Raw genomic sequence first — 56929 nt, forward strand, 5'->3', positions numbered from 1 at the left:
GGGAACGGAGGCTTTCCCAGCTTGAGAAGGCATATTATCAAGTGATCCAGGATCAGCCTGTTGATGAATTCGAAGAGCGGTTTGTTGAAAGCTGCCCTTATTACACCGCTCTCGCAGAGAATGCCATCCAGTATCTCGTGGATACGGAGCTTGATGAAGACCCTGATGTCGCCGATGCCGGGACGATCTGCCACGAACGGTTCGGGCAGCATACGTGGGGGACAGAGAACTGTATACACTTCCCGTTTCAGTGGGTATTCGATCACAGCACGCGTGATCTGGCCGAGTGGGTGAGGGAGAAGTACTTCGAGAAGAGTCAGACGTTCCACCCAGAGCTACAGGAATTCATCCGGGAGTATGAAAAAATCACTCCGTTATCTCCCTTTGCTTGGAGACTGATGTATTCCCGCCTCCTTTTCCCGCTTCATTATTTCGAGTGTATCGAAGAGTATTATATTTCGACTTCCGAGCAGCAAAAAAAGCTTGTGGAGGATAAATTGAACGTCCACTTGAGGAATTCGGGTCAGTATGAGTCCTTTCTCGCAGACTTTTACCATATGTCTGAGGTACCTGTGAAGAAATGGGGAATCCCCGTGATCGACTGGCTATGATAAGAAGATCCCCTGCTTTTATGCTACACTGATAGTATAGTCGACAACCAACATGAAAGTGGGGAACAGCTCTTGAAACCGTTCATTTACATTACGCGCAAGCTACCTGAAACATTGATACAGCCACTGCAGGATCGTTATGAAGTGGAGATGTGGGACCAGGACGATGTGCAAGTACCGAGAAAGGTCCTATTGGAGAAAGCAGGGAAGGCGTCCGCGCTCCTGACAATGCTTTCAGACCGGATTGACGGTGAATTGCTCGATCAGGGGGAACACCTGAAAGTCGTCGCCAATCTGGCAGTGGGGTTTGATAATATTGATGTGGCGTACGCAAAGGAAAAGGGCGTCGCGGTCTGCAATACCCCGGACGTCTTGACGGAAACGACGGCGGACCTTGCCTTTGGTTTAATGATGGCTACGGCAAGAAGGATCGTTGAAGGTGATCGATACATAAGGGAAGGCGAATGGAAAAGTTGGTCACCACTCCTCCTTGCTGGAGCGGATATCCATCACAAAACCTTAGGGGTCGTCGGAATGGGTAGCATCGGGGAAGCGGTTGCGAGAAGAGCCAAGGGGTTCAGCATGGACGTCCTTTATCACAACCGGAACCGTAGACCGGAAGCAGAGGAAGCCTTGGGTGCGTCATTCAGATCTCTTGATGAGCTGTTGAAGGATTCCGATTTCGTTGTGGTCCTTGCTCCACTTACTGAGGAGACGAAAGGGTTGTTCCAGAAAGAACAGTTTGACATGATGAAAGACAGCGCGATCTTCATCAATGCCGCCAGGGGACCCATCGTGGATGAAGATGCACTGGTGGAAGCGATTCGTGAAGGGATGATCGCGGGAGCGGGACTGGATGTGTTCACCAAGGAGCCGATCTCCATGGATCACCCTCTCCTTTCACTGGATAGGGTCGTGGTGCTCCCTCATATCGGGAGCTCATCCGTCGATACGAGGTATGATATGGTCAGGCTTTGCACCGATAATATACAGGCAGTCCTTGAAGGAAGAGAACCGAGGACGGCCCTATAAAAAAAGAACAGCTTCGGAAGTGTCCGGAGCTGTTCTTCATTGCATTAAAAGACTTGTTCTACTTCGACGATTCCAGGTACTTCTTCAACCAGGGCACGCTCGATACCTGCTTTGAGGGTGATGGTTGAACTCGGGCAGCTTCCGCATGCACCCAATAGGCGAAGTTTGACGATCCCGTCTTCTACGTCGACGAGCTCGCAGTCACCGCCATCGCGAAGGAGGAACGGACGCAATTTATCTAATACTTCCTGTACGGACGACATCATATCTGTTTGTTCAGTCATATTTGATCGACTCCTTTCCTTATCTCCTATTATAATGACATATCCACAAAAAATCTATCAACCTGAAAAGAATGGTGATTTTTTTCGTGGCATAGATCGTCGATCCCGTCATCTCCACACGCTGGTGGTAAATGGATTACTACCAAGATATGATAAAAACACCTCCAATGTCAAAATTGGAGTTCCAAATCACCCGGCATTTTTGTAAAATGGTCATAGGAACACGCCAAAGGAGAGTCTGCCATGAAACCGATTGAACTATGTGTGTATGGAGCAGAAGTCACATGTCCAAGCTGTGTGAACCTGCCGTCATCAAAAGAAACGTACGAGTGGCTGGAGGCCGCAATCGGGAGGAAGTACCCCGAACAGCCCTTCACCATCACGTATATCGATATCCATTCTCCTCCCGAGAATGACCATTTCAAGGAATTTTCCGCACGTGTGATCGAAGAAGATCTCTTTTATCCCGTAGTGACGGTGGAAGGGACGATCGTGGGAGAGGGGAATCCCCGCCTGAAAGACGTGTATTCAGAGCTCGAGAAGTATGGTTACAAGGCCGTATGAACGAAAGCATTCCCGTGATGGAATGCTTTTTTCAATAAAGAAAAACGCCCGGGATCACCGGGCGTTTCCATTATCCGTTATGATATTTGTACATCCAGAGGACACCGGACTTCAATAGTCGTGCGACACGACCCGTAATGGAACGCTCATTCACGAGACCGAAGCCATGCTTCTTGCCGAGGGAACCGAGGATCCCTTTCAGCTTGATCTTAGGAAGCGTCTCGGGAAGGGGCTCATTGGCCCAGCGTTTCAGCAGGATGGTGACGATTTGTTCTGCCTGTCCTTCCGCGAGCTGTGCACTCGGTGCCTGCGGGAGGCTGGCGCAATCCCCGACGATGTAGACATGCTCATCATTCGGGAGGTTATGGTATTTGCTGATGACGACACGCCCACTGGCATCCGTTTCGACATTCATGTCACGGACCACCTTGCTTGGTTGGATACCCGCCGTCCATACGATGGCATCACAGTGAATCTGCTCTTCGTGATTGTGAAGGATTGTCGGATCCACCTTCGTGATATTGGAATTGTTCACGATCTCGACGTTGTTCTCTTCGAACCAGCCATGCACATAGGAGCTGAGGCGTTCCGGGAACGCATTGAGGATACGCGGTCCGCGGTCGAAGAGCTTGATCTTCAAATCGCTGCGGCTCTCACGGAGTTCGCTGGCAAGCTCGATGCCGCTCAATCCGGCCCCTACGATCCCGACGATGGAGCCCGCAGGAAGGCTATTTAAGGTATGATACGTCTTCCTGGATTTCTCGATGGTTTGAATGCTGTACGAATTCTCTTCAGCACCAGGGACTCCGTGGAACTTGTCCTCACAGCCCAATCCGATGACGAGATCGTCGTATGAAACCGAATCCTGGCCGGCGATATGGATTTGTTTGGTGTCCATGTCGACCTGTGTCACATCTCCATATATGTAGGAAAGGCGTTCATGCTCAGGGAAGGTGACCCTCACATGGTGATCGGAAATGGTCCCTGCCGCGAGGGCGTAATATTCTGTTTTCAAGCAGTGATACGGATTGCGGTCGATCAGGGTGATCGATACATCTTCTGGAAGTTGATTCGGTAATAAGCGAAGGAGTACGCGCATATTGCCATATCCGCCGCCGAGCAGCACTAAATGTTTCATACAGATTTCCCCTTTTGCACTCTACAGTATGATAGCCACAGTAGCGTTGATTTTATCCCCAGAGAACAGGGTGCATAGAGACCCTTGAACAGGACCCTATAGAAGTAAGCACTTTCAATATGAGGACTAATTACATTTGAATAATATATTCGAATCCTTTTGTCACTAAAAGTATATCGAAATCACGCCTTTTTCACAACAGAAACAAGGTAAATTGTTCACAATCTGTTATACCAATTCAATCAGTGACGAATGATTGACGTTTAAAATAAAAAAAGGTAGCATAACAGCAGTGAGGTGATCGCGTTGAAACCAATAATCGAATTTTGTATCAGCAATCTTGCGAGTGGTGCGCAGGCAGCGCTTGAAATATTGGAGAGGGACCCGAATCTCGATGTCATCGAATACGGCTGTCTCGGGTACTGCGGCAAATGTGCCCAATCCATGTACGCCCTCGTTAACGGGGAAGTCGTAACAGGCGATACACCACAGGGATTGGTGGATGAAATATATCAATTCCTCGAAGAAAACCCGATGTTTTAATTCAATGCCTGCTCCCTAGTCGGAGAGGCATTTTCTTCTTTCTATTATAAATGGAGAGTGTGAGCCTTTTTTTGGCGCATCCACTTCGGTTGAGTAGTAAAATAGAAAGGAGTATACTATAGATACCATAAGGTGCTGGAGGTGTAAGTAATGAGTGAAATCGTCAACCTGACGGAAGCAGCCGCCGGTCAGATCAAGGATATGATGCAGGAACATGATGAGCTGGATGCCATGCTCCGCGTAGGAGTCAAAGGCGGTGGATGCAGCGGCCTGTCCTACGGGATGGGATTCGAGCATGACGTGCAGGAAGGGGATACCCTCCTTGAACAGCACGGCATCAAGCTGGTCGTGGCAAAAAACGACGCTGCCATCCTGAATGGCACAAAGATCGACTATAAGCAGTCCATGATGGGCGGAGGCTTCACCATCGATAATCCGAACGCCATCGCGTCATGCGGGTGCGGATCATCGTTCGTGACGGCCAATAATAAAGGTACGCCTGAGGAATGCTGATTCATAAAAACAACGAAAATCCCCTGATCGTTCTCCGGTCAGGGGATTTTTATGTGGGATCTTCCGGATAGTCTTACTTTACGAGATACCCGAACCGGCTGCATTCGGGGATGCCGATCGTACTGATCAGGGAAATGACGGCGCCGGTCGCCTGGATCCAGCTGCCGACCACATCAAAGGTTCGGAAGCTTCCGTCATCATCGTCCCCGTCATCAGGATACTGAAGCTTCTTTTGAATCCTGCTCTTCTTTAGGTTTTCGATGCCGTTTATGGCCTGTAGGGAGTTTCCGGTCACTTGGAGTATATTTCCGATGATTGAGAGGCCGTCGTTTAAATCGGGGTCGGGTTCACTGAATTCCGGTCCGAGGGCGGCGGTTCCTCCCAGTGCCTGGAACCAGTTCCCCGTCATCACCAGTTTTTGCTTCGTTTCATCGTCAAAGTTGATGATCAGGCCGGCGACGACCGTCGAGTTTCCGAGGGATTGGATTTCATTTCCGATCCGGCTGAGGGAAAAAGGTTCCTGGGTATCAGCCTCGATTCCGTTTCCCACTCCCTGCATGACGTTCCCGATGACGCTCAAATCCAGTCGGAACGGTTTGGAGAGGACGCGGAAGGGGGTGGCCCCCACTGCGGCGATGACGGTACCGACCGCTGTGACGGAAGCCCCGAAGATGGCTTTGGATTCGTTGCTCATGTCATCAACCCAATCAGTGGATGTAGTGCTATATCGTATTCAATCCATTCAGGATGGGTACCTACCCAACCATGCATGAAAAAGCCGCCTTCATTATGAAGGCGGCCGCTGGTCATATGGTCTTGAGGGCTTGCTCAACTGGTACGTCCCCACCGAGGATTTCAAATACTTTGTGATACGTTTCCTCTGTGGTGATCGATTCGACGAGGACCTTTGCTAAGTCCTCGCGGGGGATATCATTGCTTTTGTCTGCAATGGACTCAGAAGCCGTGATTTTGCCTGTTCCCGAATCAAAGCTAAGGGCACCTGGGCGGATGATCGTATAGTTCAGCCCGCTCTCTTTGAGGTGTTCATCGGCAATCCCCTTGGCTTCCAGATAGTATTGGAGGCCTTCAGGTCCGTTTGAAGGGTTGTCGGCTCCCATGGAACTGAGCATCACGAAACGTTCGATGCCTTTCTCTTTCGCAAAGTCGATGGCTTTTATGGCGCCCTCCCGATCAACGGCGCGAGTTTTGTCATCTCCGGTGCTTCCGCCGCTTCCGGCTGCGAAGATGACGGCGTTCACGTTATCGAGGGCATAGGAGAAGTCCCCTTCAAGATCGGCGACAATCGGCCGTGCGCCGAGGCTTTCCATTTCTTCTGCCTGCTCGGTCTTGCGGATCATCGCCTTGACGAAATGCTGTTCACTGTGAGCGAGTTCCTTTACGATGAGACGACCCGTATGGCCGTTGGCTCCGATCACTAATACATTCATTGATTTGATCTCCCTTTCTAAATGGATTCATACTTATTTTTTACCCGAAGGCGCCCGGATTAAACAAAAAAAGGGCAGCAGGGGGATTCCCTGCTGCCCTTAGGAGGTTAATCATTGAACATGGACGTACTATGAAGAGGCTGTACCCGTGCCTTTGGATCCATGAAGGCCTTCGCATTGTTGACGGCTGTAGGCGCTTCGCCGAATCCGCTTGCGATCAGTTTGACCTTGCCGTCATACGTGCTGATGTCACCAGCTGCATAGATTCCCGGGATATTTGTCTCCATGCGGGAGTTCACCACGATGGAATTTTTCTCAATATCCAGACCCCAGTCTTTGATCGGACCGAGGGATGAGACGAAACCGAAGTTCACGATTAATTCGTCGAAGTCGATCACTTCTTTTTCCTCGCTTTTCACCTTATCGAGAACAAGCTGGTTGATGCGTTCTCCGTCTGCCACCAGATCGGATGGAACGAACGGGGTCTTGAGTTCGACGCTCGATTGTTCCAGAAGCTCGACACTGTGCTCGTGAGCGCGGAATTTGTCCCTGCGGTGGATGAGCTGTACCTTGCTTGCCACCGGTTCGAGCATGAGGGCCCAGTCGACTGCAGAGTCCCCGCCACCGCAGATGGCGACGTTTTTGCCGCGGAAGTATTCAAGATTATCCACGAAATAATGAAGGTTTTTCCCTTCGTATTCCAGTGCTCCTTCAAGCTCCAGGCGCCGCGGCTGGAACGCTCCGTTCCCAGCGGTGATGATGATGGTCCTGGAGTAGTGGATTTCTTTATCTGTCGTCAGTTTGAAGCAGCCGTCGCCTTGCTTTTCGACTTGTTCGACCGCCTGTTCGAGGCAGATCGTCGTTTCGAACTTCGACATCTGTTCCTTCAGGTTGTTGACCAGGTCCTGTGCCTTTACCTTCGGAAATCCGGCAACATCATATATGTACTTTTCAGGATAAAGGGTGGCGAGTTGTCCGCCGAGCTGGGGCAGGCTTTCAATGACTTTGACGGATGCTTTCCTCATTCCGCCATAGAAGGCCGTGAACAACCCTGTAGGACCTCCTCCGATGACCGTGATATCGTATACTTTTTGATCTTCCTTCACTTGCGATCCCTCCGAAATTTCATTTATTATAACGTATTCTATCATACGCCATTCCATTCTTCCTATGATTTGAAATGGGGCAGGCGATAATTCAGACTTATGAATGAGAAAACCGTCGTTTTTCCAATATTCTTAAGTTTATTATTTAGCCTTAATATCTTGAAAAACCGCAGTAAAAAGCATATTATGTTATATGGACGTATTGTTAAGGATTTATGACAATTTTCGCGGTCTTATGTCCTAGTTCGTGAAAGATGTCACATACTTTCTTGTTCCTTTGTCTTTATATTATTCATTACCGTTTTAATAAAGGTGTTGTGCCGTTTGATTCCCATCGATCCAGGGAAAAGAAGATGGATGAGACTTACGGGATAAAAACCTGTCATGTGGAGGATTCTAATACTATCCTACACAAATCTAAATAAAAGGTGGATGTGATTCAGTTGAGAAAGCCAAGAGTTGTCGTTTTAGGTGCAGGTTACGCTGGATTGATGACGGTTACCCGTCTTCAAAAACAATTGGGTACGAATGACGCAGAAATTATCCTAGTGAATAAAAATGATTATCACTATGAAACAACATGGTTGCATGAAGCATCAGCTGGTACACTGCATCATGATCGTGTACGCTACGATATCAAAGGTGTGGTCAATACTAGCAAGGTCAACTTCCTTCAAGCATCTGTTGAAGATATTAAAGTAGCTGAGAAGAAAGTCGTAACGGACCAGGGTGATGTCGAGTATGATTACCTTGTGATCGGACTTGGTGCAGAAGCTGAAACATTCGGTATCCAAGGTCTTCACGAGCATGCGTTCACGATCTCCAATGTGAATGGTGCACGTCAGATCCGTGACCATATCGATCTCCAATTCGCTACGTACAAAGCAGAAGGCGAAATCAACGATGAGCGTTTGACGATCGTCGTCGGTGGTGCAGGTTTCACAGGAATCGAGTTCCTAGGTGAGCTTGGTAACCGTGTCCCTGAGCTATGCAAAGAGTACGATATCGATCAGAAGAAAGTACGCATCGTCTGTGTGGAAGCTGCTCCGATGATCCTTCCTGGATTCGATCCGGAACTAGTGAAATACGCTCGTGCGGCACTTGAGAAGAAAGGCGTGGAATTCTCGATCGGAACTCCGCTTAAAGAAGCAAGAGAAGGCAGTGTCCTTATTGCGAAAAGTGAAGATGAAATCGAAGAACTCAAAGCCGGTACCATCGTATGGGCAGCAGGCGTGCGCGGAAGCACCCTCATCGAGAAATCAGGCATCGAAAACATGCGTGCCCGTGTCAAAGTCAACCTTGACCTTCGTGCACCTGGACATGATGATATCTTCGTCCTCGGTGACTGTTCACTCATGATCAACGAAGAAACAGAACGCCCTTATCCTCCGACTGCACAGATCGCCATGCAGCAAGGGGAAACATGTGCGCGCAACATCGTAGCACTGGTTCACGGTAAAGATCAGTTGGAAAACTTCAAGCCGGACATCAAAGGTACTGTCTGCTCACTAGGTGAAGACGATGCAATCGGTGTTGTTTACGGTAAGAAATTGACTGGTGTGAAAGCTTCATTCATGAAAAAAGTGATCGATAACCGTTCACTCTTCATGGTAGGCGGACCATCACTCGTATTCAAAAAAGGGAAATTCAAATTTTTCTAAGCCGATTGGCTGAAAAAGCGGAGCTCTGTTGCTCCGCTTTTTTTTGAGTAGAAACGTTTATACATAAGTTCTAGGAACTTAATCCACTGGAAGAAAAGAATAAATGGACGATTTGGAAAGGCATGAAATAGAACGCTCCCAGCAAGGAAAGCATTTTGTGAAATAAGCTAACAAACTTTTTGAAAAATTGAGATATTTAAAGTAAACATAAAATGTATTCGCTTTCTTCGGTGTACATCCCCTTATAGGAACCTTTTCATGAATCGGAAAAGATGGTATGTTATCAGAAAATTAAGAAAAAAAAGGAGAGATTCGATGAGAGCTGGTACAACGAAGACAAAGTCATGTGAATACTGTTCGGGAAAAGGGTATTTCCAGCTGGTATTGGGCGGATCTGAAACCTGTCCTTGCTGCAGTGGAAGTGGCAAGCAAAAATAGTCCACCAGTTGTGGTGATTTTGTGAATAATGTCGAAATTTTCCTTCGTCTTATTGACGCTTCCATCAACATTCAGTACACTTAACAATAGTGTTTGGCTCCTATGACAGGTGTAATCTGCCGATGGAGCCAGTGTTAGATGGGGGTGGGGAAATGCCAATACACGTCATTTTGATTTCAATGCTTCTGTTTCTTGTCCTGTTTTTCGGAATCGGTTTTCTGCTTAATATGTTGCTCCGAATGACATGGATCATGACCATCATCTATCCGATCATCGTCATTTTCATCGTGGATGAAGTGCGTTTCATTGATTATTTCAGAAACGCCGGGGAAGCCTTCCCTGAACTAGGGAGAAGGATCAGTCATTTGGCTTCAGCCGATCTGTTGATTCTTGGAAGCGGTTTAATAGGGGCGGTCCTTTCAGGAGTCGTCATGAGGATATTGAGATCAAAGGGATATCGAATGTTTTAAAACAGTCCGTTCGTCCGGGTGAGTTTCGGGTGGCGGGCTTTTTTTGCTTCCAATTTTTGAGATAATTCGATTATTTTATCAATTTATGAATACATGCCCTCCAGGATGGGAAGGAATAAGGGTGGGAGGAGTGTATACATGATTAAGAATTGGAGCAAACGACTTTTGATGGTCCTATTGTTCATTTTTGCCCTTGAGACGACATTCCAATCGGTATCGGGCGTCAAGGCTGCAACCCTTAAAGCGTGGTGGGAGACCCAGATGGAGAACGCCGGGCGCGGGGAACATGAGATCAATCAATTAGGGATGACTGCAAAAATCCTTAAGAAAGTGAGCAGTAACAAAACCCAGATTTCATCGAGTAAACCTGTGAAAGACAAACCAGTCACCCTGAACGGGCTGGATTGGAATCAATATAAGAAGCATACTGTCGTCGCGACGGGCTACACGGCGGGGGTGGAGTCAACGGGGAAGAATCCCGGCCATCCGGGCTATGGGATTACATACTCCGGCGTCAAAGTGAAACGTGACCTTTATTCGACCATAGCCGCTGATACGACGGTCTTTCCGATCGGAACGGTTCTGTACATCCCTGACTACGGGTTTGGCGTGGTCGCCGACACTGGAAGTGCCATCAAAGGAAACAAGCTTGATCTGTACTACGATACAGTCGATGAGGTTTATGCGCAATGGGGGAAGAAAACCCTAGATGTATACATCATCGAAGAGGGTTCAGGTAAGCTCACAGAAGAACAGTTGACCAAGCTTAATGAAAATAAAACCATGCAGGTATTCAGGGATCAAATCCTTTCACCTGAAAAAGAATGAGTAAAGACAAAACCGGCAGGAGCTCCTGCCGGTTTTTCCATCCGTGGGGATCGATGATCCTTTCGCTTACATATGGGCGTATTCGTCAGGGTGCAGGATTTTTGCAAGCTTGACCGCACCCTTCAACAGGAGGGGGGAAGGCCGGCAATAGAGGGCTTCCTCCAGTACGAGGATGCGCTCATCCTGAACAGCCTTCAAGGAGGACCATCCGGGTCTCTTTTTGATCAGGTCCGGTTTTACTTTATCCTGCCGCACGCCTACCCAGGCGAGGCATATATAATCGGGATCCCTCGACAGGACATCCTCCCAGTCTGTCTGGACGCTAGCCAGTTCGACGTCACGGAAGAGGTTTACGGCCCCGCACATGTCACTCAGCTCCGTCAGCCAGTTCGTCCTGCCGGGAGTGAAAACGGGCTTTGGCCACCATTCCCAGTACAAGGAAGGGCGATTGGTGATGCCTTGGCTGATGGCCTTCAACTCTTCGACTTTTTGAAGGAAGTGTCTGCGCTTAGTCGATGCGTCGGAGTCGTCCATACCGCAGGCGCGCCCGATGGCAAGGAGATCATCCGCTATATCCTTGAAGCTTTGAGGGTTCAATGTGAGATGGGGAATGCCCCGTTTCTCTAGCTCCTCGATATTCTTCTCCATTCCCGGTACGCTAAGTGATGCAAGGACCAGATCGGGTTGAAGGCTTTCGACCCGATCCATATCGATGGATAGGTCGGGTCCGAGCCTGGGCAGGGATAGGACGGCTTCCGGATGATCGGAGTAGTCGTCAACCCCCACGAGGTAAGGGGTGAGCCCAAGCTCATCAATCAGCTCCGTATTATTGGGGCATATGGATATGAGGCGCATTGACCATTCCTCCTATTGAAACATGAAAAAGTGGATGAGCAGTGTAAGGACGATTCCCGTGATCCCCCCGAAGAAGACTTCGATCGGTTTATGACCGAGCAGCTCCTTCAGCTCTTTCCGTTTTTCCAGATCAGGTTTGTTCTGCCAACCTTTGGCATCAGTCATGAACTTCTGGAAGTCGCCCATGAGTCGATTAAGCACGATGGCTTGTTCACCGGCCTGCCTTCTGACCCCTGTGGCGTCGAACATGGTGATGATGGCAAACATGGCAGCTACAGCAAAGACCGGTGAAGACACTCCGCTTTCGATTGCGACCCCGGTTGAAAGGGCGGTGACAGCGGCAGAGTGGGAACTCGGCATCCCTCCGGTCGACGTGATGAGGGACCAATTGAGTTCCCGCGTGGCGATGAACTGGATGGGAACCTTGACGAACTGGGCGAACAAGATCGAAATCAATGAAGCCCAAAGGGGGAAATTATGAAAGATCTCCATGGAAAATAATCCCATCCTTTCTAATGTTTTGAATACTCTGAGTTGACTACATTATACCATACCCTTATCCACCTAACCTTAACTTCCAAACGCTTTTGCTTAGATAGTCGAAATGTTCACTCACTCGGGCTATAATGAGGGAGGAGGTGTTGAACAATGAATTATATAGTCAACAATAAGCGTTTAACTGAAACAACTGGAGGAGGCCTCATTGTCGGGGTCTATAATCAACCTGAATTTTCAGGGGAACTGAAAGAGCTAGATCAAGCCATGGGTGGACATCTCACCCAGCTTGCCAAAGAAGGAGATATCTCTTCGACTGCCAAAGAAATCACCGTTGTACATACGCTAGGACAGCTTTCCGTGAAACGGATTGTGTTTGTCGGACTTGGAAAGGCCAAGGAAGCGGTTTTCAATGATCTGAAAGAAGCGTTCGGTGCGGCAGCCAAGCAGATCAAACAGATGAAGCTAACTTCATTTGCAGTGGCGATCGATACGTTTGAAACGGATGAAGTCCCTGCAGAGGACGTAGCCCATGCATGGGCAGAAGCCTTCACCATGGCAACCTATGCCTTCCACGGGTATAAACAATCATCAAATGAACGGAACTATGAAGCGTCTGATGTCGAGTTCATCACAGGTTCGGATAATAAAGAAGTCCAAACGGCCCTGCAGGTGGGTACGGCATTCGGAAACGGTGTCAACTCGGCAAGGACACTAGTGAATACACCGGGAAATCTGCTTACATCCACAAAGCTCGCCGAGTATGCCCTAGAGCTTGCGAAGCGATATGATTTCGAAGCGGAGATCCTGGATAAAGAAGAAATGGAGCATCTGGGAATGGGCGCTTTATTGGCAGTCAACCAGGGTTCAGTGGAGCCTCCGAAGATGATCGTCCTGAAATATGCAGGGAAAGAGAAATGGGAAGATGTCATCGGTCTTGTAGGAAAAGGGATTACCTTTGATACAGGAGGATATTCCCTTAAACCGAAGGATGGCATCGTCGGCATGAAGACCGATATGGGTGGTGCCGCAGCCGTCCTAGGCGCCATGGAAATCATCGGGGAGACGAGGCCGGAACAGAATGTCATTGCCGTCATCCCATCAACCGATAATATGGTGAGCGGTGCAGCATTCAAGCCGGACGATGTCATCACATCCATGAGCGGGAAGACAATCGAAGTATTGAATACCGATGCAGAGGGCCGCTTGGCACTGGCGGACGGCATGACCTATGCGAAGCATCACGGGGCCAATTATCTCGTGGATGTCGCAACGCTCACAGGAGGAGTCATCGTTGCATTGGGTGAAGATAAGACAGGCGCCCTTACCAATAACGAAGCATTTTTTGAGCAAGTGTTGCTTGCGTCTGCTGAATCAGGCGAGTTCATCTGGCAGCTGCCATACACAGAAGGGGACAAGAAGCGCGTGAGAAGCAGCAAGATCGCGGATCTGAACAACTCTCCAGGCCGTGCCGGGCATGCGATCATGGGAGGCGGATTCGTAGGGGAATTCGCTGAAGGCACTCCTTGGGTGCATCTTGACATCGCAGGAACGGCTACAACCAACAAAGCATATGACCTCGGGCCATCAGGTGCCACGGGCGTGATGGTTCGTACCCTTGCCCTCATGGTGGAGTCCTTTGAACCAGCGAAATAATACATGAAAAGGCCGACCATCGTCGGCCTTTTTTGTATGGGTTGATGTAAGTGCGCGTATGGCTCTCAACGGCAGGTTCGAATGCCAAGAAAGAGGGAATAATAATGAGAGGAATAATCGTTGACAAACGTCCTTTATGTTGATAAAGTAGAAAACGTGTTTTATCACTCTACCAATTTAGCATACTAAAGCAACATGAAGATAGATTCAAGGAGGACATTATTATGAACGCAGTCGTCATTGCCGTACTCATCATGCTCATACTTAGTTTACTGCGTGTGAATGTAGTTTTTGCCCTTATCGCCGGAGCGCTTGCAGGCGGGGTCATCGGTGGCCTCGGGTTGAATGAAACGGTCTCGATCTTCTCAGATGGAATCAGCGGCGGAGCCAATATCGCCCTGAGCTATGCCTTGTTGGGAGGGTTCGCCGTGGCCATATCCTATACAGGTATACCCAATTTGCTGGTGGATTTTGTCTTGAAGATGGTTGGCCGGAACGGAGAATCAAAGAAGAAAAAGTTGTCAAAAGCATTGATTGTTTTTGCGATTCTGATCATGTCATGTTTCTCTCAAAACGTTATTCCGATCCACATCGCCTTCATCCCGATTCTGATCCCGCCGCTGCTCAGGGTCATGACTGAGCTTGAAATAGATCGCAGGCTGATTGCTACAGTCATTACCTTCGGACTCACGGCCCCATATATCCTTCTTCCTGTTGGGTTCGGGCTTCAGTTCCATGAAGTCATTGCACAGAACATGGAGAGAAGCGGAATGGCCATCTCCATGGGAGATATTCCGAAAGCGATGATCCTGCCAGTCGGCGGGATGGTACTCGGTCTTTTGTTCGCCGTCTTCTTCTCCTACCGCAAACCACGACAGTATGATGAAGCGGAGAAGGTAGTGGAGGAAGAGAAGGTCGTGTACAGTAAGCGTGCAATGATCCTTGCGGGGATATCCATTATTGTCGCGCTGGTTGTACAGCTCCTGCTTGAATCTATGATATTTGGTGCACTGGCGGGGATTGCCGTGCTATATGTATCGGGAGCCCTCAAGTGGAAAGAAGCAGACGGACTTCTAAATGACGGTATGAAGATGATGGCGTTCATCGGCTTCGTCATGATTGCAGCTTCAGGGTTTGCAGCCGTCTTGACGGAAACCGGTGCTGTAGAGTCGCTAGTGAATGGGACAGTGGATATGATCGGAGGGAATAAAGCCCTTGCTGCTTTTCTCATGCTTGTCGTCGGACTGATCGTCACAATGGGGATCGGTTCGTCGTTTGCCACGATTCCGATCATCACTGCGATCTTCGTACCGCTTTGCGTCGAACTTGGTTTCAGTGAGTTTGCGACGATCATCATCATTGGAACAGCAGGAGCTCTTGGCGATGCCGGTTCCCCTGTTTCAGACAGCACCCTTGGGCCGACAGCCGGTTTGAATGCCGATGGACAACATAGTCACATCTGGGATACGTGTGTCCCGACTTTTCTACACTATAATATCCCTTTAGTGGCCTTTGGCTGGCTTGCAGCCATGATTTTTTAAAGAGAATCTCTTCGGAGGTTCTTTTTTTGTGGAGATCGACAAAGGACCATACCCTGAATCAAATAGCAAAAGCCAAAGGAAGCATCTCAGGCTTCCTTCGGCTTTTCAAAACTCATTCCACTTGACAGATACAATCAAATGACAGCAATCCACCTGACCCAATTTTTCATCAAATACGAATCTCACACCATCAGGATTGAAGGATACGACCGGCTGTACGCGCGTCGGGATCGTCTGAAGCAATCTGTGTACTTCAGGAAGATTGGATTGTTGAGCGGCGGTCATCAGCTTGGAGGCAAATTCCCTTGAGCTGTTGATGCGCGCGAGAACCAATTTGGCATCGTCCATCAAGCTAAGGGTCTTCCCGGCCGAAGCCATCAGCGTATCGGGGGCGGTTACAGGGAGCACCCGCGGCTGGTTCATATACGATTGAGGCGACGGTCTGTTCCCATGGAAAGGATGGAAACGATACATCATGGAACACTCCTTTCTCTGACATCATCTACGTAAACGTATGAAAGAGGCTCTGCATTTATTCATTCATCTTCCTGCCACCTTGTGATAGGCTGAACCTGGACCTACTAAAAGATAAAGGATTTTGATTCGCGAGGTCGAAGAGTATGGGGAAGGGGTGAAGGAATATGAAACTTGATCACACATTGATCAGTGCACTGGGAATTGAATTCAACACGGTAGAAAAAGGCAGGATCGTGGCGACGATGCCCGTCAATGAGCAGACGAGACAGCCTTTTGGATTCCTCCACGGAGGGGCATCCGTCGCTCTTGCAGAAACCGTCGCAAGCGTTGGGGCTGTGGAACTGATCGATCTCGATAAGGAGATATGCTTCGGTCTCGAGATCAATGCCAATCACATCAAGGCGAAAAAAGACGGTGAGGTGACAGCGACGGCGACCGTCCTGCACCAAGGTCGAACCACCATGGTATGGGACATCAAGATCACCGACGAGGCGGACGATCTCATCTGCGTGTCACGCTGTACCATGGCCGTAGTACCAAAAAAGAACGTTTAACCGTGACGGGTGGGGGAAAAGGATAGACAATCCCACTTACTACGGAGGTATGAACATGAGCTGGTCGAAACAAGATTATCCCGAGTCACTGAAGAATCTGCCGTCTGATGTCCGGAATAAAGCCATCGAGATTGGAAATGCGCTACTTGATGAAGGGTATGAAGAGGGCAGGGCGATCGCCATTGCCACGGATCGGGCCCACAAGTCAGAGGAGGGAACGCAGACCGCTAAGGCAGAGTATCACGTCACCGTCCATGATGATGGCTGGCAGCTGAAAAAAGCCGATGGAGAGCGGGCCATCATGGTGGAAGAGACGAAGGAAAAGCTGTTGGAGCGAGCAAAGCGATATGCAACAGATCATTCCGGCACCCTTGTGGTGTATAAAGAGGATGGATCGGTTGAAAATCATCTATACCAAAAATAAGGAGAACTCCCGGAGACGGGGGTTTTTCTTTGGATTGATTTGACAATATTCTGCCTATTCGGTATAGTTATCTTGAATTCAAGATAAATGAAGGAGTGAAAGAATGGCCGATTTTACAGAACTGATGAAAGAACGTCGCTCGGCATCAACTTTTCTGCCTGATCACCCGATCCAAACAAAGGACCTGAACGACATTTTTGAACTGGTCAAGCTTTCCCCATCCGCGTTCAATCTCCAACATACGCGATATATCGTCGTGACAGACGAGGGTGTGAAAGAGGAGCTACAGGGTGCAGCCATGGGGCAGCATAAAGTACGTTCTGCTTCAGCAGTCGTTTTGCTCCTGGGGGATAAAAAGGCGTACGAGTCAGCAGAAGAAATTTATCGGGGATTGAAGATGCTGAAAATCGTGAACGAAGAAGAATTCTCTGGTATGGTCGAGAATACCACCTCTTTCTATGAAGGAAAAGGAAGTGGATTTCAGCGGGATGAAGCCATCCGTAATGCATCCCTATCTTCCATGGTCTTCATGCTTGCTGCCAAAGAAAAAGGCTGGGACACGTGCCCCATGATTGGCTTCGATCCGGAAAAGGTCAAGGAAATCCTGAACATAGAGCATCAGTACGAAGTCGTCATGATGATTTCTGTGGGGAAGGAAAAGAGAGAAAGCCGCAAACCCCGGGGCTACAGGAAGCCTGTCAGTGAGTTTGTTACATATATCGGTAAATGAAAAAGCGAAAGCCGTCCCGATACGGCTTTCGCTTTTTTTATGGATGTTGTCGATCATATTTTTCCTTGTCCTTCAAGTCATCCCGAACACTTTTATCCCAGAGTTTCGCTCCTGAATGATAGGCTGCACGGGAGATGAGATGACCACCGACCGGCGCAGTGACAAAGATGAACACGATGGCCAGCAGGACCTTGGAATTGAAGATGCCGTGCACGATATAAAAATAAAGGAATGTTCCGAGCAGGATGCACATGATCCCAAGTGTGGCACTTTTCGAGGCCGCATGATTCCGTGTGTACACATCCGGGAGCCTGAGAACCCCGAAGGATGCAACGAGGCTCAGAAATCCACCTATAAGAAGAAAGAATCCGATGATATAGTTAACGATTTCGGTCACGTTCGATGATCGCTCCTTTCTCGAGGAATTTGGAAAATGATACCGTCCCGATGAAGGCCAGGATCCCTAGCAGAAGAATGACTTCCAGGAAGGCATCGGAATCGATCAGCATGGAAACCAGTGCGACGATGGCGATCAGATTCACCCCAATGGCGTCCAATGCCACTACCCGGTCGGGAGTGGTAGGTCCCTTGATGACCCGGTAAATGAGTCCGAGCATGGAAAGGGAGACGCAGATCAGGGTGATACGGATGATGATTTCAAGCATCAGCGGCTCACCTCCATAATGGCTTTCTCGAAAGAATTGCGGATATCATTGATGACAGCTTCTTTATCGGGAAGGTCGATTGCATGCACATAGAGGATTTTCTTATCCATGGATATATCCATCACCAGGGTTCCGGGTGTCAATGTGATCAGATTGGCCAGCAAGGTGACTTCCCAATCCTTTTTCAGATTGGTCTCGTATGCAAAGATGCCTGGCTGGAAATCGAGTTTTGGCTTAAGGACCGTTTTCAATACATCTACGTTCGCTTTGATCAGTTCCTTCAGGAATAACAACAGCAGGCTGATGGATGCCACCACCCGCCAAAGATAGAAACGATCCGGGAAGAACCGCCTCATGGCCAGGATGATCAGCAGGCCTAGCAGATAACCGACAATGAATGAAGGAGCGGTAAAGGAGACGGATAGGAACATCCAGACAAATGCCAAGATGAAGTTCAATAAGATTTGAAAAGCCATGGGTACATCACTCCTTTAACACTGCGTCAATATAGATTTGCGGATCCACAAGTACTTCGGCCGCCTGTGAAAATAGCGGGCGGATTGCATCTGCGCCCAAGCCGTAAAACACGGAAAGGAGGACGAGTACGGCGGAAGTTGCCCACAGATAGCGTGCGTGACTTTTAGAGATACCTGTGTATTCTTTTGGTACGCCCCAGATACCGTTCAGGAAGATCTTGATGACGGAATAAAGGACCACTAGGCTTGAGGCCAGGATGACGAAAGCCCCCACGTAGAATTCCGAGGAGAAACTTCCCTTCAGAATCAATAGTTTCCCTATGAAGCCACTGAGGGGAGGGATGCCCGCCAGTGAGAAAGCTGCTACCAAGAAGGTCCAGCCCAGCCAAGGATATTCCTTGATCAGACCGCCCATCTTCCGGACATCCATCGTACCGGTTATGGATATCATGACGCCGATCAGAAGGAAGAGAGCGGCCTTGATGATCATATCGTGAATGAGATAGTAGATGGAGCCTTCCATCGCTTCACCGTTCATGGTGGAAATCCCGAATAGGATGACCCCGACGGCGATGACGATATTATAAATGATGATCTTCTTCACATCCCAGAACCCGATGGCCCCCACGCATCCGACAACGATGGTCAGGATTGCCAGTATGCCAAGCATCTCATGGGTGAACCCTGGATCGTGATAGAAGAACAACGTATAGGTCCTGATGATCGAATAGACGCCAACCTTAGTCAGCAATGCTCCGAATAAGGCCAGGATCGGGGTCGGAGGTGCGTAGTAGGAGCCCGGCAGCCAGAAGTAAAGCGGGAATATGGCGCCTTTCAGGCCGAACACAATCAAAAACAGGATGGCGATGGCTGTCAGGATGCCTGGTTGCTCCACGCTTGCGATCTTCTGTGAGATATCCGCCATGTTCAGGGTGCCGACGACTGAATACAGGTAGGCAACGGTAATGACGAACAAGGCTGATGAAATAACGTTCACCAGTATGTATTTGATCCCTTCCCGGAGCTGGACTTTTGTCCCGCCGAGGACGATGAGAACATAGGAACTCATGAGCATTACTTCAAAGAAGACAAATAGATTGAAGATGTCCCCTGTTGTGAAGGCGCCGTTCACCCCGACTAAAAGGAATTGGACAACAGGATAATAATAGAATCGTTCCCTGTCGCGTCCAATTGATTGAAAGGAGTAGAGGATCACCAGCAGGGTGATGATGCTCGTTGTGAGTACAAGCAGTGCTGAAAGCATATCGGATACAAGTGTGATTCCGAATGGCGCCGTCCAGCTCCCAAGGTTAAGGGTCTGGATTCCTTCTTTTGAAACCGTGATGACGAGGATGACGGATGCGATGACGGTTCCGATGGTGGAAACCGCTGCGATCGTCCGCTGCGTCTTCACCTGTTTACTGATGAACATGAGAATCGTTGCCGTGATAAGTGGTATGAGTATCGGTAGAATCAATAAATTAATCATTTCCTTCGTTTCCTCTCAACTGATCCATATTATCGGTACCGAGCTCCTGATAGGCCCTGTAGGCGAGGACCAGGAAAAAGGCCGTTACACCGAAGCTGATGACGATCGCTGTCAGGATCAATGCCTGCGGTAACGGATCGACGTAGGATTCCGCATGCTGTCCGAGCAGCGGGGCTGCCCCTCTCTTCAGGCTGCTCACCGTCAAGATGAGAAGGTGGGCGCCATGGCTCAAAACAGCGGTGCCGATGATGATCCTAAGTAAACTTTTTGAAAGCATGAGATACACTGCACAGGTGAACAGGATCCCAATGACAATGGCCATTAATAATTCCATTAATCGCTCACCCCAATCGTTTGGATGATGGTCATCGTGACGCCGACGACGACGAGATACACCCCGGTATCGAACAGGACGGCCGTGTGAAGGGATGTCTTGCCGAGAATCGGAAGTGTGAAGTAGTCAAACGCATGCGTCAGGAACGGTACATTGAACAATAGTGCCCCTGCCGCAGTCCCGATGGCGAACAGAAGGCCGATTGCCGTTACGATCTTATAGTCGATGGGCAGGATATTTGCAACCGTCTTCAAATCGAATGCAAGGAGAAGAAGAACGAGCGCTCCTGCTGTCATGAGTCCCCCGATGAAGCCTCCTCCTGGAGTATAGTGACCGGAGAAGAAGAGGCGAAGGGAGAACAGGATGATAATGAACACGGTCACCTTGGTGACGGTCTGCAGTATGACATCATTTGTCTTTGTTTTCACCCTTGATCCCTCCTTGTCATTCTCAGTTTTATCATGGCGAAGATCCCGAGAGATGCGATGGCAAGAACGGTGATCTCAAACAATGTATCAAAGCCACGGAAGTCGACGAGGATGACATTGACCATATTCTTACCGGCTGCTTCCTCGTAAACGTTCTTGATGTAATACTCTGAAATCGAATCAAATAGTTTCGTGCTGTAAGCCGAGATGGCAAACAGTGTCACGGTCACACCGACGCCTAGGGCAATCACTGCATTCCCAAGCTTGAAGCCCATGCGTTCTTCATGCCTGCTCAATTTTGGCAGGTGATAGAAGCAAAGGAGGAATAGGGCAACCGACACGGTCTCGATGACGAGCTGTGTCAGGGCAAGATCTGGAGCCCTGAACACCACGAAGAACAAGGATACCGTATAACCGGTTGCGCCCAACAGGATGATGGATGTCAGGCGAGACTTCGCGAACAGGATCATGACGGTACTGACCACAAGAAGGAGTGCGACAGCCACCTCATAGATCCCTATCGGGGCCATTTCGTCCATCTCCAGGGAGAAGGCATTGTTATACCAGAGGCTGAAGAGGGAGATCCCGACAAAGAACGTAAAGATATAAACAAGGTAAGTGCGGATGAACCCTGTCATATGTCCGTTCATGAAACTGTATGCCCCACGTTCGCTCCCACGTAATCCTCCGTCATATAAAGAATTAAGGGAAAGCCTTTGCGGTAATACCCGATAGATCTTCTCCCATTTTGAAAGGGTAAGATACAAGATAACCCCGAAGGCTATGACACCGATCGTCATGAACAGCTCCGGACTGAAGCCGTGCCAGAAGGAGATTTCCGTCTTCACGGTCTGTCCGTCGGCAATCAGACTCGGTACGATGGCTTTCACTGCTGGAGCAAGGATCCGATCCGATAAGATGTTCGGGAAGAAACCAAAAATGACTACCAGGGAAGCAAGGATGATCGGAGAAATCAGCATCCCGATCGGTGCTTCATGCGGTTTCTTCTCGAGCTTCTCAGGCTGATACTTCCCTGTGAACGTCTTGAAGACGAGGATCATGCTGTAGACGAAGGTGAAGATGCTTCCCACCCAGGCCAGCACCGGGAAAAGCGCCCCGAACGTTTCAAAGTTGAAGATATCAAGGCTAAGGACATTTATCATTCCAGTAAAGAACATCTCCTTACTGAGGAAGCCGTTGAATGGAGGCAGCCCCGCCATGGAGAATGCTCCGATGATGGCAATGGTGAAGGTGATGGGCATGAAGCTCATCAGTCCGCCGAGCTTACGGATATCCCTTGTCCCGGTTTCGTGATCGACGATTCCTGCGACCATGAACAGGCTTCCCTTAAATGTTGCGTGATTAATCAGATGGAACACGGCCGCAAGGGTTGCAGCCATATAAATGTTTTCATCGAGTTGATTGTAATGAAGCGCTGCTCCTCCGATGCCTAGTAAGGACATGATCATTCCTAATTGACTAATCGTGGAGAAGGCGAGGATTCCTTTAAGGTCCTTCTGGCGGACGGCATTGAATGAACCCCAGAACACGGTGAATAATCCAATACCGCCAACGAGCCAAATCCACACCCCCGAAGTGGCAAAGATTGGACTCATCCTGGCTACAAGATAGATCCCTGCTTTGACCATCGTGGCTGAGTGAAGGTAGGCACTGACTGGAGTCGGTGCTTCCATGGCATCAGGCAGCCAGATATGGAATGGGAACTGGGCAGATTTGGTGAATGCCCCAAGAAGGATCAGGATCAGTGCCCCCATGAATAGCGGGTCCGTTACCAACTGATCGCTCATCCCCACCAATTCCCTGATGCTGAATGTGCCACCCATGAGATAGAGGAGTATGATTCCCCCGAGCATGGAAAGGCCCCCGAATACGGTGATGATCATCGATTTCAGTGCCCCGTATCTCGAGCGTTCCTTCTGATACCAATATCCGATCAGTAAGAAGGAAGAAATGGAAGTGAACTCCCAGAACATATAAAGGGTGATCAAGTTATCCGATAGCACGACCCCGAGCATGGCCCCCATGAACATGAGTAAATAGACATAAAAGTTATGTAACTGTTCTTTTGCCTTGTCCAGGTAGTAGATCGAGTACAGGACGACTAGCGCCCCGATTCCTGTGATGAGCATGGCGAACAGGAGGCCGAGACCGTCCACGTAAGCGGTGAATTGAATACCGAAGGAAGGCATCCAATTGGCGGTCTCCGTTACGGTTTCCCCATTCTTCGTCAATGAAATAAAGCGGAAGAAATAGACGAACAGAACCACGGGCAGGATCAGGACGAACCAGCCGGTGTGGATCTTGCGGAACGCTTTATACAAGAACGGAATGAGTATGGCAAATAGAAAAGGCGATAAGATTGCCCAATGTAGCAGTGTCACAAAAACCCCCCCTTGAATACATCAGATTATGTAGATATTAGCTGAATTAAGACAGTCACTAGAGCATTCAGCGACCGAACAGTGCACCTATTGAGCATTATAACGTAAAAAAAAGCACCTTGCATTAGTCGGACGCCCATTGCATAAGGGTTTTGCCCCTTGTTATTAAATATGTAGAGAAACGGAAAAATACTTCGAAAAAAAAAGCACATTTCGTGCCTGGGGTCCTGTTTTCGAATAGTTTCTCACCGATGTGAGCATCCTATCCGAGAGGTGATATTCATGAAGCAAAAGCTGCTGGTTGCATGTGCCGTCTTCACAGGATTGCTCATGATGGCGTGCGTGGTGGATTCGAGGGATCAAATCGATCTGGAATCGGTCGAAAGCGGGGAAGGAACGAATTACGTTCCGATCGGGTACGACCGGGAAGGTTCAGACCCTTTGGTACCTGGTGAATTCAAACCTCGTCAATACATCAAGGTGATCGATAGGGACCGACACATGATCAAGTCGGAATCGGCTGTTGAATGAGGGAAGTCAGCTCTTGAATTGGAGGGACTTTCGACCTGTACACTTGGTACCTTTACCCTTTTCAATCTGCTCATAAACGATTATGATGAGAATGCACAGATTGATCACGGGAGAGGTACTTTTTGAAGAATACATATTTAACAAGCTATCTGCCTATTTTGTCCATCCTTTTGTTCAGCCTGACGTTTTCGGTTTACGGGGTGGGCGTGTTCGAAACGCTTTCCAAAAAGATCGGCGTCTATGCGGGAATGAGCGAATTCCTTTCCGAAATGCAGCTGAAGCTGGCCATCCTTATTCTGCTTATGATGGTCTTCTTTATGATTCTGTCTGCCCTGAAACTCATCGCAGAGACGATCAACGGCATTTCCATGCTGTTCTTCTCGATTGATTCAGAGGGTGAACTGTATAATAAAGTCCGCCCGGGTTCGATGATTTATTTTATCGGGGGCCTCGTTTCTGTCCTCAGCTTGCAATCATTCAAGGGATTGATCGCCATCTTTGTTTTGACCTCGGCGGTTTACTTCTTTTATTTTGTGAATAAAATTAGCTCTTCCCTAACCAAAGCCGGCCTGCTTGGTGTCGTCACCATGCAGCTTTTTTCATGGGCCGCCCTCATCCTGACGATTTTCTTCGTTCTTATTAAACTTTACAACGGCCTGATGGCAAGCCTTCCGATCATATCGGAGGTCAAGCTGTAAACGGGAATGAAAAAAGAGGACGGGACAAAACTAAAAAAGGCCCCTTTAATGCCGAACACGATCAGTATAGTATCTTAATAACGCTCATGATCTCCGTGCAAGACTTCGCTTTCCGCGGGTAGCCCGTGAGCCTCCTCGGCACGCCTGCGGGGTCTCACATCAGCTACTCTTCCCGCAGGAGTCTTCGTCTTGCACTCCGATCAATCGCTGGAAACGATGAAATTTGATGTTCATTAAACGAATTTAAAACCCGAATCCTTTGCTTTATCGTAGGCAAAGGATTCGGGTTTTACTATGGCTAAAACATGTTTGTCTCAACCTCTTTTTATTTATTTCATAATCTGCTTCCAAATCCTGTGTCCGGGACGCCATGATTCAATGCTGCTCATGTTTTCAGGTGTATCATGGCCGACCCAGACCCCTGTGGTGTAGTGATCGGTGAGGCCCATGACCCAAAAATCATGATACTGGTTCGTGGTCCCCGTCTTGATTCCTACATAAGACCTGGAGACATAGGCAGGTTTTCCAGTCCCGCTGACCGCTCCTTGATGAAGGAGGGCTCTCATTTGAGCAGTGGTGGATTTCGACCAAACTTCCGTTGCGTTGTCCTTCCATTGATACAGGAGGTTCCCCTCGGAATCAGTCACGTCGGTGATGGCCCTTGCCGGTGTATACTCCCCGTCGATGAAGGACGTATAGGCATCCGTCATTTCAAGGGGGCTCATCCCATAGGTGAATCCTCCGACTGAAGCCGCAAAGGTCTTATCCTCCTTACTTACCTTTTGGAAGTGGAACGGGCGGATGAATCCGAAGGCCTGATCCACGCCCACCTTTTCCATCATGCGAAGGGCGGGACCGTTATACGATTGGGCGAATGCCTGACTGATCGTCACCATGCCGGGACTCGCATTCCCGTAGTTCACGGGGCAGTATCCCTTGATGCAGTATTGATTTCCATCGATCGTTTCCTGCAGGGAGGGGTGCAGCTTCTCCATATAGGGACCATAGACCAGGAGCGGTTTGATGGCGGACCCTGGCTGCCTGAACGCTTGGAAGGCATGGTGGAAATTATATTCCTTATAGTTTTTTCCGCCTGTGATGGCAACGATCTTACGGGTCTTGTTGTCGATGGAAGCACTCGCTCCCTCTAGTTCAGTAGACTCAAGTGTATCATTCAGTGCTTTCGTGCTTTTTTTCTGCATGGCGGGGTCCAGGGCGGTGTTGATGATGACGCCGGAAGAAATCACGGCATGGAACCGTTCATCCCATTCCTTCAGGATCCCGTCCCGCTCTTCTTCAGATCCGGCATCTGCAAGCTCGTCTGCGAACCCTTCTTTTTCTCCGATCAGTTCCTTCAGTTCGTGTTCAACATAAAAGGCATAGTCCGGATATTCTTCAACTGCTTTCTTCACCTTTAAATGGATTGGGGTCTTTTTGATCTTCACGGCCTCTTTTTCCGTGAGTTTCTCCGATGTGACCAGAAGCTCGAGCAACCGCTCCTGACGTTTTTTCGTTTCATCGAAGTGCTTGATCGGATCATATTTCCCCGGGTTATTCGGGATGGACGCGAGGAAGGAGATTTCCCCTTGGTTGAGTTCGGTCACGGGCTTGCTGAAATAATACTGGGAAGCCGTTCCGATTCCGTACACGCCATTGCTGAAATAGATCACGTTCAAATACATTTCCATGATTTCATCCTTGGTCAGATTTTTTTCGATCTGACCGGCGTAGAAGAGCTCAGTCAGCTTCCGGTTATACGTCTTTTCCTGACCCAGGTACATATTGCGGGCGAGCTGTTGGGTGATGGTGCTGCCTCCCTGCTGGATATGGGTGAAAACAAGGTTTTTTACCACTGCCCTAAGGATCGCACCGGCATCGAATCCAACATGTTCGTAAAAATTTTGATCTTCACTCGTGATGATGATATCCTTCGCAAAGTCAGGTATGTCCTCATCCTCCGTGTAAAGCCTGTATGGACGGTTGATTTCGGAAAACACCCGACCGTCCTCATCCTTCATCAGGGATGTGCGGTTTACGTTCATATGCTCCTTATTCACCTTTGATTCCAGTGCATCTTGGAATTCACCGGCTTTCTTCACTTCCCCGGCGGAAAAAAACAAGGTGGTGAAAAAGACGGCAACGATACAACTGATGGCGATATATCCTGCAAAAGTTCTCATGAAACCCTCTACTTTTCTCGTAATCTTATTCTCCCATGATAATCCAATGGAACCAATTAATAAAGAAGCATTTCCGTGTAGCGGATGGTTCTTTTTACCCTGATGGCTATATGAGTGAAGTTTCAGTGGAGATGGGAGGAAATAGTCATAATTCAGGAAATAAACATGATATAATAGAAGAATACACCATCAGGGGTCCCACGCCAGGATGGGATAACGGGATACGACCAAACAAGGAGGGGTTGAAATGGGAAGTGAGGGACAGCTTGTTTTCATTGATTTTGAGTTTTCAATGCCCGAGCGGCAGAAGGTCCCGAAGGATTTTCATCCGGAAATCATCGAGACCGGTGTGGTCGTGGTGAACGGAGGGAAAGTCATCGACACCTTTTCCTGCTATATCAAGCCGGTCTTCTTCCCTAGGCTTACGAATCGATGCAAAAGGTTCTTATCCATCACTCAGGCCGATGTAGATGGGGGACGTTCGTTCAAAGAGATGCATGATTATTTCACGTCATTGGACCAGTTGGGCGTAAAGGAAGTGGTCACCTGGGGGAATATGGACATGAAGGTGCTCAGGGACAGCTGTTCTCGCCTTGGGATGGCCTTCCCTTTCCATGCACGATTCGTTGACCTTTCCATGGAATATAAGCGGTTCTTCGGTGATCAGAACCAGACGGGGCTGTGGAAGGCCGTGCAGGAATACGGACGTGAGGGTGTGGGGAAACATCACAAAGCACTTGATGACGCCATGACGACCCAGCATATCTATCATCTGGTGGAAAAGGATAAGAAATACCTCGGAAAAGCCGAGCCCACCACCATCGGAGACCGGATCGATCTTTCGAAATTCTATAATCAGCTTGCATGATGAAGGACCTGACCGCCGATGAGCGATCAGGTCCTTTTCGTCAAAACTCAATTCCGTACATCAAGGCATATTCCCTCTGGATTTCGGATAGTGCTTCAAGGCTTTTCACATCATGGGGCGTCGGGTCGACGGAGAGTCTCTCCTTGAAATCCTTGAAAGCAGTAAGTAATGATTCGTTGTATTCGGGAATCGTCCCTTCATACGGCTTGACCATTTTATCGGGTATGTTTGACTGCTCACGGAAAGCTAGTGCTTTTCTCTCATGAAAGAGCGGTACGTCAACCTTTCCCGGGTTGTGGAGGTCTCCCTGGCGCGGATGCTTCACGACTGCGAGTACCTTGACCACATAGCTGCCCGGGCGTTCCCCCGTCACCTCACCGATATAGGTGCCTGTCTTATAAAAGGCCGTGACATAATCACCAATTTGGATATTTTTCATAAAACCCCTCCTAACAGAAGATGAACTCGATTATAATAATAGGTGGAAATGTTTGAGAATACGCTATATACAATGTAACACGTGGAGGTACATATATGAAGAAGTGGATTTTGGTCTTACTGGTCGGCCTGGCCCTCGTGCTGGCAGCCTGTGGACAAGACAACGACAAAAGTTCAGAAAGCAAGAAAGAGACGAAGAAGGAACAGGCGTCGGACGCGAACGTCACCTATCCCCAGCTCACAAAGGAAGTAACGGGAAATGAGAAGCTTGTGGAGATGAAAACCTCCATGGGAACGATCACGATCAAGCTTTTCCCGGATCAAGCACCAAAAGCCGTAGAGAATTTCGTGACCCACAGCGAGAAAGGGTACTATGACGGCCTCAAGTTTCACCGGGTCATCAATGATTTCATGATTCAGGGAGGAGACCCCGAGGGAACCGGAATGGGTGGTGAAAGCATCTGGGGGAAACCCTTCGAGGATGAGTTCTCTCCAGAACTCTTTAATCTCCGTGGTGCCCTCTCTATGGCGAATTCAGGTCCCAATACGAATGGAAGCCAATTCTTCATTGTACAGAATAAAGCAGTCGACTCCAAGGTTGAAGAGCAGATGAAATCGGCTGGATTCCCGAAAGAGGTCATCGAAGCGTACATGAAAAATGGAGGTACACCGTGGCTCGATCAAAAGCATACCGTTTTCGGTCAGGTGATCGAAGGGATGGACGTCGTGGATGAAATCGCCTCGGTTGAAGTCGGGGAGCAGGATGCTCCGAAAGAAGACGTAATCATCAAAAGCATCGAAGTGGTGAAGTAAAGGGGACCCGGAGAAATCCGGGTTTTTCTTATGAGGCGTTCAAGGGATTGTGACATTCCTTCCCAATCCGGCATGGTGAAGGAGGGGGAAGATTGCTATAATGAACATGACTGTAATCGCTTTAATTGGAAAGGGGCGTTTCTATGTTATCATTCTTTGTCCTTAATCTATTCTTGTATTTTCCTGAAGATAAAAGTGAATATATCCCTGCAGGCATCACGATGTTCATTTTCATGATTGCCGCCGTCCTCACATTCCGGCTGATCATCCGCATCTCGAAGCGTGAAGAGCTGAAGACAAAGAAGATGGAAGAGGAGGCGTCACGCCGCCAGCAGGACTGACAAAATCACCGCTTCTGCGAATATTTTTCTCATCGCTCGTCAACAATGGTGAGGAGTATGAACGTGGAGGAACGGCTGATGAAACTATTCTTGATCGGAATCACGGCGCTTCTTTTGTCAGGATGCGTCCTGAAAGAGCCGACGAAAGTGAAAGTTGACATGAAGAACGGGGTCGGGGACTCCATCGGTACTGCGATTCTCGAGGAAACAGCAGATGGGGTGGAGATCGCCCTTGACCTTGAGGGGCTTCCGCCGGGCGACCTCGCTATCCATATCCATGAGAAGAGCTCATGTAAACGACCTGATTTCGCTTCAGTAGGAAATCATTTCAATCCCCTCGAGAAGAAGCATGGACTTCTCCATCCTGAAGGTCCCCATGCAGGGGATCTACCCAATCTGATCGTCGGGGAAGACGGGAGCGTAAAAGCAACGATCATGGCTCCTCAGGTGACCCTCTCAAAGGGCAAGACCTCCCTCATGACCAAGGACGGGACCTCGCTGGTCATTGATGAAAGCGCCGATGACGGCATGACCCAGCCATCGGGAGACTCTGGGGAGCGCATTGCCTGCGGGTCCATCGGTAAAAAATAAAAATGACTGCCATACCTGGCAGTCATTTTTATTTTGTTCAAGTGAGGGCCGTTCTCAGACGGTCGAGACCTTCGAGGAGTGTTTCTTTCGGGCATGCGATATTCATCCGCGCGAACCCTTCTCCTCCCTCTCCATATTTCGTTCCTTCTTCTAGAGCCAGTTTCCCTTTTCTCAATAGACGGTCCTTCAGATCTTCGTCAGAAAGACCCGTCTTGCTGCAGTCGATCCAGAGCAGATAGGTTCCTTCAGGTTCGACAAGATGCAGGGATGGGAGATGCTCCTTCAGATAGGCCCTTGTGAGGGCGACATTTTCCTCTAGATACGCTATGACATCTTCCAGCCATTCTTCTCCGTGACGGTAAGCCGCTTCCATGGCGCTGATCCCGAGGGCGTTCAACGTGAAGAATCCCTGTTTGGCATGAATGCCCGCAATTTTATTGCGGATTTCTTCGTTTTTCGTGATCATGGCCGAAGCCTGCAGACCGGCCAGGTTGAACGTCTTGCTCGGTGCGATGCACGTAATGATTGCATCCGCATCACCTTCGGGAAGGGATGCAATCGGGACATGGCGGTGTGGGCGATAGATCAAGTCAGAGTGGATTTCATCGGACGCGATGACGACCCCGTATTCTTTGCACAGGGAAGCGATACGGGTCAGCTCTTCCTTCGTCCAGACACGCCCCCCGGGGTTATGCGGATTGCATAGGAGGAATAATTTCACCCCATTTTGAAGGGCTTTTTCGAAAGCTGTGAAATCAATGGAGTACCCTCCGTTGGAATAGACGAGCTGGGCATTCTCCACCACCCGCCCATTTTCCTTCACCAGGTTGAAGAAAGGAGGGTAAACAGGTGATTGAATGAGTACTTTATCACCTGGCTCCGTTAGGGCCTGGATGATGGTGGCCAGTGCGGGGACCACCCCTGGGCTGTACTGCACCCATGATGATTGGATTTCCCACCCGTGTCTTTTGGCCATCCACTCCTTGATGGAGCCGGCAGTGGATGCTCCTGCGTATGTATAGCCGAATATCGGGTGTTCCATCCTTTTCTTCAATGCTTCAATCACGGGCTCAGGCGGTGCGAAGTCCATATCGGCCACCCACATGGGCAGCACATCCCCATAACCAAAGACTTCTTTTGTCCTGTCCCATTTCACCGATGAAGAACCTCTGCGGTCAATGACATGCTCAAATGAACTCAAGTGAACTCCCCCTTAGGAATTGTCGTTTACTCTTCCATCATAAAAGTTCAGTGGAAAAGATGAAACTGATTTGATTCAGCCGGTCCCCCTCTCTTAAATATGAGAAGGGGAGAGGCCGAATTCCACCTGTGCGGGACTTCCTTCCGGGAGACCGACTTCGAGAAACGATCGGATGTGGCTCATGACTGCATCGGGCCTCTCCTCTGGAACGAGATGCCCCGTGTCTTTCAGTACTATCAGGGAGGAAAGGGGAAGATCTTCATTCAGTCGTTTACCTGTCGATACGGGTACCACCCTGTCATGCTCACCCCATATGAGGAGGCATGGTGTCTGGATCGCTCGTAGATCCTCTCTGGACAGGTCGCCTTCGCGGTCACGGATCATCTTGGTGAGGGCTTTGAAGATATCATCCTGCAGGAAGGGTTTCATATACCCGTCCATCATTTCCTCATCGATCATGGCGTGATCATAGACTACATTTTCGAGGTTTTTCCTGACGCCTGTCTTGGCGAGCCATTTTTTGATATACAAATGAAAATAGGGTGTGCGGCTCAGGGTAAGGACCGGCCATGTGAACCGTTTCAAGTATCCCGAGCTGCAGAGAAGGACCCCCTTCTTGACGAGGGAAGGTGCTTTTTTCATGATATTCAGGGCAATCTGTCCTCCCATGGAATGACCGGTAAGATAGATGTGTTGGATCCCCAGCTGGGAAAGGAGATCGATGACGGTTTGGGCCAGATTGTCATAGGAATAGACAAATCCCTTTGTTTTACTGCTGTTGCCGAAGGGTGGAAGGTCGATGGAGAGGACATTATAGGATGCCTTCAAGAGCGGAAGGAGCTGCCTGAAGCTGAAGGTGGATGAAAGAAATCCATGAATCAGGACGAAGGTTTCGGAAGAATGAGGATGTCTGTCGTATTCATAATAGATCTCGGCCCCGTTCAATCGGGCAAATTGTGCACGGTCGCTCATGGTTCGCCACTCCTTTACGTTGTTCCAATTATTTTACCCGCTCCTTTCGTTTTAACACTAAGACTTTTAGGAGAAATGTGCTTGCGCTTCTGATATAATGAAACCATTTACAGGTGATGAGGAGGAAGAGTCATGCAGCTTAGAGAATGGGAACTGGATCTGTTACGGGTCCTTCAAAAGGATTCAAGGCTGACGTATGAAGATTTGAGCAAGATGCTTCAAGTGGGAAAAGAAGAAATCGTAGAAGCCGTCCACAGGATGGAAAAGGAACATATCCTCGTCCGGTACAATTCGGTGGTCGATTGGTCGAGAGTGGAAGGGCATGAAGGAGTGACAGCCATGATTGACGTGAAAGTCGCTCCAAAACGGGGTGTAGGATTCGATGAGGTTGCCCAGAGGATTTATCGTTATAAGGAAGTGAAAAGCGTATACCTTATGTCAGGGGCATACGATCTATCCGTCACGGTGTCGGGCCGTACAATGAGCGAAGTGGCAAATTTCGTGTCAGATAAACTGTCCACCATCGATTCGGTTCTGTCCACTACTACCCATTTCCAGCTGAAGAAGTATAAGCATGATGGGACCATCTTCGGGGATTATGAAGAAGACAAACGGATCGTGGTATCGCCATGACCACGAAAACAAGCTATGTATCCAAATCCGTACAACAGCTAAAACCGTCAGGCATCCGGAAATTTTTCGATCTGGCGGCCGGTATGGAAGGGGTCATATCCCTTGGTGTGGGGGAACCGGACTTCGTGACTTCCTGGACGGTCCGGGAAGCGGCCATCCTGTCACTCGAGCAGGGATATACGTCCTATACAGCGAATGCTGGTCTGATGGATCTCCGCAGGCGCATCGCCCGTTATATGCAAGAGCAGTACCGTTTATCCTATGATCCTGAAGGCGAGGTCATCGTCACGGTCGGTGCAAGCCAGGCGCTCGACATCAGCATTCGCGCTCTGGTCGACCATGGAGATGAAGTCATCATCGTGGAGCCGGGATTCGTGTCCTACGTGCCCCTTGTGGAACTGGCAGGAGGCGTGCCCGTTACAATCGGGACCAACCCGGAGAATGGCTTCAATTTGACGGCCAAGGAGCTAGAAGCAGCGATAAGCCCCAAAACAAAAGCAGTATTGATATGCTCCCCCAACAACCCGACAGGCAGTGTGTTGGAAGAGGAAAATCTTAAGGAGCTGGCGGAAGTCATCAAGCGGCATGACCTCGCCGTGATCTCCGATGAGATTTACTCTGAACTTGCCTATGATGCTGATCACGTATCCATTGCTTCCCTGGAAGGAATGTGGGAGCGGACCATCGTCATCAACGGCTTCTCAAAAGGCTTCGCCATGACGGGATGGAGACTTGGCTACATTTGTGCCCCGGCCGACGTCTCGCAAGCATTATTGAAGATTCATCAGTATGCCATGATGTGCGCATCCACTCCAGCGCAATTCGCTGCCATCGAGGCACTGGATAAAGGAATGGAAGATGTAATCGAGATGAAGCGCAGCTACCGCCACAGAAGGCATTACTTCGTTGATTCCTTGAATGAGATCGGATTGTCATGCCATACTCCCGGCGGTGCGTTTTATGCTTTCCCTTCAATTGAGAAAACAGGCTTGTCTTCGGAGGAATTCGCTGAAAAGCTGCTTCTAGAAGAAAAAGTAGCCGTCGTCCCCGGGAATGTCTTCGGGAAAGGCGGAGAAGGCTTCATCCGTTGTTCCTATGCTTCAAGCATGGAACAGCTCCAGGAAGCGGTCAAACGCCTCAGGAGGTTCGTAGAAGCCCATTCTAATTGAAACAAGACCGTACCCAATGGGTGCGGCCTTGTTTTTTTGCAAAAAAAGAGGCGCCTCTTGGAAAGTGGGCGCCTATCAAAATGAAAACAAAAGGGGGAATACTTAGAAAGCTTATTGTCAGTATGACCATGAATGGGTGGATTTATACACCGTCATCATGAATTTATCAGGAAGCGGGTGACCGTTCGTCCAACAGAGCGGAGGCTGGCACATCCAGAACTGTTGAAAACTTCAACACCGTCGGGGTATCCGGTATTTTCTCTCCCTCTTCATATTTCACTAAGGTGTTCGTCCCGATCCTTGCCTTCACCGCCAACTCCTGCTGAGTCATGCGGCGTTCTTCACGTATCCTCTTGATATTCCTTCCAAAGTGTGACATCGCGTCTTCCTCCTTCTCATGTAAACGGTTATTTTCTTATCATTAGTATACAATCATATGGAAAAAATGCGCACGTCCAGCGTTGAACAATCTGTTACAAAAGCAGAGGATGGAAGGGAAACCTAGCACCTCATTAATGGACCGATCCTGCAAAAAATCCCGATGCCTGTGGTGGCATCGGGATTTTTATTACGTATTATCGAGAGATCAAAATCAAAACGATGGCTACGGGCACAAGAATACGAATAAGGAGCAACCAAGCGTTGAAAACGCCGTATGAGATACTTGAACCTGAACGTACCTCATTCCAGACATCTTCCTTCTTCATCCGGTATCCGATGAAGAGGCTAATCAACAGGGCTCCGATCGGGAGACCGAAATTCGACGTGATGTTATCGGCAAAATCAAAGAAATTCAATCCAGCAATTTTGATGTCACCCAGTACGCCGAAAGACAGCGCACTTGGGATCCCCGCGATGAAAGCAAGAACGCCAACCATCCACGAATATTTCACTCGTTTGGTTTCTTTTCCTTTCGAAAGTCCCGCGACACCGATCTCCAGTATAGAGAAGGCGGATGTAAGAGTGGCGAAAAGCAGCAGAATCAGGAAGATCGTGAAGAAAACGCCACCGAACGCCATTTCATTGAATACGGCGGGAAGGACGATGAACGCAATCCCAGGGCCCTGATCAGGCTGGAATCCGAGTGCATAGACAGCAGGGAAAATCACCAGGCCGGCCAGTAGGGAAATCAAGATGTTCAGACCGGATACGCTGACCGCGGACTTTGGCATGCTGTCACCCTTTGGCAGGTAGGAAGCGTATGTGACCATGACCGAGAGACCGACAGTCAAAGCGAAAAATGCCTGTCCCATGGCAAGTAGTGCGGTTTTTCCATTAAGATAACTCCAATCCGGCAGGAGAAGGAATCGTACCCCTTCCATGGCACCGTCTAAGGTAAGGGCCCGGATGACGAGAACGAAGAATAAAATGAATAATGATGGCATCATATATCGACTCGCCCGTTCGATTCCCTTCTGTACACCTCCTTGCACGACCATGATGGTCATGATCATGAAGACGCCCTGTGCTATCAGCACCTCAACAGGATTAGAGATGACGCTGTCAAAAAGTGCAGCAAATCCTTCTTGTGTCTTTCCACTCAAAGAGCCGGTAATGCTTCTCCAGAGGTAGGATAAAATCCAGCCTCCGACGACACTATAAAAAGATAGGATGATGAAGGAAACGATCGTTCCTAAGTATCCTATGATATGCCAATAGGAATTTGGCGCAAGCTTCTTGTAAGATGTGATGGCATCAGCGCCTGCTTTCCGACCGATGATAAATTCGGCGAGGAGGATGGGAGCTCCGATCAGGACCGTGAATACGATGAAGAGAAGAAAGAAAACACCTCCACCATTTGCCCCGGCCATATAGGGGAATTTCCAGATGGCGCCCAGTCCGATGGCCGAACCTGCAGCAGCCAGGATGAAGCCAAGTTTAGAAGTCCATTGTTGTTTTGCAGCCAATTACAGCTCCTCCTTTCAAAAAAATAAGATTTTTCAATCGTACTATGTTTTCATACCCATGTACACAGGATTTTCAAATTTTCAATTTATAAGCGTGCTGGGTTTAACCGACAGAAAAATGGATAAAATATGGGTGTTTCACCACTTATTATGGATGAAAACGTTTCAACCTATAACTTTTTCACTAAATTATTGAAAATTTTAAAAAAATCAGGTTTTTGGGGTGGAAATTTCATCTGTTTGTAGTATACTAATTGTAACAAAACGTTCACAAATTAGACTTTTTTTCGACAAAATTGAAAGCGTTTCCTTAAAATATGAATGGAGGTCATTAAAATGGATGTATTCATGGTTTACCTATTTATTGCAACCGCCACGCCTCTTTTTCTCTGGATAGAACACCGCAAGTGGGCAGTGGCCCATATCCCGTTCGTCATCGCCCTATGGGGTGCATTCATCTATTACGTCGTGGTACCTGAACTTGGTGGCTGGGGGCATGTGACTCTTTGGAGCTTGCTCGTTGCAAACTTTGCATTTGCCCATCTTGCCGCATTTTATCTTTACGCGACACCTTATCTTCGGAAGCAACGTGAAAAAAGGCTTATCAAGTCATAATGAAACGGAACCCGCGGCCAATGGCCCGGGTTTTTTACTGTCTACTCGTTCGTGGGAATCCTCTTTATTTACGCGATGAATAAAGAATGATCATAAGAGGTTTTATTTATTGATCGGTATGGGAAGCCTACATAATGAGAGTGCAATTGTAGGTTGATCTGCAATGGAACGGTGAAATTAACTTTGCGGAAATCAAAAAACTGTGATATAATCTACAATTGCGTGTAAAAGAGAAAATAATATATATACTAGGAGTGTTACCATGACTACAAAATTCGAAACAGGATCAGTTGTAACTGGTAAAGTTACAGGAATCCAACCTTACGGTGCGTTTGTTGCTTTAGATGAAGAAACACAAGGACTTGTCCACATTTCAGAAATCACTCACGGATTTGTTAAAGACGTGAATGAGCACCTTTCTGTTGGTGATGAAGTTCAAGTGAAAGTTCTTTCTGTTGACGAAGCGAAAGGGAAAATCAGCCTTTCAATCCGCGCAACTCAAGAAGCTCCTGCAGAACAACCGGCAGCAGCGAAGAAACCACGTCGTCAAGGAAGTGTGAAACCGGCAGCAGCTGAAGAAACAACTCCTGCAGGCTTCAATACTCTTAAAGACAAACTTGAAGAGTGGATTGAGCAATCAAAACGCGAAGATCTAATCAAGAAGTAAGACAAAAGAAGCGGCTTAGGCCGCTTTTTTATTTGTCTTAATATGTTTGAAAATATAGAATAATGAGTTAATATACTTGTGGCAAACGAAGGGTCTCTAGTATAATCGGAATGTAAGCGCTTTATTTAGTAGGAATATACATAAATAAAGGAGGATGTCGAATGCTGTATCAAAACCCGAATACTGAAGGCTCAATGGTGTCGTTCAAGGATCAGTACGAAAACTTTATCGGAGGGGAATTCGTACCGCCTGTGAGCGGTGAGTACTTTGATAATGTATCGCCGGTGACAGGGAAGGTCTTCACCCGGATTGCACGCTCCAATAAGGAAGATGTGGAAAAGGCCCTTGATGCCGCTCATGCTGCAAAGGATGCATGGGGAAAAACGACTGTTGCCGAAAGGGCGTCCGTCCTCAATAAAATTGCCGACCGGATGGAAGAAAACCTTGAAATGCTGGCAGTGGCAGAGACGTGGGATAACGGAAAGCCTGTGCGTGAGACGCTGGCTGCGGATCTTCCCCTTGCCATCGATCACTTCAGGTACTTTGCCGGGTGTATCCGGGGGCAGGAAGGTACAATCGGTGAAATCGATGAAGATACTGTATCCTACCATTTTCATGAGCCGATCGGGGTCGTCGCACAGATTATCCCGTGGAACTTCCCTCTCCTCATGGCCACATGGAAGATTGCACCGGCATTAGCCGCCGGGAACTGCATCGTCCTGAAACCGGCCGAGCAAACCCCTGCTTCGATCATGGTCCTCATGGATCTCATCAAGGATATTCTTCCGAAGGGCGTCCTGAATGTAGTGCAAGGCTTTGGACTTGAAGCCGGCAAACCACTGGCCCAAAGCAAGCGTGTCGGTAAAGTGGCGTTCACGGGTGAGACGACGACGGGAAGGTTGATCATGCAGTATGCTTCTCAAAACCTCATCCCGGTCACACTTGAACTGGGCGGGAAATCCCCGAATATCTTCTTCGAGGATGTGATGGACCAGGATGACGACTTCCTTGATAAAGCGGTGGAAGGCTTTGTCATGTTCGCGCTGAATCAGGGGGAAGTATGTACCTGTCCTTCAAGGGCCCTGGTCCAGGAATCCATTTATGATAAATTCATAGAGCGCGCCATCGAACGGGTCAAACAAATCAAGCAGGGGAATCCCCTTGATACGGATACGATGCTCGGAGCACAGGCCTCCCAAGAGCAGCTCGACAAAATCCTTTCTTACATTCAAATCGGGAAAGACGAAGGTGCCGAGGTGTTGATCGGCGGAGAACAGAACAAGCTTGACGGTGATCACGGGACAGGCTTCTATGTCCAACCGACGATCTTCAAAGGAACCAACGATATGCGGGTGTTCCAGGAAGAAATCTTTGGACCTGTCGTTTCCGTGACCACATTCAAGACGAAAGAAGAAGCGCTGGAGATTGCCAATGATACCCTTTATGGACTTGGGGCCGGCGTGTGGTCGAGGGATATGAACACGGCCTATCGCTTCGGAAGGGATATCCAGGCTGGGCGCGTATGGACGAACTGTTACCACCAGTACCCTGCCCATGCGGCTTTCGGTGGATACAAAATGTCCGGAATCGGACGGGAAACCCATAAGATGATGCTCTCCCACTATCAGCAGACGAAGAATCTTCTTGTCAGCTACAGTCCGAAGAAACTAGGTTTCTTCTAAAATGTCAGTCTCTGCTACGGACGCAGCGGATGGCGTGATCAAGAAACTGCGGGAAAAGCATGGTCCCCTTCTCTTTCATCAATCAGGTGGATGCTGTGATGGCAGCGCCCCGATCTGCCTGGAAGAGGGAGACCTCCTCATCGGTGACGGGGATGTGCTTGTTGGTACCGTTTCTCAGGCGCCGTTCTATATGAGTCGGGAGCAATATGAGTACTGGAAGGCCTTTGATATCCTTTTGGATGTGAAAGAGGGGAGGGGTGGCATGTTTTCCTTGGAATCCGCTATCGGGGTCAGATTTGTAACCACTTCCTCTCTGAAAAAATAATGTGTTCTATTTCATAGAGCGCGAGAATACAGTGTAAGAGACAACGGACAATGTTGTCTCTTTTTTTTTGTTGATTTTAAAAGTTATCATTTTATAATAATTATAAATAGTTGTTGACAAAGTGTGTGAAATGGATAGAATAAAACTATACTTTAATAATAATTATTATAAATAAAAGAGGTGTCCGTATGAAAAATCAAAAACTGACAACGAATCAAGGAGCCCCGATTGGAGACAATCAAAACTCGTTAACGGCTGGAAGTAATGGGCCAACTCTTCTCGAAGATTATCAATTAATTGAGAAATTGGCGCATTTTGACCGTGAACGGGTCCCAGAGCGGGTGGTCCATGCGAGGGGAGCGGGGGCCCATGGGGTCTTCGTCACGAAAAATAGTATGAAGAAGTATACAAAAGCTGCCTTCCTTCAGGAGAAAGGAAAGGAAACGCCGGTATTTGCCCGCTTTTCGACTGTGATCCATGGTCAGCACTCTCCGGAAACACTGCGTGACCCCCGGGGATTTTCAGTCAAGTTCTATACCGAAGAAGGAAACTGGGATTTTGTCGGCAATAATCTGCCTGTCTTCTTCATCCGTGATGCGATGAAGTTCCCGGATATGGTTCATGCCCTTAAGCCGAATCCCCAGACGAATATTCAGGAACCGGAGCGCTACTGGGACTTCATGACCCTGTCACCGGAGTCGACGAATATGCTCCTTCATCTTTACACCGATGAAGGGATTCCTGCAAACTATCGCCAAATGCGGGGGTCGAGTGTGCATGCATTCAAATGGGTGAATGCGGCAGGGAATACGGTTTATGTGAAGTTGAGGTGGAAGCCGAAGGCGGGGGTCCGAAACCTGTCTGCAGAGGAAGCAGCTGAGATCCAGAGTAAGGACTTCAACCATGCCAGCAGGGACCTCTATGAGGCCATTGAGGAAGGGAATTATCCTGAATGGGATCTGTACGTTCAGATCCTTGATCCGATGGAACTTGATTCTTTCTCATACGATCCTCTGGATGCTACAAAGGACTGGCCGGAAGAGGATATTCCTGCCCACTTTGTCGGGACGATGATCCTGAATCAGAATCCTGAAAATGTATTTGCGGAGACTGAGTCCGCCGGATTCAACCCGGGTGTATTGGTCAATGGGATGCTTCCTTCTGAAGATAAACTGCTGCAGGGTAGATTATTCTCTTATTCCGATACCCAGCGCTACCGGATCGGAGCCAATTATCTTCAGCTTCCAATCAACTGTCCATTCGCACAGGTAGCCAATAACCAGCGGGATGGCGGGATGCCGTTCAAGCAGCAGAAGAGTCCGGTGAACTATGAACCGAACAGCTTTTCAGGGGAACCTGAGGAAGTGCCGGGGTATGAAGAGGTTCATCAACCAGTCACTGGTGAAAGAGGAAGGATCAAGATCCGTAAAACCGATGATTTTGGCCAGGCAGGAGACATTTTCAGGAGCTACCCCGATGAAGTGAAGGCTCAGGTGGTCAAAAACATTTCAAGTGAATTGTCCGTAATCGATACGCGCATTGCCTTGCGTGCAGTCTGCAACTTCTTCCGAGCCGATGCGGAATTGGGGAAAGAACTTTCGAAAGAGATCGGGGTCGATCTCACCCCGTACCTTCAACATATGCAATAAAGCCAAAACGAAAGAGGGGCTATTTAATGACCAACACGATCAGTGTAGGTTCTTGATACGCTCATGATTTCCGTGCAAGACTACGCTTTCCACAAACAAATTATAAACCCGGATTCATTTGCCTTATTTGAGACAAATGAATCCGGGTTTCCTTATGGCTAAAACACATTGTCCGAGCCTCATATTTTTCACGTTAGAATTCAATATCCCCCGCGCTCGATGCCATATTTGCGGATTCTGTACTGGAGATTCTGCCTGCTCATCCCGAGTGCCTTGGCAGTCTTGGTGACATTGAATTGGTGATGCTTCATGGCTTTTTGAATATAGTATGTCTCAGCTTCTTCCATGAAGACCTCAAGGGGTTTAGGTTCGCTTCCTGACTGGTGGAGGAAATCGGAGTCACCCTGGTGGATGTCGGCGACAGGGGAATGATGGATCCGCTGCCGGAAGCCGAATGGGAGGTGATTGAATCCGATTACCTTATGGGAGCCGATGAGCTGATACGCTCCTTCAAGCACGTGCTCGAGTTCCCTCACGTTCCCGGGCCAGTCGTATTGACGGAACGTCTCCTCGACCTCTTGGGAAATGCCTGTGACGTTCCGGGCATAGTGGTGATTGAATCGATCCAAGAAGCTCGGAACAAGCTCCTGCAGATCATCTAGCCTGTTCCTGAGAGGAGGGATGAAGAAGGAGGCCGAACTGAACCGATAGTATAGTTCCTTCAACAGCCTGCCCTCTGCCACCGCGTCGATCGGATCTTCATTGACCGTGGCCATGAGGCGGACATCAGGTATGGAACTACTGTCCATCAGGTCGAGTAATTGTTCTTGCACGTGGATGGGCATGGCATTCAGTTCATCGAATAAGATCGATCCGCCTGCGGCTTCCTTCATGACCCCGTCTTTGAAACCGGTACCAAAAAGGATCATCGATAGATCTTCTCCAGGCATGGACGAATAATCCTGCTTGATGAAAGGAGCATCCTTCCGTACGCCATCACAGTGGATGCTTCGTGCCAACATTTCCTTACCCGTACCGATTTCCCCGCAAATGAGGATGGGAGTCGTGGACAGGGCGGCTTTCTTCCCGGCGGAGAGCGCTTCCTGAATTCGGGGATGGGACCCCACGATGCGATGAAAGGCTGGAGGAACCGGGCGTGTATGAACATAGCCCTTCATCATTTTCTCCAATGTTGTCACATCCCGCGCAATTTCAACCGCACCGATGATTTCCCCTTCCAACTGAATGGGATATGTGTCGTTGATTGTGGTAATTTCCACGCCATTGCTATTGAAATAGGTTTGCTTCACGTTCAGCGTAGGTGTCCCTGTGTGGAGCACCTGAAGAAGGGTGCTTTCTTCTTCTGAGTGAAATTGAAAGACATCGAGGAGGTTTTTATCCAATACATCCTCGACTTCCATGCCTTCGATTTCCCTCATTTTACTATTGTAAATCACGGTCCGTCCGGTCGAATCGATGACGTGGACACCTGACTCGAGGTGATGGGCCACGACTTCATACATATATAGGCGTTTCTCACGTTCGAGCACGATGAATCCCCCTTCGATTGGCACTCCATTATTTTTCAAGTCTCATAGCTGACTTTGAAAATAAAAATTTTTCAAAAAACTCTTGAAAAAAGCAACCATCTTTTGCATTATTATAAGTGTAAGGGTTTTCTGAATGCAAATATTTTTTGCGTTTTGCGACAGAAACCCTCTGAGATCTCACTAAAAATCTTTGTTTAAAAGGGGGCAACACCCATATGATTCCTTACAAGCATGAACCATTCACAGACTTCTCGAACAAAGAAAACCAAAAAGCGTATAAAGAAGGCTTAAAAACAGTTGAAGCCTATCTTGGACAAGACTTTCCCCTGATTATCGGCGGGGAACGAGTGACTACTGATGCAAAATTGGTGTCAGTCAATCCTGCAGACCATAAAGAACTGATCGGAAATGTATCAAAAGCGGATCAGGAACTCGCAGAAAAAGCAATGAACGTAGCATATGATACATTCCAGACCTGGCGGAAAGTGAAACCGGAAACACGTGCAGATATCCTGTTCCGTGCTTCTGCCATCGTACGCCGACGCAAGCACGAATTTTCAGCCCTGCTGACAAAAGAAGCGGGCAAACCATGGAATGAGGCGGATGCCGATACGGCCGAAGCAATCGACTTCATGGAGTATTATGCACGCCAGATGCTGCGCCTGAAAGATGGATTCCCTGTAGAAAGCCGTCCTGGCGAATACAACCAGTTCAACTATATCCCTCTGGGAGTGGGCGTTGTCATCTCTCCTTGGAACTTCGCGTTTGCCATCATGGCCGGTACGGCTGTTGCGGCCATCGTGACAGGGAATACGGTGCTCTTGAAGCCTGCATCCACGACAGCCGTCGTTGCGGCTAAATTCATCGAAGTCCTTGAAGAAGCCGGTCTTCCAAAAGGCGTTATCAACTATATCCCTGGAAGCGGTGCTGAAGTCGGGGATTACCTCGTAGATCACCCGAAAACACGTTTCATCTCCTTCACGGGATCACGTGATGTCGGGATCCGCATCTACGAAAGGGCTGCAAAAGTCCATCCTGGTCAGAAATGGCTGAAGCGCGTGATCGCTGAAATGGGAGGGAAAGATACGATCGTCGTCGATTCAGAAGGCGATATCGAACTTGCAGCTAAATCCATCGTGGCATCTGCCTTTGGCTTCTCCGGTCAAAAATGCTCGGCTTGTTCACGTGCCGTCGTCGTGGAAGATGTATACGACCAGGTGCTCGAGCGTGCAGTTGAATTGACGAAGGAACTCACAGTCGGAAACCCTGTCGACCAGGATAACTTCATGGGACCGGTCATCGATCAAGCTTCATTCGATAAGATCATGAGCTACATCGAAATCGGTAAGGAAGAAGGAAAACTCATGGTCGGAGGCGAGGGAGACAGCTCGAAAGGCTACTTCGTCAAACCGACGATTTTTGCCGACCTTGCTCCTGATGCACGACTCATGCAGGAAGAAATCTTCGGACCGGTCGTAGCCTTCTCCAAGGCGAAGGATTTCGATCATGCCCTTGAGATCGCGAACAATACGGATTACGGATTGACTGGAGCGGTCATCACGAACAACCGTGAGAAAATCGAACAGGCACGAGAGGACTTCCACGTCGGAAACCTTTACTTCAACCGCGGCTGTACAGGTGCCATCGTTGGATACCAGCCGTTCGGAGGATTCAATATGTCCGGGACGGATTCCAAAGCAGGCGGACCTGATTATCTGTTGCTTCACCTTCAAGCGAAAACAACTTCGGAAACTCTATAAGGAAAAACGGAAGGAGCTCTTGTCTGACAGGGGCTCCATCCTTATATAAACCGGTAATACCGGTGAATTTAAAGGAGGAATATGCATGGCGAGTTCACAGGCGATCATCGATCAAACAGATAAATACGGAGCAAGGAATTATCATCCCCTGCCGATTGTCATTTCGGAAGCAGAAGGGGTATGGGTGACCGATCCCGAAGGCAACCGCTACATGGATATGCTCAGTGCGTATTCTGCCGTCAACCAGGGCCATCGCCATCCGAAGATCATCCAGGCGCTGAAGGATCAGGCGGACCGCGTGACGCTTACATCACGTGCCTTCCATAACGATCAGTTGGCACCGTGGTACGAGAAAATCTGTCAGCTGACAGGCAAGGATATGGCCCTGCCGATGAACACGGGAGCAGAAGCAGTCGAAACGGCCATCAAAACGGCCAGGCGCTGGGCGTATGATGTGAAAGGTGTCGAGGAAAACCGTGCTGAAATCATCGCGTGCAATGGGAACTTCCACGGCAGGACGATGACGGCTGTTTCTCTATCGTCAGAAGAAGAATATAAGCGTGGATTCGGGCCGATGCTGCCAGGCATCAATCTCATTCCATATGGCGATCTTGACGCGTTGAAAGAGGCGATCACACCGAATACGGCAGCCTTCCTCATCGAGCCGATCCAGGGAGAGGCCGGGATTGTGTTCCCTCCTGAAGGTTTCCTGAAAGCAGCTGCCGATCTTTGCAAGGAGCAGAATGTGCTCTTCATCGCGGATGAGATCCAGGCGGGGCTTGCCCGCTCCGGTAAAATGTTTGCGTGTGAGTGGGCCGGGGTCGATCCGGATATGTATATTCTCGGTAAAGCACTCGGCGGAGGTGTGTTCCCGATTTCATGCGTAGTGGCGGACGAAGCGGTCCTTGGCGTGTTCAATCCGGGCTCTCATGGTTCTACATTTGGAGGAAACCCGATGGCATGTGCCGTTTCCATCGCTTCACTCGATGTGCTCATCGATGAAAAGCTTGCAGATCGCTCCCTGGAGTTGGGCGAGTACTTCATGGGGAAACTTAAGGAGATCAAGAACCCCCTCATCAAGGAGGTCCGGGGAAGTGGTCTCTTCATCGGGGTCGAGCTTCATGAACCTGCACGTGCGTATTGTGAAAAGCTGAAGGATGAAGGACTTCTTTGTAAAGAAACCCATGATACCGTCATCCGATTCGCTCCACCTCTTGTGATTTCTCAGGAAGATCTGGACTGGGCAATCGAGCGTATCAAGAAAGTGCTTTCTTGAAAGCGTGGACAAGAGACGGAATCTTTTCGAAATTTTGTAGATGCTGATGGTTTAGGTAACAGTTATATGTTACAATTACAACGGTTTCAGATCACATAATAAAGAGGCGAATGTTAACAATGGGAGAAAACCTTAATCTGTTTACTTCTACACAACATGTCATCAATGATGCTTTGTCCAAACTGGGCTATTCCGAAGAAATGTTCGAACTACTAAAAGAACCGATCCGCATGCTGACCGTCCGCATCCCTGTCAGGATGGACGACGGAAGCATCAAGGTTTTCACGGGTTACCGCGCACAGCATAATGATGCTGTCGGTCCTACAAAGGGAGGCGTACGCTTCCATCCTGAGGTCGATGAGGAAGAAGTGAAGGCGCTTTCCATGTGGATGAGCCTGAAATGCGGGATCGTCGATCTTCCGTACGGCGGAGGAAAAGGCGGGATCATCTGTGATCCCCGCACCATGTCCTTCACCGAGCTTGAAAAGCTCAGCCGTGGATATGTAAGGGCGATCAGCCAGATCGTCGGGCCGACGAAGGATATTCCGGCACCTGACGTTTACACCAACTCGCAAATTATGGCCTGGATGATGGATGAATACAGCCGTTTGCGGGAAAATGATTCTCCTGGTTTCATCACGGGGAAACCGATTGTCCTCGGAGGATCACAGGGTCGTGAAAAAGCGACCGCGCAAGGTGTGACCATCTGCATCGACGAAGCGGCCAAAAAGCGCGGAATCGATATCAAGGGAGCCCGTGTCGTGATCCAAGGATTCGGGAATGCAGGTAGCTTCCTTGCGAAGTTCATGCATGATGCCGGAGCCAAGGTCATCGCCATCTCGGATGCCCACGGGGCGCTCCATGATCCCGACGGACTCGATATCGATTACCTGCTGGACCGCCGCGACAGTTTCGGAACCGTGACGACGCTATTCGAGAATACACTTTCCAACAAGGAGCTCCTTGAGCTGGATTGTGATATCTTGGTGCCTGCTGCCATCTCGAATCAGATTACGGAGCAGAATGCACATGATATCAAGGCGTCCATCGTCGTGGAAGCGGCGAATGGACCGACCACGCTCGAAGCAACAAGGATCTTGTCCGAACGTGGCATCCTCCTTGTACCGGACGTCCTTGCAAGCGCAGGCGGTGTAACGGTATCTTACTTCGAATGGGTACAGAACAACCAAGGCTATTACTGGACAGAGGAAGAAGTAAACGAGAAGCTTCAGATCAAGCTTGTCGAAGCGTTCAATAATGTCTATGAAACATCACAGAACCGCCGAGTCAATATGCGTCTTGCCGCCTACATGGTGGGAGCGCGCAAAATGGCTGAAGCCTCAAGATTCAGAGGTTGGGTCTAACCATCGCATGCCATGGCGCATCATCTCTCGGGATGATGCGCTTTTTTTGGTATGTGAGCTTTATAAAATTGACATTCACCTGTTCCGTTCGTACGATTGAAGGAAGAGCAGCTAAAGCGGATACATAGTGAATCGGAGGTCATGAAAGATGAACATTGCAGAAACATCCCTTGAAGCGGTAAAGCATGCCATACAGAATCAAAAGTCCTTTTTCAAGAATGGACATACGAGACTCATTTCCAACAGGAAAGAAACTCTTGAAACGCTCTATCAGACGATCAAGGATCATGAGGAAGACATCATTCACGCCCTGCAAATGGATCTGAACAAGTCTGAAATGGAGACCTATGCAACGGAAATCGGCATCCTTCTGGAAGAGATACGCTTCGTGCTCAAACACATCGATGAGTGGGCAGAACCGAAAAAAGTAAAGGTAGCCAAGACCCATATCGGGTCTAAAAGTTATTCGGTACCGGAACCCTATGGGGTCACGCTGATTATCTCCCCGTGGAATTACCCAATCCAGCTTGCCCTTGCCCCTGTGATCGGTGCCATCGCAGCAGGGAACACAGCCATCATCAAGCCTTCAGAGCTTACCGTCCATACATCACGTCTTCTTGAGCGGATCATCTCCGCCCGCTTTGACGGACATGTGCTGAAAGTGATTGAAGGAGGAGTGGAAACAACGGGGCATCTCCTAGATCAACCATTTGACTACATCTTCTTCACGGGCAGTGTACCTGTCGGGAAGGTCGTTATGGAAGCGGCAAGCAAACGCTTGATCCCTGTCACCCTCGAGCTTGGGGGGAAAAGCCCCTGCATCGTGGACGAGACGGCGGATATCGCCCTTGCAGCCAAGCGGATCGCTTTCGGGAAGGTCACGAATGCAGGACAGACCTGCATCGCCCCGGATTATCTTTTCCTTCATAAGAGCATCAAGGAGCAATTCATCACGGAGTTCAAGAATGCCGTCGTGACATTTTATGGTCCAGAGCCCCTCAAGAATGATAAGTACGGGCGCATCATCAATGAACGGCATTTTGACAGGATTGCCTCTTATCTCGAGGACGGGGAAATCCTCTTAGGCGGGAAGCTCGATCGTACGTTCCTGAAGATGGAGCCGACCCTGATGACACCGAAGGATCACTCTGTCCCGGTCATGCAGGAAGAAATCTTCGGTCCCGTATTCCCGGTGCTCGAGTACGAAAACCTGGAAGAAGTCATTGACTATGTAACGGAAAGGCCGAAGCCCCTGGCACTGTATCTGTTCACAAACAATGAAGCAACAGAAGCTGCCATCACGGGGAATATCTCGTATGGCGGGGGCTGTATCAATGATACCCTGATGCATATCGTGACGCCCTATCTTCCATTCGGTGGCGTAGGGGAAAGCGGCATGGGGAGCTATCACGGTGAGTCCAGCTTCTCCACATTCTCCCACTATAAAAGCGTCATGAAACAGACGAATAAATTTGATATGAGCTTCCGGTATCCGAATGGAAGATTCGGCATGCAGCTCATTAAAAAGCTGCTGAAATAAAGAAGAAGGCGTCCCGTCTAGTGGGGACGCCTTCTTGAATTTCATTTATCGTGTAGGTTCTGTACGGTGATCCCGTTCCAGTTCCTCTGTCGGTTTGAAAAGTAATCCAAGATTGATCAGTCCTGAAATTCCAACCAGACCATAGATGATCCGGGAAAGTCCGGCACCTTGTCCTCCGAAAATGGCGGCGACGAGGTCGAATTGGAAAAATCCGATCAGCCCCCAGTTCACGGCACCGATGATGGTGAGAACCAATGCAATACGTTGTAAAGCACTCATGTTTGTTTCCTCCTTATTGTATGGTTCACTATTACTATCCCCCAACCGTCCATAGATATGTGCGAGCCTTTTAAATTTTTGGGCAAGTTCTTTGCATTTTACGCCGGGTCTCATCCATAATAAAAAAGGTGAACACGAACATATTCTCTTTAGGAGGTATTCATAATGAATGAATTTACGTTTTATAATCCGACGAAATTGATCTTTGGTAAAGGTCAAGTCGGGCAGCTGAAGGAACTTGTTCCTCAATACGGTAAAAAAGTACTTCTCGTCTACGGTGGCGGAAGCATCAAGAAAAGCGGCCTTTATGATCAGGTAACAGCTGTCTTGAAAGATATCGATGCCGAAGTATTCGAACTTGCCGGTGTTGAACCGAATCCACGTTTGACCACGGTAAGACGCGGTGTGGATATCTGTAAAGAAGAAGGCATCGACTTCCTGCTTGCGGTAGGTGGAGGTAGCGTCATCGACTGTACCAAAGCCATCGCTGCAGGTGCGAAATATGACGGAGATGCATGGGATCTTGTTACGAAGAAAGCTTTTGCTTCAGAAGCCCTTCCATTCGGTACCGTGTTGACCCTTGCTGCGACCGGTTCAGAAATGAATGCAGGATCTGTTATCACAAACTGGGAAACCAATGAAAAATACGGCTGGGGAAGCCCGGTTACATTCCCTCAATTCTCAATCCTCGATCCGGAAAACACATTCACTGTTCCTAAAAACCACACGATCTACGGAATGGTCGACATGATGTCCCATGTGTTCGAGCAGTATTTCCATAATGCTACGAATACACCGCTTCAGGACCGCATGTGTGAATCCGTACTGAAAGTCGTGATTGAAACAGCACCTAAGCTGATCAATGACCTTGAGAACTACGAGCTTCGCGAAACGATCCTATATTCTGGAACCATTGCCCTCAACGGTATGCTTCAAATGGGCTACAACGGTGACTGGGGAAGCCATAACATCGAGCACGCTGTGTCTGCCGTGTACGATATCCCTCATGCAGGCGGTTTGGCGATCCTGTTCCCTAACTGGATGAAGCACAACCTGAACGTGAACCCTGCCCGTTTTGCACAGCTGGCTGAGCGCGTATGGAATGTCGATCCTGAAGGCAAAACACAGGAAGAAGTGGCTCTTGAAGGAATCGAGAAACTTCGTGAATTCTGGTCCAGCATCGGTGCCCCTTCACGCCTGGCTGACTACGATATTGATGACAGCAAGCTTGACCTCATTGCTGATAAAGCAATGGCCAACGGCGAATTCGGTAACTTCAACAACCATAAATTGAACAAAGAGGATACGCTCAGCATCCTGCGCGCATCCCTATAATAATCATGGCCGGTCCTGTTTTGGACCGGCTATTTTAAGAAATACAGTGATCACATAAAAACTTTTGAATGAATGCGTTTTCAGTTATCTGCGTTTCTTGATTATGATGACCGGATTCGATAAAGTGAGATAGAAGCAAAATAAAACAATCGGAGGATGGTTATGACACACATTCGTTTTGATTATTCAAATGCGTTATCCTTTTTTGGTGAACATGAAATTACATATTTGAGTGATGCCGTCAAAGCGGCACATCACGCCCTGCATGAAAAAACAGGTGCGGGAAGCGACTTCCTTGGATGGATCGATCTTCCTGTCGATTATGATAAAGAAGAATTTGCCCGCATTCAAAAAGCGTCAGAAAAGATCAACAAAGATTCCGATATCCTTCTTGTCATCGGAATTGGTGGATCTTACCTTGGAGCAAGAGCTGCCATTGAAATGCTCAATCACAGCTTCTTCAATACCGTTTCAAAAGAAAAGCGTTCAGCACCACAGGTCCTCTTCCTTGGACAAAACATCAGCTCCACTTACATGAAAGACTTGATGGATCTCCTTGAAGACAAAGACTTCTCTATCAATGTCATCTCAAAATCCGGTACAACAACCGAGCCGGCGATCGCCTTCCGTATCTTCCGCAAAATGCTTGAAGAGAAGTATGGAGTAGAAGAAGCGCGCAAACGCATTTATGCAACAACGGATAAAGCAAAAGGTGCCCTTAAGACCCTTGCGAATGACGAAGGCTATGAAACATTCGTCGTGCCTGATGATGTCGGCGGTCGCTATTCTGTTCTGACGGCTGTAGGTCTCCTGCCGATTGCCGTTAGCGGAGTGGATATCGAAGCGATGATGGACGGAGCAGCAAAGGCAAGGGAAGACTTCGGTCAATCAGAGCTTTCCGAGAACCCGGCCTACCAATACGCAGCCGTGCGAAACGTTCTGTATAACAAAGGCAAAACCATTGAAATGCTCATCAACTATGAGCCAGGTCTTCAATACTTCGCTGAGTGGTGGAAACAGCTCTTCGGTGAGAGCGAAGGAAAAGACCAAAAAGGGATCTACCCTTCATCTGCAAACTTCTCGACTGATCTTCACTCACTTGGACAATATGTACAAGAAGGTCGCCGCGATATCTTTGAAACCGTCGTGAAGGTTCAGGAAGCACGCCATGAGCTTGTGATCGAAGAAGCGGACAGCGATCTTGACGGCCTGAACTACCTTGCAGGACAAACCATCGATTTCGTAAACAACAAAGCATTCGAAGGAACTTTGCTCGCCCATACAGATGGCGGCGTTCCGAACCTGATCGTCGAAATCCCTGCCATGGACGCGTATACGTTCGGATACCTTGTGTATTTCTTCAAGAAGGCATGTGCTGTGAGCGGTTATCTTCTTGGCGTCAATCCATTTGATCAGCCTGGGGTAGAGGCTTACAAAGTGAATATGTTCGCCCTTCTTGGGAAACCTGGATTCGAAGAAAAGAAAGCTGAACTTGAGAAACGCTTGAAATAATGCAGAAATAGACCGGTACAAACACGTTCCGGTCAATAGAATAGCCGAACGAATTCGATACGATCGAATTCGTTCGGTTTTTTTGTATTCCGGGCTAGGCCGTTGATTGGAGAACAGGCCAAAGAGACCTTTGGAACAATGGGTGAGACCAAGCGTCAGCGATACGGAAGTGCCTTCCACCATGAAAAGAGAGGGTCTGCACGGGGCAAGAACGTTTCCCTGGATTTTTCACATGAACAGCCTTTTCAGGAACGTAGTGAATGACAGCGACTTTGCTCGAAACTCATTCGTGTCCCGTAAAGTTATTTACCTTAAGTTGTAAGAAATCCATGTCTTTTTGAAGCGTGGATCAGTAAGACTGCAGGCACACATCTTTAGGATAATGATGGAAGCGTCCATAGACCATGGATGCCATTTCGTTAAAACGGAATATCTTTCTTTGACTGCGTTGAAGGAGAGGGTTTACCATCTTGTTAGACCGAGCGATCGGTTTAACATTCGAGAAAGAAGGCGTATAGAAATGTGTGGAATTGCAGGCTGGATTGATTGGAAAAAAGACTTACGAGAACAACAGCATATTTTAAAATCCATGACCGATGCCATTGAACATAGGGGACCGGATGCAGAAGGTGCGTGGGTGAGCGAGAATGCAGCCCTTGGTCATCGTAGACTCATCGTAATCGACCCGAATGGCGGGAAACAGCCCATGCTTTATCAAAACAACTATCATCAAATCGCTCTTACTTATAATGGTGAGCTTTATAACTATCTGGAGCTTAAAGAAGAATTGACGGAGAAAGGTCACACCTTCAACACAAGCTCTGATACAGAAGTTTTGCTTCACTCTTATCTTGAGTGGGGAGAAGAGTGTGTTCGTCACTTCAACGGGATCTTCGCATTCGGGATCTGGGATGAAGAGAAGAAACAACTCATGCTTGGGCGTGATCATCTAGGAGTGAAACCACTTTTCTTTACAGAAGAGGGAAATGGATTGCTCTTCGGTTCCGAAATCAAAGCGCTCCTTGCCCATCCGGAGGTAGACGCACAAATCGATCAAACAGGACTTTCCGAGCTGTTCGGCATGGGACCTATGAGAACACCAGGTCAAGCGATCTTCAAGAATATCAATGAAGTCCGTGCCGGTCATTACATGATCTACAATGAACAAGGTAAGCAAGACGTCCAATATTGGACCCTTGAAAGCAAGAAACATACGGATGATATGGATACAACCGTCAATACAATCAAGGAAATCCTTGAAGATACAGTGAAACGTCAGCTTATCGCGGATAAGCCGCTCACCACGATGTTATCCGGTGGACTGGATTCCAGTGGCTTGACTGCGATTGCCGGTCGTGAATACGGAGATAAGACCCTGACATCTTATTCCATCGACTTTGTGAATAACGAAGCAGATTTCGAGGAGGACTTCCTGCGCAGGGATCTTGATGAACCTTGGGTAAAACGCGTTTCGGAACATGTGGGCACCGATCATACGTCCATCGTCTTTGACGCGAAAAAGCTCGTTGATAACCTGTTGACTCCGATGAAAGCAAGGGACTTGCCTGGAGTCGGTGAAATCGAGACGTCCCTTTATCTCCTGTTCACCGAAATGAAAAAGACGGCTACCGTCGCTCTATCAGGGGAATCGGCAGATGAAGTGTTCTCTGGCTATCCTTGGTTCCATCAGGAGGAATATCTGGACGCGGGTATCTTCCCATGGCTACTCAATATTGGTGGGATCGCTGACGTCATGAAGGACGATCTTCTCGACCAGCTCCATATAGAGGACTATCGCAAACAGCGCTATCAGGAAGCACTGAAGGAGCTTCCGGTCCTTGAAGGAGAGTCCGACATCGAGGCGAAGCAAAGGAGGATGTCCTTCATGTTCATCACGCGTTTCCTACCGTTCATGCTCGACCGGAAAGACCGTGCTAGCATGATGACAGGCTTTGAAGTGCGTGTGCCATTCTGTGATTATCGCCTTGTGGAGTATCTTTGGAACATCCCGTTTGAAATGAAAAATGTGGATGATATCGAAAAAGGAATCCTGCGTCGTGCACTGAAGGATTATCTTCCGGACGATGTGCGCAATCGGAGGAAGAGTGCGTATCCGAGTACGAAGGATGAGGCCTACTATGAAGGTGTGAAAGACTGGATGCTGTCGATCCTGAATGATCCACAGTCACCGATCCTGAATCTGATCGATGCGGATAAAGTGCGTGCCATGATCGATGACAAAGAACAATCCACCACCATGGTGAAGTCGTTATTCGATTACTTGATCCAAGTGAATGAATGGTTGAAGGAATATGATGTTTCAGTCAAGCTGTAAGACCTACATGTTTTCCCGCTAAAAGGAGAAACTATCCCTAAAATGAAAGGGGATGGATGATGTGATCGAGATTTCATCAAGCCTTGAAGGGAAGCATTATCAGCTTTACAAATTGGAGCAGGAATTGAAGCCACTGGGGTATTCCATCGGGGGAAACTGGGATTATGACCATGGATATTTCGATTATAAAATCGATGAAGAGGTGGGGTATCAGTTCTTGAGGCTGCCGTTCACCTCGGTGGACGGGCAGTTGGACTCAAGGGGGGCGACGGTCAAGTTCGGGAAGCCATTCCTCCTGTCCCATAAATATCAGATAGGGCTGGATGATCATGCCTCGACCGGGAATCTTTCAGGATCCTTCAATCAGTTCTCGGAGCCACAGGATTCAGATGCCAGCTTTCCTGAGGAATACATTGAAGTAGGCAGGGAGCTCGTGAAGGAACTCGAGCAGACCCTGTTTCATTAATTGGATATGACAAGCAGTTCGTCTGTGGTTTCGACCACAACGTCCATGGGGGGATTCACTAACGTGTTTTCCCCCTTTTTGATGCCTAAAAGGATGACCCTTTCCTTCAGCAGCAGGGCACTGAGGGATTGGAAGGTAGACCCGGCGTGCTCATCCATGACGGGAATCAGCTTCAGGTTATTGCCTTTCAGATGATTCAAGAGCTTAAGGATCGTCCTGGACATTCCTTGGGAGATGATGCTGTTCATCATGACGAGGCTGGTCTGCATATTCGTCTGGATGACTTCATCTGCGCCTGCCCGCTTCGCATTTTCGACCTGATCCTTCTGAAGGACTTCCACCACAGTATGGAGGGACGGTTGGTTTCCTTTAATGGCAAGCAGGGTCAGGATCGTGTTCATATCCGACGTCATCTCATCCTTATTCTGATCTGATGTGACCAAGGCGATCTTCGCTTCCCGGAGATTGGCCTTTTGAAGGATGGTGTCCTTGAAAGGGGAACCTTTGACGAAATGGACATGGTTGTTACGATAAGGGTTCTTCTGAAGGGAATCATCAATGAGGATTACATCGCAGCTTGATTGCAGGGATGTGAGCTGATGGATGATTTCACGGGTGCGTTCGTTCCACCCGATGATGATGACCTGTCCTTTTCCTTTATAAGCGGTCTTCCCCTCCATATATCCGTTTTGGGTGGTCACGGTTTCCGTTGCCAGCATGACGAAATAGGTGGAGAGAAACCCTGCCCCTACCAGGATGAGGAGGATACCCAGGGTTTTCCCTTCAGCGGTCTTGGGGACGAAATCTCCGTATCCTACAGTCGAAGTCGTGATGACCGCCCACCAGATCCCGTCAAAAAATGAGGGGAAGGTGTCCGGTTCGAGATAGTGGATCATGACGCCGCAGGTGCTCATGACGGCGAGGGCCATGATCAAGATCCGGATGACAAGCGGCCAGCGCAAAAAGCCGTGGATGAGTTGTTGCATGGGTACCAGCTCCTTTTTATCTGCACTGACCATTATTGCCGAATCGGGGCTAACTCATAACTCCGTCTGCCCATTCTTTCTTCAGCATGCTGTAGCTGTATACATCATGCGACTGCTGATCTTGCATGATGTAGTCACGGAGCAGCCCTTCCCTTGTGAATCCAAGCTTCTCCACGACGCGTGAAGATCCCGCGTTCTCCGGGATGATGACCGCCCCGACCCTGACGACGCCTTTTTCACGGAACAGATAGTCGATGACGGGCTGCAAGGCTTCCGTCATGTACCCTTTCCCCCAGTGGATTGGCAAAAGGTCATAGCCGATTTCACAGCGTTTGTGGGGCACGGAGGTTGCGTGAAATCCGCATGTGCCAATGAGGTTGTCCCCCTGATCGGCGATGGCCCATCGCATAGGGGCAAGTCCTGCGGCTTCCTGTCTTGCTTCGATGATCCCTTCAGCCTTGGCGATGGATTCGAGTGGCTCCATGCCAAAGTAGGTCAGCACCTCGGGTGAAGTATAAAGGGTGAAGAGGGCCTGTGCGTCTTTTTGGTGGAGCTGTCTGAGAGTGAGTCTTGTTGTGGTGAATGTCGGATAGGTGGTCATGCTGGGATTCCTCCTTTATGTATGAAAAACATTATACCATGATTATCCATTTGGGTATGCGGGGTTTTTCACGAATTCCCTTTAGCCAAGTTAAGCTGGAAATGAAAAAAAGTGCCGCTTGAACGGCACTTCCGGGGTCAGTCTCTGAACTTTTTCTCAATCTCATCCACTTTTTTCTTCAAATCATCGGACGTTTCTTGGATTTCGTCCTTTTTATCTGATTCCAAACCGCTCATGTAATCCTTGATTTTCTGGTTTCGTTCATCCAAGATCGTAAGGATTTCCTGTTTCTTGTCCAGGTCGATCAGTTCATCGTCTACAAGGGCATTGACTGCATCAAGGAATCGGTCGTGCTCGAGATTCCTCATAGTAAGGTAAGAACTGTATAGGTCACGAAGATTATTATAATAATCGACGGATGTCCAGATATTGTTGCTGAAGTTGTCTGATTTCCACCGAATCCACGTCCCTTCGCTGATGCTGTCCTTCCAGGAGGTTTCAATGTCTTTAAGCTCTTGTTTCGTTTTGACGGAAGTGTACTCGCCGCCTCCTGCCAGTGCGACGTTTTTAAGCTGGTCGTCGGCTTTGGAGTCGACGTCGAAGCCGATGATGTTGACTTGGACGTCGGTATTGTCTTCCTTCACTTTCTTCGCGGCTTCGACAGGGTCGCCGTCACAGGTTTCGATGCCATCGCTCACCACGTAGATGCAGTTCTGGGCATCCTTCGGGAACTGGTCATTGGCAAGGAGGATGCTTTCAGCAAGTGGAGTCCTTCCTTTAGGGTCGAACCCGTCCAAGGCGCTTGCAAATTTCCCCTTGTCATATTCCTCCATCGGATAAAAGGATTCAACGGCTTTGCAGCTCATTTTCTTAACGCTGTCCGATCCGGTTCCTTTATGGCCGAAGGCGATCAAGGAGACATTTGCGCCTTCGGGAAGTTCACCGGCGAAGTTTTCAAGGCTTTCCTTTGCCAGCTCCATCTTGCTTTCGCCGTCCACTTCCGCTTTCATGCTGCCACTGGAGTCGATGAGGAGGGCAATATTGACTTCTTTTTGTTCTTCCGTCAGTTCTTCAAGGTCGACGTCCTGGAGGAGGCGTCCATCGGGAAGCTTGATTTCATCAAATACCACCTCATAGTTTTCAAACTCTCCTGCTTTTTCCTTATAGCCGGTCCTGAGATTCTCGGTAATGGAGGCCGCCCAACGTTCCGCATCCCAGTCCCCGGTATCTTTCTTTTTTGATGTGATCGAGATACTCATCTGCTGCATCCTCAGAAGCGGATCTGGCTGCGTTTTGGTTGTCATCGGAAGGGATATGCTTCTCATAGATCTCGCCGTTCGTTTGGTCAATCAGTTCTTCCGTTGTTTGGGAAGACACCTTTTCCACTTTGGTCTCCTGGGGTGCCGCTTTTTCTTTCTTCCCGGCCAACTGTTTTTCGCTCTGGCATCCAGAAAGAATGAACACTAGAATAAGGGTTAATAAC

General features: G+C 48.7%; 62 protein-coding genes (2 of these 62 cut by a window edge). 35 read left to right on the plus strand and 27 right to left on the minus strand.

The genetic code is table 11. The features are described from left to right. Together yutH and ABJ225_RS18920 are read left to right on the plus strand one after the other, a co-directional pair. Positions 1-611, plus strand: the 3' portion of a protein-coding gene (gene yutH / locus ABJ225_RS18915) for a spore coat putative kinase YutH (RefSeq protein WP_347321334.1). It extends 391 nt beyond the left edge of the window; 611 of the gene's 1002 nt are visible here — the last part of the coding sequence; its start codon lies off the left edge, out of view; its stop codon occupies positions 609-611. 72 nt (positions 612-683) lie between these two features. Further along, on the plus strand, positions 684-1643 hold the full coding sequence (locus ABJ225_RS18920; protein ID WP_347321335.1) for a 2-hydroxyacid dehydrogenase: 960 nt from the start codon (positions 684-686) through the stop codon (positions 1641-1643). A gap of 44 nt (positions 1644-1687) precedes the next feature. Here ABJ225_RS18920 and ABJ225_RS18925 read toward each other — a convergent pair whose 3' ends face one another. After that, a complete protein-coding gene (locus ABJ225_RS18925; RefSeq protein WP_048007030.1) occupies positions 1688-1927 on the minus strand; it encodes a NifU family protein in 240 nt (79 codons plus the stop codon). Between the two features lie 243 nt (positions 1928-2170). Here ABJ225_RS18925 and ABJ225_RS18930 point away from each other — a divergent pair, with 243 nt between their 5' ends. After that, a complete protein-coding gene (locus ABJ225_RS18930; RefSeq protein WP_347321336.1) occupies positions 2171-2491 on the plus strand; it encodes a YuzD family protein in 321 nt (106 codons plus the stop codon). A 70-nt stretch (positions 2492-2561) separates the two neighbouring features. Here ABJ225_RS18930 and ABJ225_RS18935 read toward each other — a convergent pair whose 3' ends face one another. Continuing rightward, positions 2562-3629: an NAD(P)/FAD-dependent oxidoreductase gene (locus ABJ225_RS18935; protein ID WP_347321337.1), complete on the minus strand. Its 1068-nt coding sequence runs from the start codon at positions 3627-3629 to the stop codon at positions 2562-2564. Between the two features lie 306 nt (positions 3630-3935). On the opposite strand from ABJ225_RS18935, the gene ABJ225_RS18940 reads away from it, so the two are divergent. Together ABJ225_RS18940 and ABJ225_RS18945 are read left to right on the plus strand one after the other, a co-directional pair. Beyond that, positions 3936-4172 (plus strand): YuzB family protein, encoded by a 237-nt coding sequence (locus tag ABJ225_RS18940; RefSeq protein WP_048007027.1) that lies wholly within the window; start codon positions 3936-3938, stop codon positions 4170-4172. Between the two features lie 150 nt (positions 4173-4322). After that, on the plus strand, positions 4323-4685 hold the full coding sequence (locus ABJ225_RS18945; RefSeq protein ID WP_053429313.1) for a HesB/IscA family protein: 363 nt from the start codon (positions 4323-4325) through the stop codon (positions 4683-4685). A gap of 73 nt (positions 4686-4758) precedes the next feature. Here the strand turns inward: ABJ225_RS18945 and ABJ225_RS18950 are convergent, their stop codons facing one another. The 3 genes from ABJ225_RS18950 to ABJ225_RS18960 all read right to left on the minus strand — a co-directional run bounded on the left by ABJ225_RS18950 (position 4759) and on the right by ABJ225_RS18960 (position 7239). Further along, positions 4759-5379, minus strand: coding sequence for a DUF6944 family repetitive protein (locus tag ABJ225_RS18950; protein WP_347321338.1), 621 nt, complete (start codon positions 5377-5379; stop codon positions 4759-4761). Positions 5380-5491: 112 nt separating this feature from the next. Next, positions 5492-6133, minus strand: a complete 642-nt coding sequence (locus ABJ225_RS18955) for an SDR family oxidoreductase (protein WP_347321339.1) — start codon at positions 6131-6133, stop codon at positions 5492-5494. A gap of 107 nt (positions 6134-6240) precedes the next feature. Then, positions 6241-7239, minus strand: a complete 999-nt coding sequence (locus ABJ225_RS18960) for an NAD(P)/FAD-dependent oxidoreductase (protein ID WP_251527475.1) — start codon at positions 7237-7239, stop codon at positions 6241-6243. 443 nt (positions 7240-7682) lie between these two features. On the opposite strand from ABJ225_RS18960, the gene ABJ225_RS18965 reads away from it, so the two are divergent. From ABJ225_RS18965 to ABJ225_RS18980, 4 genes are all read left to right on the plus strand, one after another. Then, complete coding sequence (locus ABJ225_RS18965) at positions 7683-8900, plus strand: NAD(P)/FAD-dependent oxidoreductase (protein WP_347321340.1); 1218 nt, start codon at positions 7683-7685, stop codon at positions 8898-8900. A 315-nt stretch (positions 8901-9215) separates the two neighbouring features. Continuing rightward, positions 9216-9338 carry a YuiA family protein gene (locus ABJ225_RS18970; protein ID WP_159129969.1) on the plus strand — a complete coding sequence of 41 codons (123 nt, stop codon included), beginning with the start codon at positions 9216-9218 and terminating at the stop codon, positions 9336-9338. 152 nt (positions 9339-9490) lie between these two features. Continuing rightward, positions 9491-9808: a YuiB family protein gene (locus tag ABJ225_RS18975; protein WP_235563709.1), complete on the plus strand. Its 318-nt coding sequence runs from the start codon at positions 9491-9493 to the stop codon at positions 9806-9808. 138 nt (positions 9809-9946) lie between these two features. Further along, positions 9947-10636, plus strand: coding sequence for a 3D domain-containing protein (locus ABJ225_RS18980; RefSeq protein WP_218246597.1), 690 nt, complete (start codon positions 9947-9949; stop codon positions 10634-10636). 66 nt (positions 10637-10702) lie between these two features. On the opposite strand, the gene ABJ225_RS18985 is transcribed toward ABJ225_RS18980, so the two are convergent. Then, positions 10703-11491 carry a cobalamin-binding protein gene (locus tag ABJ225_RS18985; protein ID WP_218246598.1) on the minus strand — a complete coding sequence of 263 codons (789 nt, stop codon included), beginning with the start codon at positions 11489-11491 and terminating at the stop codon, positions 10703-10705. A gap of 12 nt (positions 11492-11503) precedes the next feature. Then, a complete protein-coding gene (locus tag ABJ225_RS18990; protein ID WP_218246599.1) occupies positions 11504-11983 on the minus strand; it encodes a divergent PAP2 family protein in 480 nt (159 codons plus the stop codon). A 156-nt stretch (positions 11984-12139) separates the two neighbouring features. Here ABJ225_RS18990 and ABJ225_RS18995 point away from each other — a divergent pair, with 156 nt between their 5' ends. Then, positions 12140-13642 (plus strand): leucyl aminopeptidase, encoded by a 1503-nt coding sequence (locus tag ABJ225_RS18995; protein WP_218246600.1) that lies wholly within the window; start codon positions 12140-12142, stop codon positions 13640-13642. A 224-nt stretch (positions 13643-13866) separates the two neighbouring features. Then, a complete protein-coding gene (locus tag ABJ225_RS19000) occupies positions 13867-15183 on the plus strand; it encodes a Na+/H+ antiporter family protein (protein ID WP_218246601.1) in 1317 nt (438 codons plus the stop codon). 105 nt (positions 15184-15288) lie between these two features. On the opposite strand, the gene ABJ225_RS19005 is transcribed toward ABJ225_RS19000, so the two are convergent. After that, positions 15289-15660: a YuzC family spore coat inner layer protein gene (locus ABJ225_RS19005; protein WP_218246602.1), complete on the minus strand. Its 372-nt coding sequence runs from the start codon at positions 15658-15660 to the stop codon at positions 15289-15291. Positions 15661-15824: 164 nt separating this feature from the next. Here ABJ225_RS19005 and ABJ225_RS19010 point away from each other — a divergent pair, with 164 nt between their 5' ends. The 3 genes from ABJ225_RS19010 to ABJ225_RS19020 all read left to right on the plus strand — a co-directional run bounded on the left by ABJ225_RS19010 (position 15825) and on the right by ABJ225_RS19020 (position 17368). Next, entirely contained in the window at positions 15825-16214 is a 390-nt protein-coding gene (locus ABJ225_RS19010; RefSeq protein ID WP_056541100.1) for a PaaI family thioesterase, read from the plus strand. Positions 16215-16269: 55 nt separating this feature from the next. Continuing rightward, positions 16270-16638 carry a DUF2188 domain-containing protein gene (locus ABJ225_RS19015; protein ID WP_218246603.1) on the plus strand — a complete coding sequence of 123 codons (369 nt, stop codon included), beginning with the start codon at positions 16270-16272 and terminating at the stop codon, positions 16636-16638. 103 nt (positions 16639-16741) lie between these two features. Then, entirely contained in the window at positions 16742-17368 is a 627-nt protein-coding gene (locus ABJ225_RS19020; RefSeq protein ID WP_347321341.1) for a nitroreductase family protein, read from the plus strand. Positions 17369-17405: 37 nt separating this feature from the next. Here the strand turns inward: ABJ225_RS19020 and mnhG are convergent, their stop codons facing one another. From mnhG to ABJ225_RS19055, 7 genes are read right to left on the minus strand one after another with little or no spacing between them, the layout of a single operon-like run. Continuing rightward, positions 17406-17765, minus strand: coding sequence for a monovalent cation/H(+) antiporter subunit G (gene mnhG / locus ABJ225_RS19025; protein WP_218246605.1), 360 nt, complete (start codon positions 17763-17765; stop codon positions 17406-17408). Further along, positions 17749-17985 carry a Na(+)/H(+) antiporter subunit F1 gene (locus ABJ225_RS19030; protein ID WP_481900642.1) on the minus strand — a complete coding sequence of 79 codons (237 nt, stop codon included), beginning with the start codon at positions 17983-17985 and terminating at the stop codon, positions 17749-17751. The genes mnhG and ABJ225_RS19030 overlap by 17 nt, the downstream gene beginning before the upstream one ends. Positions 17986-18032: 47 nt before the next feature. Next, entirely contained in the window at positions 18033-18509 is a 477-nt protein-coding gene (locus tag ABJ225_RS19035; RefSeq protein WP_218246607.1) for a Na+/H+ antiporter subunit E, read from the minus strand. A 7-nt stretch (positions 18510-18516) separates the two neighbouring features. Next, the gene (locus ABJ225_RS19040; protein WP_347321342.1) at positions 18517-19998 is read right to left on the minus strand and encodes a Na+/H+ antiporter subunit D; all 1482 of its coding nucleotides are present in this window, start codon (positions 19996-19998) and stop codon (positions 18517-18519) included. Next, a complete protein-coding gene (locus ABJ225_RS19045) occupies positions 19991-20332 on the minus strand; it encodes a Na(+)/H(+) antiporter subunit C (protein ID WP_048007006.1) in 342 nt (113 codons plus the stop codon). Before ABJ225_RS19045 ends, ABJ225_RS19040 begins: the two co-directional genes overlap by 8 nt. After that, the gene (locus tag ABJ225_RS19050) at positions 20332-20760 is read right to left on the minus strand and encodes a Na(+)/H(+) antiporter subunit B (protein ID WP_048013269.1); all 429 of its coding nucleotides are present in this window, start codon (positions 20758-20760) and stop codon (positions 20332-20334) included. The genes ABJ225_RS19045 and ABJ225_RS19050 overlap by 1 nt, the downstream gene beginning before the upstream one ends. Further along, positions 20757-23162 carry a Na+/H+ antiporter subunit A gene (locus ABJ225_RS19055; protein ID WP_347321343.1) on the minus strand — a complete coding sequence of 802 codons (2406 nt, stop codon included), beginning with the start codon at positions 23160-23162 and terminating at the stop codon, positions 20757-20759. The genes ABJ225_RS19050 and ABJ225_RS19055 overlap by 4 nt, the downstream gene beginning before the upstream one ends. Before the next feature lie 282 nt (positions 23163-23444). Here ABJ225_RS19055 and ABJ225_RS19060 point away from each other — a divergent pair, with 282 nt between their 5' ends. Continuing rightward, a complete protein-coding gene (locus ABJ225_RS19060; protein WP_347321344.1) occupies positions 23445-23693 on the plus strand; it encodes a hypothetical protein in 249 nt (82 codons plus the stop codon). A 122-nt stretch (positions 23694-23815) separates the two neighbouring features. Continuing rightward, positions 23816-24391, plus strand: a complete 576-nt coding sequence (locus tag ABJ225_RS19065; protein WP_258523364.1) for a YufK family protein — start codon at positions 23816-23818, stop codon at positions 24389-24391. A gap of 329 nt (positions 24392-24720) precedes the next feature. On the opposite strand, the gene ABJ225_RS19070 is transcribed toward ABJ225_RS19065, so the two are convergent. Beyond that, complete coding sequence (locus tag ABJ225_RS19070; RefSeq protein ID WP_347321345.1) at positions 24721-26571, minus strand: transglycosylase domain-containing protein; 1851 nt, start codon at positions 26569-26571, stop codon at positions 24721-24723. 247 nt (positions 26572-26818) lie between these two features. Here ABJ225_RS19070 and kapD point away from each other — a divergent pair, with 247 nt between their 5' ends. Then, on the plus strand, positions 26819-27439 hold the full coding sequence (gene kapD / locus ABJ225_RS19075; protein WP_347321346.1) for a 3'-5' exonuclease KapD: 621 nt from the start codon (positions 26819-26821) through the stop codon (positions 27437-27439). Between the two features lie 40 nt (positions 27440-27479). Here kapD and kapB read toward each other — a convergent pair whose 3' ends face one another. Further along, positions 27480-27878, minus strand: coding sequence for a kinase-associated lipoprotein KapB (gene kapB / locus ABJ225_RS19080; RefSeq protein ID WP_347321347.1), 399 nt, complete (start codon positions 27876-27878; stop codon positions 27480-27482). Positions 27879-27973: 95 nt separating this feature from the next. On the opposite strand from kapB, the gene ABJ225_RS19085 reads away from it, so the two are divergent. The 3 genes from ABJ225_RS19085 to ABJ225_RS19095 all read left to right on the plus strand — a co-directional run bounded on the left by ABJ225_RS19085 (position 27974) and on the right by ABJ225_RS19095 (position 29622). Continuing rightward, entirely contained in the window at positions 27974-28690 is a 717-nt protein-coding gene (locus ABJ225_RS19085; protein WP_347321348.1) for a peptidylprolyl isomerase, read from the plus strand. Positions 28691-28833: 143 nt separating this feature from the next. Beyond that, positions 28834-29031 (plus strand): hypothetical protein, encoded by a 198-nt coding sequence (locus ABJ225_RS19090; RefSeq protein WP_053429339.1) that lies wholly within the window; start codon positions 28834-28836, stop codon positions 29029-29031. Positions 29032-29109: 78 nt separating this feature from the next. After that, on the plus strand, positions 29110-29622 hold the full coding sequence (locus ABJ225_RS19095; RefSeq protein ID WP_347321349.1) for a superoxide dismutase family protein: 513 nt from the start codon (positions 29110-29112) through the stop codon (positions 29620-29622). A gap of 37 nt (positions 29623-29659) precedes the next feature. Here the strand turns inward: ABJ225_RS19095 and ABJ225_RS19100 are convergent, their stop codons facing one another. Together ABJ225_RS19100 and ABJ225_RS19105 are read right to left on the minus strand one after the other, a co-directional pair. Beyond that, the gene (locus tag ABJ225_RS19100; protein WP_347321350.1) at positions 29660-30823 is read right to left on the minus strand and encodes a MalY/PatB family protein; all 1164 of its coding nucleotides are present in this window, start codon (positions 30821-30823) and stop codon (positions 29660-29662) included. A gap of 93 nt (positions 30824-30916) precedes the next feature. Further along, positions 30917-31795: an alpha/beta fold hydrolase gene (locus tag ABJ225_RS19105; RefSeq protein WP_347321351.1), complete on the minus strand. Its 879-nt coding sequence runs from the start codon at positions 31793-31795 to the stop codon at positions 30917-30919. Positions 31796-31927: 132 nt separating this feature from the next. On the opposite strand from ABJ225_RS19105, the gene ABJ225_RS19110 reads away from it, so the two are divergent. Beyond that, entirely contained in the window at positions 31928-32428 is a 501-nt protein-coding gene (locus ABJ225_RS19110) for an Lrp/AsnC family transcriptional regulator (protein WP_347321352.1), read from the plus strand. After that, positions 32425-33597, plus strand: a complete 1173-nt coding sequence (locus ABJ225_RS19115) for an aminotransferase (RefSeq protein WP_218246619.1) — start codon at positions 32425-32427, stop codon at positions 33595-33597. Before ABJ225_RS19110 ends, ABJ225_RS19115 begins: the two co-directional genes overlap by 4 nt. Before the next feature lie 166 nt (positions 33598-33763). Here the strand turns inward: ABJ225_RS19115 and ABJ225_RS19120 are convergent, their stop codons facing one another. Together ABJ225_RS19120 and ABJ225_RS19125 are read right to left on the minus strand one after the other, a co-directional pair. After that, entirely contained in the window at positions 33764-33976 is a 213-nt protein-coding gene (locus tag ABJ225_RS19120; RefSeq protein WP_218246620.1) for a helix-turn-helix domain-containing protein, read from the minus strand. 196 nt (positions 33977-34172) lie between these two features. Beyond that, positions 34173-35504 carry a sodium-dependent transporter gene (locus ABJ225_RS19125; protein WP_218246621.1) on the minus strand — a complete coding sequence of 444 codons (1332 nt, stop codon included), beginning with the start codon at positions 35502-35504 and terminating at the stop codon, positions 34173-34175. A 321-nt stretch (positions 35505-35825) separates the two neighbouring features. Here ABJ225_RS19125 and ABJ225_RS19130 point away from each other — a divergent pair, with 321 nt between their 5' ends. The 5 genes from ABJ225_RS19130 to ABJ225_RS19150 all read left to right on the plus strand — a co-directional run bounded on the left by ABJ225_RS19130 (position 35826) and on the right by ABJ225_RS19150 (position 40442). Beyond that, positions 35826-36119 carry a spore morphogenesis/germination protein YwcE gene (locus ABJ225_RS19130; RefSeq protein WP_258523365.1) on the plus strand — a complete coding sequence of 98 codons (294 nt, stop codon included), beginning with the start codon at positions 35826-35828 and terminating at the stop codon, positions 36117-36119. A 262-nt stretch (positions 36120-36381) separates the two neighbouring features. Then, positions 36382-36786, plus strand: coding sequence for a S1 domain-containing post-transcriptional regulator GSP13 (gene yugI, locus ABJ225_RS19135; protein WP_048006988.1), 405 nt, complete (start codon positions 36382-36384; stop codon positions 36784-36786). A 161-nt stretch (positions 36787-36947) separates the two neighbouring features. Next, complete coding sequence (adh, locus tag ABJ225_RS19140) at positions 36948-38468, plus strand: aldehyde dehydrogenase (RefSeq protein WP_048014648.1); 1521 nt, start codon at positions 36948-36950, stop codon at positions 38466-38468. 1 nt (position 38469) lies between these two features. Beyond that, a complete protein-coding gene (locus ABJ225_RS19145; protein WP_048014649.1) occupies positions 38470-38793 on the plus strand; it encodes a DUF779 domain-containing protein in 324 nt (107 codons plus the stop codon). Between the two features lie 188 nt (positions 38794-38981). Next, complete coding sequence (locus tag ABJ225_RS19150; protein WP_218246623.1) at positions 38982-40442, plus strand: catalase; 1461 nt, start codon at positions 38982-38984, stop codon at positions 40440-40442. A gap of 200 nt (positions 40443-40642) precedes the next feature. Here ABJ225_RS19150 and ABJ225_RS19155 read toward each other — a convergent pair whose 3' ends face one another. Beyond that, positions 40643-41992 (minus strand): sigma 54-interacting transcriptional regulator, encoded by a 1350-nt coding sequence (locus ABJ225_RS19155; RefSeq protein WP_347321353.1) that lies wholly within the window; start codon positions 41990-41992, stop codon positions 40643-40645. 215 nt (positions 41993-42207) lie between these two features. Between ABJ225_RS19155 and pruA the strand changes: the two genes are divergently transcribed. From pruA to ABJ225_RS19175, 4 genes are all read left to right on the plus strand, one after another. Then, positions 42208-43752: an L-glutamate gamma-semialdehyde dehydrogenase gene (gene pruA, locus ABJ225_RS19160; protein WP_347321354.1), complete on the plus strand. Its 1545-nt coding sequence runs from the start codon at positions 42208-42210 to the stop codon at positions 43750-43752. 85 nt (positions 43753-43837) lie between these two features. Continuing rightward, entirely contained in the window at positions 43838-45028 is a 1191-nt protein-coding gene (locus ABJ225_RS19165) for an ornithine--oxo-acid transaminase (protein ID WP_347321355.1), read from the plus strand. 119 nt (positions 45029-45147) lie between these two features. Then, the gene (locus ABJ225_RS19170) at positions 45148-46392 is read left to right on the plus strand and encodes a Glu/Leu/Phe/Val family dehydrogenase (RefSeq protein WP_048014653.1); all 1245 of its coding nucleotides are present in this window, start codon (positions 45148-45150) and stop codon (positions 46390-46392) included. 148 nt (positions 46393-46540) lie between these two features. Then, complete coding sequence (locus ABJ225_RS19175) at positions 46541-47932, plus strand: aldehyde dehydrogenase (protein WP_347321356.1); 1392 nt, start codon at positions 46541-46543, stop codon at positions 47930-47932. Between the two features lie 45 nt (positions 47933-47977). On the opposite strand, the gene ABJ225_RS19180 is transcribed toward ABJ225_RS19175, so the two are convergent. Then, a complete protein-coding gene (locus ABJ225_RS19180; protein WP_048006980.1) occupies positions 47978-48211 on the minus strand; it encodes a DUF378 domain-containing protein in 234 nt (77 codons plus the stop codon). Between the two features lie 165 nt (positions 48212-48376). Between ABJ225_RS19180 and ABJ225_RS19185 the strand changes: the two genes are divergently transcribed. The 4 genes from ABJ225_RS19185 to ABJ225_RS19200 all read left to right on the plus strand — a co-directional run bounded on the left by ABJ225_RS19185 (position 48377) and on the right by ABJ225_RS19200 (position 53859). After that, the gene (locus tag ABJ225_RS19185; protein ID WP_347321357.1) at positions 48377-49546 is read left to right on the plus strand and encodes an iron-containing alcohol dehydrogenase; all 1170 of its coding nucleotides are present in this window, start codon (positions 48377-48379) and stop codon (positions 49544-49546) included. A gap of 162 nt (positions 49547-49708) precedes the next feature. Beyond that, a complete protein-coding gene (locus tag ABJ225_RS19190; RefSeq protein ID WP_347321358.1) occupies positions 49709-51058 on the plus strand; it encodes a glucose-6-phosphate isomerase in 1350 nt (449 codons plus the stop codon). A 520-nt stretch (positions 51059-51578) separates the two neighbouring features. Continuing rightward, entirely contained in the window at positions 51579-53393 is a 1815-nt protein-coding gene (gene asnB / locus ABJ225_RS19195) for an asparagine synthase (glutamine-hydrolyzing) (RefSeq protein ID WP_347321359.1), read from the plus strand. Positions 53394-53454: 61 nt separating this feature from the next. Further along, positions 53455-53859: a YugN-like family protein gene (locus tag ABJ225_RS19200; RefSeq protein WP_347321360.1), complete on the plus strand. Its 405-nt coding sequence runs from the start codon at positions 53455-53457 to the stop codon at positions 53857-53859. Here the strand turns inward: ABJ225_RS19200 and ABJ225_RS19205 are convergent. From ABJ225_RS19205 to ABJ225_RS19220, 4 genes are all read right to left on the minus strand, one after another. Beyond that, entirely contained in the window at positions 53856-54845 is a 990-nt protein-coding gene (locus ABJ225_RS19205; protein ID WP_048014658.1) for a potassium channel family protein, read from the minus strand. The two genes, ABJ225_RS19200 and ABJ225_RS19205, sit on opposite strands and share 4 nt — an antisense overlap. 49 nt (positions 54846-54894) lie before the next feature. Beyond that, entirely contained in the window at positions 54895-55446 is a 552-nt protein-coding gene (locus tag ABJ225_RS19210) for a GNAT family N-acetyltransferase (protein ID WP_218246631.1), read from the minus strand. A gap of 137 nt (positions 55447-55583) precedes the next feature. Next, the gene (locus ABJ225_RS19215) at positions 55584-56705 is read right to left on the minus strand and encodes a vWA domain-containing protein (RefSeq protein ID WP_347321361.1); all 1122 of its coding nucleotides are present in this window, start codon (positions 56703-56705) and stop codon (positions 55584-55586) included. Further along, positions 56608-56929 carry the 3' portion of a hypothetical protein gene (locus tag ABJ225_RS19220; protein WP_347321362.1) on the minus strand. The gene runs 14 nt beyond the window's last position, so only the last 322 of its 336 coding nucleotides appear in the window; the start codon falls outside the window, past its right edge; its stop codon occupies positions 56608-56610. Before ABJ225_RS19220 ends, ABJ225_RS19215 begins: the two co-directional genes overlap by 98 nt.

The sequence above is a fragment of the Rossellomorea sp. RS05 genome (assembly GCF_039822645.1).
In the GTDB taxonomy this organism is placed as follows: Bacteria; Bacillota; Bacilli; order Bacillales; family Bacillaceae_B; genus Rossellomorea; species Rossellomorea marisflavi_B.

Bases quoted from the DNA above. Each gene is read 5' to 3' on its own strand.
- ABJ225_RS18925 (WP_048007030.1), bottom strand. From the start codon at position 1,927: ATGACTGAACAAACAGATATGATGTCGTCCGTACAGGAAGTATTAGAT.
- ABJ225_RS18930 (WP_347321336.1), top strand. From the start codon at position 2,171: ATGAAACCGATTGAACTATGTGTGTATGGAGCAGAAGTCACATGTCCA.
- ABJ225_RS18935 (WP_347321337.1), bottom strand. From the start codon at position 3,629: ATGAAACATTTAGTGCTGCTCGGCGGCGGATATGGCAATATGCGCGTA.
- ABJ225_RS18945 (WP_053429313.1), top strand. From the start codon at position 4,323: ATGAGTGAAATCGTCAACCTGACGGAAGCAGCCGCCGGTCAGATCAAG.
- ABJ225_RS18950 (WP_347321338.1), bottom strand. From the start codon at position 5,379: ATGAGCAACGAATCCAAAGCCATCTTCGGGGCTTCCGTCACAGCGGTC.
- ABJ225_RS18955 (WP_347321339.1), bottom strand. From the start codon at position 6,133: ATGAATGTATTAGTGATCGGAGCCAACGGCCATACGGGTCGTCTCATC.
- ABJ225_RS18970 (WP_159129969.1), top strand. From the start codon at position 9,216: ATGAGAGCTGGTACAACGAAGACAAAGTCATGTGAATACTGTTCGGGA.
- ABJ225_RS18975 (WP_235563709.1), top strand. From the start codon at position 9,491: ATGCCAATACACGTCATTTTGATTTCAATGCTTCTGTTTCTTGTCCTG.
- ABJ225_RS18980 (WP_218246597.1), top strand. From the start codon at position 9,947: ATGATTAAGAATTGGAGCAAACGACTTTTGATGGTCCTATTGTTCATT.
- ABJ225_RS18985 (WP_218246598.1), bottom strand. From the start codon at position 11,491: ATGCGCCTCATATCCATATGCCCCAATAATACGGAGCTGATTGATGAG.
- ABJ225_RS18990 (WP_218246599.1), bottom strand. From the start codon at position 11,983: ATGGAGATCTTTCATAATTTCCCCCTTTGGGCTTCATTGATTTCGATC.
- ABJ225_RS18995 (WP_218246600.1), top strand. From the start codon at position 12,140: ATGAATTATATAGTCAACAATAAGCGTTTAACTGAAACAACTGGAGGA.
- ABJ225_RS19000 (WP_218246601.1), top strand. From the start codon at position 13,867: ATGAACGCAGTCGTCATTGCCGTACTCATCATGCTCATACTTAGTTTA.
- ABJ225_RS19005 (WP_218246602.1), bottom strand. From the start codon at position 15,660: ATGATGTATCGTTTCCATCCTTTCCATGGGAACAGACCGTCGCCTCAA.
- ABJ225_RS19010 (WP_056541100.1), top strand. From the start codon at position 15,825: ATGAAACTTGATCACACATTGATCAGTGCACTGGGAATTGAATTCAAC.
- ABJ225_RS19015 (WP_218246603.1), top strand. From the start codon at position 16,270: ATGAGCTGGTCGAAACAAGATTATCCCGAGTCACTGAAGAATCTGCCG.
- ABJ225_RS19020 (WP_347321341.1), top strand. From the start codon at position 16,742: ATGGCCGATTTTACAGAACTGATGAAAGAACGTCGCTCGGCATCAACT.
- ABJ225_RS19030 (WP_481900642.1), bottom strand. From the start codon at position 17,985: ATGCTCGGACTCATTTACCGGGTCATCAAGGGACCTACCACTCCCGAC.
- ABJ225_RS19035 (WP_218246607.1), bottom strand. From the start codon at position 18,509: ATGGCTTTTCAAATCTTATTGAACTTCATCTTGGCATTTGTCTGGATG.
- ABJ225_RS19040 (WP_347321342.1), bottom strand. From the start codon at position 19,998: ATGATTAATTTATTGATTCTACCGATACTCATACCACTTATCACGGCA.
- ABJ225_RS19045 (WP_048007006.1), bottom strand. From the start codon at position 20,332: ATGGAATTATTAATGGCCATTGTCATTGGGATCCTGTTCACCTGTGCA.
- ABJ225_RS19060 (WP_347321344.1), top strand. From the start codon at position 23,445: ATGAAGCAAAAGCTGCTGGTTGCATGTGCCGTCTTCACAGGATTGCTC.
- ABJ225_RS19070 (WP_347321345.1), bottom strand. From the start codon at position 26,571: ATGAGAACTTTTGCAGGATATATCGCCATCAGTTGTATCGTTGCCGTC.
- kapD (WP_347321346.1), top strand. From the start codon at position 26,819: ATGGGAAGTGAGGGACAGCTTGTTTTCATTGATTTTGAGTTTTCAATG.
- kapB (WP_347321347.1), bottom strand. From the start codon at position 27,878: ATGAAAAATATCCAAATTGGTGATTATGTCACGGCCTTTTATAAGACA.
- ABJ225_RS19085 (WP_347321348.1), top strand. From the start codon at position 27,974: ATGAAGAAGTGGATTTTGGTCTTACTGGTCGGCCTGGCCCTCGTGCTG.
- ABJ225_RS19090 (WP_053429339.1), top strand. From the start codon at position 28,834: ATGTTATCATTCTTTGTCCTTAATCTATTCTTGTATTTTCCTGAAGAT.
- ABJ225_RS19095 (WP_347321349.1), top strand. From the start codon at position 29,110: ATGAAACTATTCTTGATCGGAATCACGGCGCTTCTTTTGTCAGGATGC.
- ABJ225_RS19105 (WP_347321351.1), bottom strand. From the start codon at position 31,795: ATGAGCGACCGTGCACAATTTGCCCGATTGAACGGGGCCGAGATCTAT.
- ABJ225_RS19110 (WP_347321352.1), top strand. From the start codon at position 31,928: ATGCAGCTTAGAGAATGGGAACTGGATCTGTTACGGGTCCTTCAAAAG.
- ABJ225_RS19115 (WP_218246619.1), top strand. From the start codon at position 32,425: ATGACCACGAAAACAAGCTATGTATCCAAATCCGTACAACAGCTAAAA.
- ABJ225_RS19120 (WP_218246620.1), bottom strand. From the start codon at position 33,976: ATGTCACACTTTGGAAGGAATATCAAGAGGATACGTGAAGAACGCCGC.
- ABJ225_RS19130 (WP_258523365.1), top strand. From the start codon at position 35,826: ATGGAGGTCATTAAAATGGATGTATTCATGGTTTACCTATTTATTGCA.
- yugI (WP_048006988.1), top strand. From the start codon at position 36,382: ATGACTACAAAATTCGAAACAGGATCAGTTGTAACTGGTAAAGTTACA.
- adh (WP_048014648.1), top strand. From the start codon at position 36,948: ATGCTGTATCAAAACCCGAATACTGAAGGCTCAATGGTGTCGTTCAAG.
- ABJ225_RS19145 (WP_048014649.1), top strand. From the start codon at position 38,470: ATGTCAGTCTCTGCTACGGACGCAGCGGATGGCGTGATCAAGAAACTG.
- ABJ225_RS19150 (WP_218246623.1), top strand. From the start codon at position 38,982: ATGAAAAATCAAAAACTGACAACGAATCAAGGAGCCCCGATTGGAGAC.
- pruA (WP_347321354.1), top strand. From the start codon at position 42,208: ATGATTCCTTACAAGCATGAACCATTCACAGACTTCTCGAACAAAGAA.
- ABJ225_RS19165 (WP_347321355.1), top strand. From the start codon at position 43,838: ATGGCGAGTTCACAGGCGATCATCGATCAAACAGATAAATACGGAGCA.
- ABJ225_RS19170 (WP_048014653.1), top strand. From the start codon at position 45,148: ATGGGAGAAAACCTTAATCTGTTTACTTCTACACAACATGTCATCAAT.
- ABJ225_RS19175 (WP_347321356.1), top strand. From the start codon at position 46,541: ATGAACATTGCAGAAACATCCCTTGAAGCGGTAAAGCATGCCATACAG.
- ABJ225_RS19180 (WP_048006980.1), bottom strand. From the start codon at position 48,211: ATGAGTGCTTTACAACGTATTGCATTGGTTCTCACCATCATCGGTGCC.
- ABJ225_RS19185 (WP_347321357.1), top strand. From the start codon at position 48,377: ATGAATGAATTTACGTTTTATAATCCGACGAAATTGATCTTTGGTAAA.
- ABJ225_RS19190 (WP_347321358.1), top strand. From the start codon at position 49,709: ATGACACACATTCGTTTTGATTATTCAAATGCGTTATCCTTTTTTGGT.
- asnB (WP_347321359.1), top strand. From the start codon at position 51,579: ATGTGTGGAATTGCAGGCTGGATTGATTGGAAAAAAGACTTACGAGAA.
- ABJ225_RS19205 (WP_048014658.1), bottom strand. From the start codon at position 54,845: ATGCAACAACTCATCCACGGCTTTTTGCGCTGGCCGCTTGTCATCCGG.
- ABJ225_RS19210 (WP_218246631.1), bottom strand. From the start codon at position 55,446: ATGACCACCTATCCGACATTCACCACAACAAGACTCACTCTCAGACAG.
- ABJ225_RS19215 (WP_347321361.1), bottom strand. From the start codon at position 56,705: ATGAGTATCTCGATCACATCAAAAAAGAAAGATACCGGGGACTGGGAT.